The sequence below is a fragment of the Nocardia sp. SYP-A9097 genome (genome assembly GCF_009649815.1).
Taxonomy (GTDB): domain Bacteria; phylum Actinomycetota; class Actinomycetes; order Mycobacteriales; family Mycobacteriaceae; genus Nocardia.
In genome coordinates, this window is record NZ_WJIC01000014.1 from 113424 (window position 1) to 171094 (window position 57671).

Annotated in this window: 50 protein-coding genes and 1 pseudogene (2 of these 51 cut by a window edge); 16 read left to right on the forward strand and 35 right to left on the reverse strand. The window is 66.0% G+C overall.

Annotated features, from left to right (window positions below):
* Both GFY24_RS25810 and GFY24_RS25815 read left to right on the forward strand, forming a co-directional pair.
* Positions 1-373: the 3' portion of an MFS transporter gene (locus GFY24_RS25810; RefSeq protein WP_153807766.1), read on the forward strand. It extends 884 nt beyond the left edge of the window; only the last 373 of its 1257 coding nucleotides appear in the window; the start codon falls outside the window, past its left edge; its stop codon occupies positions 371-373.
* A gap of 643 nt (positions 374-1016) precedes the next feature.
* Positions 1017-1919 carry a sterol desaturase family protein gene (locus tag GFY24_RS25815; RefSeq protein ID WP_309231329.1) on the forward strand — a complete coding sequence of 301 codons (903 nt, stop codon included), beginning with the start codon at positions 1017-1019 and terminating at the stop codon, positions 1917-1919.
* On the opposite strand, the gene GFY24_RS25820 is transcribed toward GFY24_RS25815, so the two are convergent.
* Positions 1820-2542: a dienelactone hydrolase family protein gene (locus tag GFY24_RS25820; RefSeq protein WP_153807687.1), complete on the reverse strand. Its 723-nt coding sequence runs from the start codon at positions 2540-2542 to the stop codon at positions 1820-1822. The two genes, GFY24_RS25815 and GFY24_RS25820, sit on opposite strands and share 100 nt — an antisense overlap.
* A gap of 80 nt (positions 2543-2622) precedes the next feature.
* On the reverse strand, positions 2623-2946 hold the full coding sequence (locus GFY24_RS25825; protein ID WP_153807688.1) for a rhodanese-like domain-containing protein: 324 nt from the start codon (positions 2944-2946) through the stop codon (positions 2623-2625).
* Between the two features lie 86 nt (positions 2947-3032).
* On the opposite strand from GFY24_RS25825, the gene GFY24_RS25830 reads away from it, so the two are divergent.
* Together GFY24_RS25830 and GFY24_RS25835 are read left to right on the forward strand one after the other, a co-directional pair.
* Positions 3033-3500 (forward strand): MarR family transcriptional regulator, encoded by a 468-nt coding sequence (locus tag GFY24_RS25830; protein ID WP_309231330.1) that lies wholly within the window; start codon positions 3033-3035, stop codon positions 3498-3500.
* A gap of 109 nt (positions 3501-3609) precedes the next feature.
* Positions 3610-4602, forward strand: coding sequence for an LLM class F420-dependent oxidoreductase (locus GFY24_RS25835; protein ID WP_309231331.1), 993 nt, complete (start codon positions 3610-3612; stop codon positions 4600-4602).
* A 10-nt stretch (positions 4603-4612) separates the two neighbouring features.
* Here the strand turns inward: GFY24_RS25835 and GFY24_RS25840 are convergent, their stop codons facing one another.
* Entirely contained in the window at positions 4613-5434 is an 822-nt protein-coding gene (locus GFY24_RS25840) for a hypothetical protein (RefSeq protein ID WP_309231344.1), read from the reverse strand.
* A gap of 249 nt (positions 5435-5683) precedes the next feature.
* A complete protein-coding gene (locus GFY24_RS25845; RefSeq protein ID WP_309231332.1) occupies positions 5684-7177 on the reverse strand; it encodes an ROK family transcriptional regulator in 1494 nt (497 codons plus the stop codon).
* A 67-nt stretch (positions 7178-7244) separates the two neighbouring features.
* Between GFY24_RS25845 and GFY24_RS25850 the strand changes: the two are divergent.
* A pseudogene (locus GFY24_RS25850) lies at positions 7245-8788 on the forward strand (carboxylesterase/lipase family protein).
* Between the two features lie 52 nt (positions 8789-8840).
* On the opposite strand, the gene GFY24_RS25855 reads toward GFY24_RS25850, so the two are convergent.
* The 4 genes from GFY24_RS25855 to GFY24_RS25870 form a co-directional block, all read right to left on the reverse strand.
* Complete coding sequence (locus GFY24_RS25855) at positions 8841-9902, reverse strand: aminotransferase class V-fold PLP-dependent enzyme (protein WP_153807691.1); 1062 nt, start codon at positions 9900-9902, stop codon at positions 8841-8843.
* Between the two features lie 215 nt (positions 9903-10117).
* Complete coding sequence (locus GFY24_RS43440; RefSeq protein WP_153807692.1) at positions 10118-10636, reverse strand: hypothetical protein; 519 nt, start codon at positions 10634-10636, stop codon at positions 10118-10120.
* A 27-nt stretch (positions 10637-10663) separates the two neighbouring features.
* The gene (locus GFY24_RS25865) at positions 10664-12085 is read right to left on the reverse strand and encodes a pyridoxal phosphate-dependent aminotransferase (protein WP_153807693.1); all 1422 of its coding nucleotides are present in this window, start codon (positions 12083-12085) and stop codon (positions 10664-10666) included.
* Entirely contained in the window at positions 12082-13104 is a 1023-nt protein-coding gene (locus GFY24_RS25870; RefSeq protein ID WP_153807694.1) for a helix-turn-helix transcriptional regulator, read from the reverse strand. The genes GFY24_RS25865 and GFY24_RS25870 overlap by 4 nt, the downstream gene beginning before the upstream one ends.
* A 408-nt stretch (positions 13105-13512) precedes the next feature.
* On the opposite strand from GFY24_RS25870, the gene GFY24_RS41250 reads away from it, so the two are divergent.
* Positions 13513-13965: a hypothetical protein gene (locus tag GFY24_RS41250; protein WP_194853025.1), complete on the forward strand. Its 453-nt coding sequence runs from the start codon at positions 13513-13515 to the stop codon at positions 13963-13965.
* Complete coding sequence (locus tag GFY24_RS25880; protein WP_153807695.1) at positions 13926-14462, forward strand: hypothetical protein; 537 nt, start codon at positions 13926-13928, stop codon at positions 14460-14462. Before GFY24_RS41250 ends, GFY24_RS25880 begins: the two co-directional genes overlap by 40 nt.
* Positions 14463-14543: 81 nt before the next feature.
* Here the strand turns inward: GFY24_RS25880 and GFY24_RS25885 are convergent, their stop codons facing one another.
* The gene (locus tag GFY24_RS25885) at positions 14544-16046 is read right to left on the reverse strand and encodes an NAD(P)/FAD-dependent oxidoreductase (protein ID WP_153807696.1); all 1503 of its coding nucleotides are present in this window, start codon (positions 16044-16046) and stop codon (positions 14544-14546) included.
* 150 nt (positions 16047-16196) lie between these two features.
* On the opposite strand from GFY24_RS25885, the gene GFY24_RS25890 reads away from it, so the two are divergent.
* Positions 16197-16757 (forward strand): PadR family transcriptional regulator, encoded by a 561-nt coding sequence (locus GFY24_RS25890; protein WP_153807697.1) that lies wholly within the window; start codon positions 16197-16199, stop codon positions 16755-16757.
* Position 16758: 1 nt separating this feature from the next.
* Here the strand turns inward: GFY24_RS25890 and GFY24_RS25895 are convergent, their stop codons facing one another.
* The 7 genes from GFY24_RS25895 to GFY24_RS25925 all read right to left on the reverse strand — a co-directional run bounded on the left by GFY24_RS25895 (position 16759) and on the right by GFY24_RS25925 (position 25191).
* Complete coding sequence (locus GFY24_RS25895) at positions 16759-18276, reverse strand: hypothetical protein (RefSeq protein ID WP_153807698.1); 1518 nt, start codon at positions 18274-18276, stop codon at positions 16759-16761.
* 3 nt (positions 18277-18279) lie between these two features.
* Positions 18280-19095 carry an alpha/beta fold hydrolase gene (locus tag GFY24_RS25900; protein WP_153807699.1) on the reverse strand — a complete coding sequence of 272 codons (816 nt, stop codon included), beginning with the start codon at positions 19093-19095 and terminating at the stop codon, positions 18280-18282.
* Positions 19096-19208: 113 nt separating this feature from the next.
* Complete coding sequence (locus GFY24_RS25905; protein ID WP_153807700.1) at positions 19209-20549, reverse strand: hypothetical protein; 1341 nt, start codon at positions 20547-20549, stop codon at positions 19209-19211.
* 15 nt (positions 20550-20564) lie between these two features.
* Positions 20565-21398 (reverse strand): ABC transporter permease, encoded by an 834-nt coding sequence (locus GFY24_RS25910; RefSeq protein ID WP_153807701.1) that lies wholly within the window; start codon positions 21396-21398, stop codon positions 20565-20567.
* A complete protein-coding gene (locus GFY24_RS25915; RefSeq protein ID WP_153807702.1) occupies positions 21395-22354 on the reverse strand; it encodes an ATP-binding cassette domain-containing protein in 960 nt (319 codons plus the stop codon). Before GFY24_RS25915 ends, GFY24_RS25910 begins: the two co-directional genes overlap by 4 nt.
* Entirely contained in the window at positions 22351-23685 is a 1335-nt protein-coding gene (locus tag GFY24_RS25920) for a glycosyltransferase (RefSeq protein ID WP_194853026.1), read from the reverse strand. Before GFY24_RS25920 ends, GFY24_RS25915 begins: the two co-directional genes overlap by 4 nt.
* Before the next feature lie 3 nt (positions 23686-23688).
* On the reverse strand, positions 23689-25191 hold the full coding sequence (locus GFY24_RS25925; RefSeq protein ID WP_153807703.1) for a condensation domain-containing protein: 1503 nt from the start codon (positions 25189-25191) through the stop codon (positions 23689-23691).
* Between the two features lie 520 nt (positions 25192-25711).
* Here GFY24_RS25925 and GFY24_RS25930 point away from each other — a divergent pair.
* Positions 25712-26707 carry a hypothetical protein gene (locus tag GFY24_RS25930; protein ID WP_153807704.1) on the forward strand — a complete coding sequence of 332 codons (996 nt, stop codon included), beginning with the start codon at positions 25712-25714 and terminating at the stop codon, positions 26705-26707.
* A 17-nt stretch (positions 26708-26724) separates the two neighbouring features.
* Here GFY24_RS25930 and GFY24_RS25935 read toward each other — a convergent pair whose 3' ends face one another.
* The 7 genes from GFY24_RS25935 to GFY24_RS25965 form a co-directional block, all read right to left on the reverse strand.
* Positions 26725-28527, reverse strand: coding sequence for a long-chain fatty acid--CoA ligase (locus GFY24_RS25935; protein ID WP_153807705.1), 1803 nt, complete (start codon positions 28525-28527; stop codon positions 26725-26727).
* Between the two features lie 174 nt (positions 28528-28701).
* The gene (locus GFY24_RS25940; protein ID WP_228566678.1) at positions 28702-29091 is read right to left on the reverse strand and encodes a MarR family winged helix-turn-helix transcriptional regulator; all 390 of its coding nucleotides are present in this window, start codon (positions 29089-29091) and stop codon (positions 28702-28704) included.
* Positions 29092-29213: 122 nt separating this feature from the next.
* The gene (locus tag GFY24_RS25945) at positions 29214-30218 is read right to left on the reverse strand and encodes a histidinol-phosphate transaminase (RefSeq protein WP_153807707.1); all 1005 of its coding nucleotides are present in this window, start codon (positions 30216-30218) and stop codon (positions 29214-29216) included.
* A gap of 9 nt (positions 30219-30227) precedes the next feature.
* The gene (locus GFY24_RS25950) at positions 30228-31238 is read right to left on the reverse strand and encodes a 3-oxoacyl-ACP synthase III family protein (RefSeq protein ID WP_153807708.1); all 1011 of its coding nucleotides are present in this window, start codon (positions 31236-31238) and stop codon (positions 30228-30230) included.
* 2 nt (positions 31239-31240) lie between these two features.
* On the reverse strand, positions 31241-31900 hold the full coding sequence (locus tag GFY24_RS25955) for an SRPBCC family protein (protein ID WP_153807709.1): 660 nt from the start codon (positions 31898-31900) through the stop codon (positions 31241-31243).
* A complete protein-coding gene (locus GFY24_RS25960; RefSeq protein WP_309231333.1) occupies positions 31897-33591 on the reverse strand; it encodes a thiamine pyrophosphate-binding protein in 1695 nt (564 codons plus the stop codon). The genes GFY24_RS25955 and GFY24_RS25960 overlap by 4 nt, the downstream gene beginning before the upstream one ends.
* Before the next feature lie 361 nt (positions 33592-33952).
* Positions 33953-35041, reverse strand: a complete 1089-nt coding sequence (locus tag GFY24_RS25965; RefSeq protein ID WP_194853027.1) for an Lrp/AsnC family transcriptional regulator — start codon at positions 35039-35041, stop codon at positions 33953-33955.
* A gap of 50 nt (positions 35042-35091) precedes the next feature.
* On the opposite strand from GFY24_RS25965, the gene GFY24_RS25970 reads away from it, so the two are divergent.
* Complete coding sequence (locus tag GFY24_RS25970; protein WP_153807712.1) at positions 35092-36330, forward strand: MFS transporter; 1239 nt, start codon at positions 35092-35094, stop codon at positions 36328-36330.
* 29 nt (positions 36331-36359) lie between these two features.
* Positions 36360-37562, forward strand: a complete 1203-nt coding sequence (locus tag GFY24_RS25975; protein WP_153807770.1) for an amidohydrolase — start codon at positions 36360-36362, stop codon at positions 37560-37562.
* 85 nt (positions 37563-37647) lie between these two features.
* Here GFY24_RS25975 and GFY24_RS25980 read toward each other — a convergent pair whose 3' ends face one another.
* From GFY24_RS25980 to GFY24_RS26000, 5 genes are all read right to left on the reverse strand, one after another.
* A complete protein-coding gene (locus GFY24_RS25980; RefSeq protein WP_153807713.1) occupies positions 37648-38853 on the reverse strand; it encodes a serine hydrolase domain-containing protein in 1206 nt (401 codons plus the stop codon).
* A 35-nt stretch (positions 38854-38888) separates the two neighbouring features.
* Positions 38889-39938: a 2Fe-2S iron-sulfur cluster-binding protein gene (locus tag GFY24_RS25985; protein WP_153807714.1), complete on the reverse strand. Its 1050-nt coding sequence runs from the start codon at positions 39936-39938 to the stop codon at positions 38889-38891.
* Positions 39935-40813: a metal-dependent hydrolase gene (locus GFY24_RS25990; protein ID WP_153807715.1), complete on the reverse strand. Its 879-nt coding sequence runs from the start codon at positions 40811-40813 to the stop codon at positions 39935-39937. Before GFY24_RS25990 ends, GFY24_RS25985 begins: the two co-directional genes overlap by 4 nt.
* A 33-nt stretch (positions 40814-40846) precedes the next feature.
* Complete coding sequence (locus GFY24_RS25995) at positions 40847-41293, reverse strand: metal-dependent hydrolase (protein ID WP_153807716.1); 447 nt, start codon at positions 41291-41293, stop codon at positions 40847-40849.
* A 205-nt stretch (positions 41294-41498) separates the two neighbouring features.
* The gene (locus GFY24_RS26000; protein ID WP_153807717.1) at positions 41499-42665 is read right to left on the reverse strand and encodes a lipase family protein; all 1167 of its coding nucleotides are present in this window, start codon (positions 42663-42665) and stop codon (positions 41499-41501) included.
* Between the two features lie 150 nt (positions 42666-42815).
* Here GFY24_RS26000 and GFY24_RS26005 point away from each other — a divergent pair, with 150 nt between their 5' ends.
* Positions 42816-43418: an NADPH-dependent FMN reductase gene (locus tag GFY24_RS26005; RefSeq protein ID WP_309231334.1), complete on the forward strand. Its 603-nt coding sequence runs from the start codon at positions 42816-42818 to the stop codon at positions 43416-43418.
* 15 nt (positions 43419-43433) lie between these two features.
* Here the strand turns inward: GFY24_RS26005 and GFY24_RS26010 are convergent, their stop codons facing one another.
* A complete protein-coding gene (locus tag GFY24_RS26010; protein WP_153807719.1) occupies positions 43434-44240 on the reverse strand; it encodes an SAM-dependent methyltransferase in 807 nt (268 codons plus the stop codon).
* Between the two features lie 117 nt (positions 44241-44357).
* Here GFY24_RS26010 and GFY24_RS26015 point away from each other — a divergent pair, with 117 nt between their 5' ends.
* Positions 44358-45674 carry a GGDEF domain-containing protein gene (locus GFY24_RS26015; protein ID WP_153807720.1) on the forward strand — a complete coding sequence of 439 codons (1317 nt, stop codon included), beginning with the start codon at positions 44358-44360 and terminating at the stop codon, positions 45672-45674.
* A 1-nt stretch (position 45675) separates the two neighbouring features.
* On the opposite strand, the gene GFY24_RS26020 is transcribed toward GFY24_RS26015, so the two are convergent.
* From GFY24_RS26020 to GFY24_RS26030, 3 genes are all read right to left on the reverse strand, one after another.
* Positions 45676-46362: a DUF5995 family protein gene (locus GFY24_RS26020; RefSeq protein ID WP_309231335.1), complete on the reverse strand. Its 687-nt coding sequence runs from the start codon at positions 46360-46362 to the stop codon at positions 45676-45678.
* Positions 46363-46686: 324 nt separating this feature from the next.
* On the reverse strand, positions 46687-48579 hold the full coding sequence (gene fadD32 / locus GFY24_RS26025; RefSeq protein WP_309231345.1) for a long-chain-fatty-acid--AMP ligase FadD32: 1893 nt from the start codon (positions 48577-48579) through the stop codon (positions 46687-46689).
* Between the two features lie 123 nt (positions 48580-48702).
* Positions 48703-49947 (reverse strand): KasA/KasB family beta-ketoacyl-ACP synthase, encoded by a 1245-nt coding sequence (locus tag GFY24_RS26030; protein WP_153807722.1) that lies wholly within the window; start codon positions 49945-49947, stop codon positions 48703-48705.
* A gap of 306 nt (positions 49948-50253) precedes the next feature.
* Here GFY24_RS26030 and GFY24_RS26035 point away from each other — a divergent pair, with 306 nt between their 5' ends.
* Positions 50254-51252 (forward strand): acyl-ACP desaturase, encoded by a 999-nt coding sequence (locus GFY24_RS26035; protein WP_309231336.1) that lies wholly within the window; start codon positions 50254-50256, stop codon positions 51250-51252.
* A 63-nt stretch (positions 51253-51315) separates the two neighbouring features.
* Here the strand turns inward: GFY24_RS26035 and GFY24_RS26040 are convergent, their stop codons facing one another.
* Genes GFY24_RS26040 through GFY24_RS26050 form a run of 3 tightly spaced genes read right to left on the reverse strand, consistent with a single transcriptional unit; the run spans position 51316 to position 54473 of the window.
* Positions 51316-52149, reverse strand: coding sequence for a DUF72 domain-containing protein (locus GFY24_RS26040; protein ID WP_153807723.1), 834 nt, complete (start codon positions 52147-52149; stop codon positions 51316-51318).
* A gap of 10 nt (positions 52150-52159) precedes the next feature.
* Positions 52160-53674, reverse strand: a complete 1515-nt coding sequence (gene glpK / locus GFY24_RS26045) for a glycerol kinase GlpK (protein ID WP_153807724.1) — start codon at positions 53672-53674, stop codon at positions 52160-52162.
* 34 nt (positions 53675-53708) lie between these two features.
* Entirely contained in the window at positions 53709-54473 is a 765-nt protein-coding gene (locus GFY24_RS26050) for an IclR family transcriptional regulator (RefSeq protein ID WP_153807725.1), read from the reverse strand.
* A 150-nt stretch (positions 54474-54623) separates the two neighbouring features.
* Between GFY24_RS26050 and glpK (GFY24_RS26055) the strand changes: the two genes are divergently transcribed.
* Together glpK (GFY24_RS26055) and glpD are read left to right on the forward strand one after the other, a co-directional pair.
* A complete protein-coding gene (glpK, locus tag GFY24_RS26055) occupies positions 54624-56147 on the forward strand; it encodes a glycerol kinase GlpK (RefSeq protein WP_153807726.1) in 1524 nt (507 codons plus the stop codon).
* On the forward strand, positions 56137-57671 hold the 5' portion of the coding sequence (glpD, locus tag GFY24_RS26060; protein WP_153807727.1) for a glycerol-3-phosphate dehydrogenase. 172 nt of this gene lie beyond the right edge of the window; 1535 of the gene's 1707 nt are visible here — the first part of the coding sequence; its start codon is at positions 56137-56139; the stop codon falls past the right edge of the window. The genes glpK (GFY24_RS26055) and glpD overlap by 11 nt, the downstream gene beginning before the upstream one ends.

The window sequence follows — 57671 nt, forward strand, 5'->3', positions numbered from 1 at the left end:
CCTGGACCGCCCCGGCACCATCCGCCTCCCCGCCCTGGCCCTGACCTTGGTGATCACCGGAATGGCGCTAGCCGCAATCACTTCCGGAGTATTAACCCTCTGGCTGGCAGTCGCCACCGCAGTCATCCTCGGCATGGGCTTCGGCATCGGCCTGGTAGCCGGACTTCTGGAAATCGAACGCATGGCCCGCCCCGACGATTTAGCGGGATTGACCGCCGTCTTCTACGCGGTCAGCTATCTGGGCTTCGGCGTCCCGGCAGTGATGGCAACACTCCATGACGGCACGGGCATCGGCTACCCCGCAATGTTCACCGTTTTGGCCGTGGCCGCCGCAGGATCGCTGGTCCTGGTCGCCCACTGCCGGAGGGGCTGAAGCCCCGAAAGATCAAGAGCCATAAAGAAAAAAGACTCAAAAGACAAAAGACGCCAGGACAAGAAGAGCGAAGAACAAGACCAAAAGAAACAAGACGAGAAAAAAACAGGACAAAAACCCCACCACGACCTGGACGTGCGCTCACCGGGAACCCACCGTGGCCACCCACGGCGTGTCGCCCCGGTCAGTTCCCGGTGATCAATCGTCCAACCCCGCGAGGGTCTGTTTTGGCGTCTTTAGTCTTTGGTCTTTTGGCTCGAGAAAGTAACCACGGCCAATCTTCCCGTCGAGAACGGGACGATCCGGGCGTAGTCCGGTAGCTCGAGTCGGGTACGGCAGGCGACGTGCCCAGCGATGCCTGCTTTGCCACGGAAATCGCAGGCACAAAATGCAACCGTCGCCACATTGGGCGGCCCCAGTCCGCGATCCGATCCCAGGGCATACCCGTGATGCCCCAACCGATATGCCGAGTGTGCACCCACGGCGGTGTTTCGTCTTTTTCCCCGCCACAGCTGCACACTCGCCCGCCATACCTGCACACTCGCCAAGCACCCTGCCGGTCGCTAGGCAACTCCGACAGCGAGCCCTACTCTCGGGAGAGATGTTGTGACCGCGCGCACATCAGCGCGAAAGTGGAGTAGCCGTGAACCTGTGGGACCAGATCAATCAGCCCGTGACCTATGCGATTCCATTCTTTGTGCTCGCGCTGGTCGTGGAGGTGCTGTCGCTGCGGGCGCATGGGGATGACCGGGCGGGATACGAGAAGGCCGATGCCCGCAACAGTTTGATCATGGGCGTGGTGTCGATCTTCGTCAGCGGCGCCGCCAAATTCGTGGCGTTGCTCGGGTACGCGGTGCTTTATGTACATGCGCCGTGGCAGGTGGATCCGCGCAATCCGCTCAGCTGGGTCGCGGTCATAGTGGCGGTGGATGTGCTCTGGTACGTGTATCACCGCACGTCGCATCGGGTTCGGGTGGTGTGGGCGGCGCATCAGGTGCATCACAACAGCAGGTATTTCAACTATGCGACGGCATTGCGGCAGAAGTGGAATCCGTGGTTCGAGTTATTGGCGTGGATTCCGCTGCCGCTGTTGGGGGTTCCGCCGTGGATGGTGTTCACGGCGTGGTCGTTCAATCTGATCTACCAGTTCTGGGTGCACACCGAGACCATCGGCAAGCTGCCGCGCTGGTTCGAGTTCGTGTTCAATACGCCCTCGCATCATCGCGTGCACCATGCCAGCGATCCGGAGTATCTGGATCGGAACTACGGCGGCATATTCATCCTGTGGGACCGGATGTTCGGTACCTTCCGGGCCGAAACCTTCCGTCCCACTTACGGTTTGACGAAGAATATCGACAGCGCCAATGTACTGACGCTGCAGTATTACGAATTCGGCGCGCTGTGGCGGGATCTGCGCTCCAGCAGGCGAATTCGGGATTGGCTCGGCTACTCCTTCGGCCCGCCCGGCTGGTCGCCCGGCGACAGATGGGTGTCGAAGAAGGCGAAGATGCGGCGCCAGGCATCGGATGCGGCGTCCGCGTGGTAGTCCAGGCCCAGCACCTTCAGTAGCGCCTGTTTCGGATGTTCATCGGCGAACGAATGCCCCGCTCCCGGATAGGTTTTCACATCGTGTGGCACGCCGGCCTCGGTCAGGATGCGCTCGAGTTTCGCCCCGCGTCCGATGTTCTGCGGATCGCGCCGACCGTAACTGGCCACGATCGGGCATGACCCGTGCAGTATCTCGTCATAATTGCCGCGGCCCGCGGGGTAGAACGGCGCGGCCGCATCGAAGCCCTCGGTGGCGACGAGCAGCGCGAAGGCACCGCCCAGGCAGAAGCCCACCACCGCGACCTTGCCGGTGCAGCGCGGATCATTCGTCAACAGTGCGCGGGCGGCGAGAATATCGCGTACCGCGACGGCGTCGCGTTTATTGGCCAGGAGATCGCGGATCATGCCCGGCACGCACCGAAGCTTGCCGCGCGCGAACAGGTCCGGTGCGATGGCGAGATAGCCGTGGTCCGCGAGCATGCGGGAGTTTTCCCGCATGGCGGTGCCGAGACCGAGCATGTCGTGTAGCACCACCACTCCCGGCCACGGCCCATCCCCATCCGGTGTAGCGAGATAGGCCCCGATGGGCCCGTCGGGCGCGTCCAATTGCATTGAGCTCAACGTCGAGCCCCCTCCGCGGTCAGCGAACACGAATGACGACTGCCGCAGATCCTAACGAGTCCGGGATGATTTCTCCCGGGTTAGCTCTCGATCGGCAACCCCGCTTCGGTCCAATCCTGAATGCCGTCACGGTATTTGCGGACATTGGTGTAGCCGAGCCGCTCGAGTTTGCCCGCGACATTCTGACTGTTGGGGCAGGCCGCGTTCGAGCAGTAGGTGACGATGGCGGCATTCAGATCCGGCAGCAGGCGCGGTGCGAGATCCTCCACCTCGGCCTCGACCAGCGCGATGGCCCTCGGTAGATGCGCCTTGGCGTAGTACTCGCCGCCGAGCGTATCCAGGACCGTCACGGTTCCGGCCTCGATCTCCTCGGCCAGTTCGTCGCGAGTGATCAACGTGGTCATGGGTTTTCCTTTCCCGAGCACAAGAGTATGTGCGTGTGCACGCTACTACTTACGTGCGCGCGCACGCAACCGGTTATGCTGAACCGGTGCCACCGAAATCCCGCCCCGCAGTGTCCGCCTGGGCCGCCCTGCTCCAGGTACACGCCAAACTGGTTCCCGAACTCGACGCCGAACTGCGGCGCGCCACCGGACTACCGCTGAGCTGGTACGACGTCCTACTGGAGCTGGACGCGCCACAACAATTGCGAATGAGCGACCTCGGCGAACGCGTGGTGCTCAGCAGGACTCGGGTGAGCCGCCTGGTCACCGAACTGGAGTCACACGGCCTGGTACGGCGCGAATCCAATCCCGATGACGGGCGTTCGGCCTTCGTGAGCATTACCGACCGCGGCCGGGAGCGGTTCCACGAGGCCGCCCCACACTATCTCGCGGGCATCGAACGCCGCTTCGGCGAGCGGCTGGACGACGCCGAATTGGAGACTGTCGCCGCGGCATTGCGCAAGGTGCTCACGCCCGCGGCGCTGCCCGAACCAGGGCAGACCCCGACGCGCTGATCGAACAGCTCGCATAATTCGGCGCGCACAGCGTCGAATGGTTGCCCGCGCGCCCGCGAGCGGGAAGGGTGGTCGCCGGACCCATCCATTCAGACGGAGGAGACGACTCGTGCGTTTCGGCATGTTCATTCCGCAGGGCTGGCGGCTCGATCTGGTCGGCATCGATCCCGCCGCGCAGTGGGGCGTAATGCGCGATCTGGCCCAGCGGGCGGATGCGAACACGGACTGGGAATCGGTCTGGGTGTACGACCACTTCCACACGGTGCCGCTGCCCACCGAAGAGGCCACCCATGAGGCGTGGACGCTGATGTCCGCCTTGGCCGCCACCACCTCGCGAATTCGGCTGGGCCAGATGTGTACCGCCGTCAGCTACCGCAATCCGGCCTATCTGGCCAAGGTCGCCGCGACGGTGGACCTCATCTCCGGCGGCCGGGTCGAAATGGGTATCGGCGGCGGCTGGTACGAACACGAATGGCGCGCCTACGGCTACGGATTCCCTTCCGCCGGTGAGCGTCTGGGTCGTCTCGATGAGGGCGTGCAGATATTCAAGCAGGCGTGGAGCACCGGTTCGGCCACTCTGAACGGTAAGCACTATCAGGTCGACGGTGCGATCGTGCGCCCACTTCCCTTGCAGGAGGGCGGAATTCCGATCTGGATCGCGGGTGGCGGCGAGAAGGTGACGCTGCGTATCGCGGCCAAGTACGCCCAATACACCAATTTCTCCGGTGACCCGGTGGAGTTCGCACACAAGTCCGACCTGCTGCGCGAACACTGCGCGACGGTGGGCACCGACTTCGAATCCATCACCCGCAGCGCCAATTTCAATACCCTGGTCGGTGAGACCGAGACCGAGGTGCAGGAGCGACTGGACGAGCTCGAGACCCGCCTGACCAAGGTTATCGGCGCGGATCAGGCCAAGGGACATGTCGACAGTCTCTTCCGCAACAGCCCCGCCGTCGGCACCCCCGAGCAGGTCATCGAAAACCTCACCCACACCAAGGATCTCGGCCTGGCCTACAGCATCCACTACTTCCCGGAGATCGCCTACGACACTTCCGGTCTCGAACTCTTCGAGCGCGAGGTGATCCCCGCCCTGCGCTGACGCCGGGCGATTAGCCGAGCCACGCGGCGACCGCGAGGAATACGCAGATCAGTACGAACAGAATGCCCATGAGCGGCGCAATGAACTTGACGTAGCGGTCGTAGCGCACCCTGGCCAGCAGGAAGAGGGCGGTCAGCTCCGGGAAGTACCAATCCAGTTCCCAGCCGAAAGATTTCGCGTCCGGACCCTTGATGACCGTCGCCCACGGAATGATCGCGAAGATCATGAACGCGAAAGTGAGACCGACCAGCCACCGCACCAATATCTGCCGCTTGGTGAGCGAATCCGGTTCGTGGTCATCGGCTTTCACATCCCGATCACCGGGTTGCCAACCGGACCAGGACTTTTCGGGATCGTTCTTGACCCGGCGCGCGTACCAGAGCATATACGCGACGGTGACGATGGTGAGCACCACCAGCATGGCCAGGCGCAGCACAATGCCGTCACCGATCGGCACATCCGCGGCCGAGGAGGCGGTGCCGGTGGCGAACGGGTTGACCGTGGAGCACAGCACGCCGATGCCCGCACCGGCAATGATCGCGCCGACGGCGGTCATGCGGTCGTAGCCGAGCGCGAGCGTCAAAGGCACCAGCAGCGCGTAGAAACCCAGGGTCTCCTCCGCGAAACCCTCCACCGTGCCCGCGATGGCGAAGACCACCATAATGCCGATGATCAGCAGAAACGACCGGCTGCGCAGCTTGTACGCCAGCCGCCCGATACCGCTGTCCAGCGCTCCGGTGGCGAAGGCGACGGTAATGAACGCGCCGACCGCGAGCACGAACAGGAAGACCGCGGCCGCACCGTAGAGCGAACCAGAGCTATGACCCCGGATTTCCGCAACTCCTCCGCTACGAGATCGTGCGCGCGCTGCACATTCTCTTTCGGATAGTCCCGAAAGGCGATGGAGGGGATGGCAACCAGCCTTTCGAGCAGTTCTTTCAGCTCAGGCATGAGGCCGCCGACAGTGCCACGCAGGTCCTGGCGCAGATCCATTGCGCTATAGAACCATCCCCGATTGCAGGATCAGCGAATCTCTGGCGATCTTTACTGAACCGCGATGCCATGGCACTTCGGGCGTGTTTCAGACCTCCGAAACGGCCGACAGTGGCGGTACCGTGGCCGGATCGGAAAGCACTGTGCGCCTGGCGAATTCGATCGCACCCAGCAGCATGGCATCCGCTCCCAGCAGCCCCGGCTCGATCCCGATATCGAGCCCCCGCGCCAGCGCCCGCCGCCCTGCCACCCGCGCCTCGATGGTCGGCGACAACCAGGGAAACCATTGCGCGAGCAGCCCACCCAGCACGATCTCGTCCACATCCAGCAGTGCGGTAATGGCGGTGATCACCGCACCGAGCGCCTGCGCCGCCGTCTCGATCGCGGCCAGTGCCCGCGCATCGCCCGCCGCGAGCGCCGCGATCAACCGCCCCGAGGCGACTTCGAGCCCCGCCTCGGCGAGCACCTCCCCGAACCCCGCCGCCGCGAGCACCGCCTCCGGCCCCGCGTAGAGCACCAGGCACCCGCGCGCACCGCACAGACACACCGGCCCGTCCAGCGCGACCGGCATATGCCCCGGCTCACCCGCGATTCCATGGCTCCCGATCTGAATTCGCCCGTGCAGCACCACACCACCGCCGATGCCGGTGCCCGCCTGGATCAGCACCAGCCCGCCCCGCCGCCCGCGCGCGTGATACTCAGCCAGCGCCGCCGCGTTCCCGTCATTCACCACTTCGATCGGACACCCCAACCCGGGCAGCCGCTCCCGCACCAACTCCCCCAGCCGAACCGGCTGCAACCACCCGAAGTCGGCGGCCGCCATCACGGTCTGCGCGTCATCGTCCCGCACCGGTCCGGCCATGGCGATGACGATCCGCACCAGCACCGACTCCGCCGAACCCGCGTTCACCGTTGCCGCATCTGGCGACACGGGCGCGACACCCGGCACGGCGGCCACGAAAGTTGTTGACCCCGTATTACTTTCGGCTCGCACGACAGCGGCGGCGACCGCATCCGCCATGCTTTCCGGCCTGCCGGGCGCGGCATGGTGCGCGATCGATTCCCGCCAGACGATCTCACCCGAGAGATCGGCGACGACAACGCGCAACCGCTCGGAGGTGATCTGTACGGCCATGGACAGCGCGCGCCCCGGTGCCAGCCGCACCGGACGACCAGGCCGCCCGCGACCGCCACTGCGCAGTGCGTCGTCCTCACGCACCAGCCCCCGCTCGACCAAATCGCCGACGAGCGCGGTCACCGACCCGTGCGCCAGCCCGGTGGCCGCCGCGATCTCGGTGCGCGCGCATGGCCCGTGCTCGGCGATATGCCGCAGTACGAGTCCGAGATTACGACGGCGCACGGCGGCGGAATCGACCGGACGTGCGGCGGAACCACCGGACGGTTCGGGCTGGAATCCGACCGGGCGCGATACGGCCGAATCACCCGTGCGACCCATCGCCGCCGGTTGCGCTCCGGCGATATCCGCGGAGCGCGGCTCCGCACCGGCCTCGCGGGCGGCCGCCCGCTCGCGGCGGGACTGCGCTGCCGAGGGGTCGGGGCTGCCCGTGTGTGCCTGGTCCACAGCTCGACATTATGCTGGCAACGATTTATTTCAACCGTTGACTTATATCGTGGACCAGAGGTTTCAGATGCCAGTACCGCATATCGGACGCCGCACCCTACTGCTCGGAGCGGGCGTACTGGCGTTGAGCACGGCGTGCTCGACGAGCAAGTCCGATGACAAAACCACCGGTGACGCGGCGACCGTGAACACCACCTACGGGCCGATCAAAGGGGAACGGCGGGACACGGGCACCGCATATCTGGGCATCCCCTATGCCCAGCCGCCCGTCGGGGACCTGCGATTCGCGGCTCCGGTGCCGCCCACCCGTGGCGCGAGACGCTGGATTGCACCAAGTACGGGCCCACGGCGCAGCGGAAATCGCTCTCCGAGGTGACCGCGATTCCCGAGCCCAGCATCGCGGGCGACGGTGTGCTCAATCTGAACGTCTTCACGCCCTCCCCCGGCATGAACGCGAAACTGCCTGTGCTGGTGTGGATTCACGGCGGCGGATTCGTGGCGGGCAGTGCGGCCAGCCCCTGGTATGACGGCGCGGCCTTCAATCGCGATGGCGTGATTGTGGTTTCGGTCGGCTACCGGCTCGGCATCGAGGGCTTCATGCATCTGGAGGGTGCGCCGGACAATCGCGGGGTGCTGGATTGGATCGCCGCGCTCACCTGGGTGCGCGACAATATCGCGGCCTTCGGCGGCGATCCGGACAAGGTCACCATCGCGGGCCAGTCCGCCGGTGGCGGGGCGGTGTGGGCGCTCATGGCCGCGCCGTCGGCGAAAGGTCTTTTCCGCGCGGGTATTTCGGCCTCGGGCGCGGTCTCGCAGCCCAATGACCGGGCTACCGCGGTGGCTCTCACGGAGTTGTTCACCAAGCGCACCGGTCTGCCGGCCACCGCCGCCGCGCTACATGACCTGTCCGGCAGCCAGATTCAGGATCTGGAGGACAAGTTGCGCGAGATCGGCCCGGACAGCGGAGCCGCGTTGGCCCTGGCTCCCTTTGCCGATGGCAGCACCATTCCGCTCTCCTCCCCCGAACTATTGAAATCCGGTGGGGCGACCAATGTTCCACTGTTGCTCGGCTTCACCCGCGACGAATTCAATGGCATGACAGAGGATCAGCCGGTGACCGATGCGGCCCTGCCCGCCGCCTTCGCCGCCATGGGTTTGCAGCCCACCGATGCCGACGCCTTCCGCACCGCGTACCCGGGCGACAATGCCGCGCAGTTGCTCGGCCAGGCGCAGAGCGATCTGCTGCTGCGCGGACCCTCCTACAAGCTGGCGGAGGATCGCGCCGCTCGCAATCAGCCGACCTGGCTGTACGAATTCACCTGGGCCTCGGACGCTCCGAAGTTCAAGGGCAGCTCCTTCCACTGCCTGGATGTGCCGTTCGCGTTCGATTGTCTGAAGGCGCAGGGCGTGACCGCGGTGGCCGGTGCCAATCCGCCGCAGTCGCTGGCGGATGCCATGCACAAGTCCTGGGTGTCCTTCATCACCGGCGGCGATCCCGGTAGCGCCTGGCCGCGCTACACCCTGGAGCAGCGGCAAACCATGATCTGGTCCGAATCGCCCAGGGTGCAGGCCGATCCCTTCGCCGCTCAGCGCGCCCTTTGGCTGCGCTGACCGGCGAGGGCATCGGCTCGGGCTTCCAGCCGATCTGACGAGACAGCGAAAATCAGTGTCCGGTCAGCACATTCAATGCCCGATCGATATCGGCTTCGGTGTTGTAGAGGTGGCAGCCCAGTCGAAGCCGACCCGCGCGGACGGCCCCGACAACCCGCGCCGCGCGTAGCCGTTCCAACGTATCCGCGGTGACCTCGAGCGAGACGATGGCCGAATTGCCTTCGGGCAGACCGAGTTCCGTGCGCAGCCGGTCGGCGAGCGCGACATTGTGCCGGTGGATGTTCTCGATACCCACCGAGAGCAACAGCTCCAGCGCCGGCAGCTGACCGAGCCAGGCGGGCCACACCGGCGACACATCGAACCGGCGGGCATCCGCGGCCAACCGCACGGGTGCGTCATAGACGGTCTCCCAGGGCTTGTCACCGGCGTACCAGCCCGGGGCGAGCGGGCGCAGGGTGTCGAGCGCGGCATCGGTTCCGGCGAGGAAGGCCGTGCCTTTCGGGCCGAGCAACCATTTGAAGCCGACACTGACAATCCAGTCGGCACCGGTGTCGTGCAATGGAATCCAGCCCGCCGCCTGGCTCACATCGAGCAGCACCCGCGCACCATTGGCGTGTGCTGCGGCCACCACGGCCTGCGCGTCCACCACATAACCGTCGGCGGACTGGACCAGCGCCACGGCCACCACATCGTCATCGGGGCGAACCGATGCGGCCAGTTCGGCAATCGGCACGATCCGCACCACGAGGTCCTTCCGGGCCAGGAAAGGCCAACTCACCGAAGTGAATTCGTGATCGGCCAGCAGTACCCGCGCACCCGGCGGCAGACTCTCCGCCACCAGGCCGACGAATGGGGAGACCTGGGACCCGATGGCAACCTGATGCGCCGCCATCCCCGCGATCCGCCCGAAGGCGGCACGGCAGTCGAGCACCGTCCGATCGATATCGGGTATCTCGAACTCCCCACTCACCCGCCCCCGTTCGGCCACCTCGACCGCCGCGAGCGCCGCCTTGGGCAGCAGCCCGTAACTGGCGGCATTCAGATAGGTGACCGTCGGCGCGAACGCGTCCCGGACGGTAGCGGGCAGTAGCGCGGGAGTGGGCACGATCGTCATCTTCACAGTCTGGCCATCCGCCACCCGCCGGGAAAGATCCACCGAGGCCGGAACTGGCATGGTTTTCCGCCGGGCTCCCGCTCTCGCCATGCCTCGACGCCACGTTAGGCGATCCGGCTCCGACAGCGCTGGAACGCCTCGATCCGATCGAGCCCATCCCGGAGGCGAAGCGCGCCATCACCGAGATCACCGACTTCCTCTCCGGGCCGCTCGGGTCAGCGGCCGGGTGAGAGCGGGATCAGGCCCAGGATCTGGGCGGTGGTGGCCGCACCGTAGGCGCGGCTGGCGGCGTGCGGGCGTTCGGCCGGATAGTTGGAGCGGTGTGCGATGGTGATGCCATTGGGCAGCACGACCGTTGTATTCGGCACGGTGGCAATGCAATTGCCGCCTGCCTTGGCGGTGGGGTCGACGATGACCGCACCAGCGGTGAGCGCGTCGAGAGCGTGCTGATCCAGCAGGATCGGAGCCTGGTTGCCACGGTGCCCCGCGGCGCAGACGATCAGCTCCGGGTCGTTGGCGATGATGCAGTCGACGGTGGCTGCGGGGTCGGCGAAGACCTGTTCACGCTGTGCGACGAGGGTGGCTCCGGCGGCGGCGTAGGCGCGGTTGGTGAAGTCGGCATACCAGCCCGCGCCCTGTTGAACGCGGACTTCGACATTGCGCGAACGTAATTCGGCCACATCGGCGGGTGTCAGTGCGACACGCCGCTCGTGGGCGGCCGTCTCGCGCGGCACCCGACGATCATGATCGGATACCGGTGTTCATGACGCGATGGCGGGAATCCGCCGCTCCGACAGGGCATCCCCGTAGGTCATGCCGCCGCGCAATCGTTCGAGCAGATATTCGAGGCGGTCGAACAGCTCGCGCAGCAGACCGGTTGCCTCGTCCTCCTGTCCGGCTCCGTGACGTGGAGCCGCCACATTGAGCCGCACACCGAGACGGTGAGACCCGGTGCGGCCCAATGCGACACTGTCGATTCCGGCGACGGTGAGCAGCAGGTCCTCCAGCTCGGGGCTGGTGTGCACGCCCGCACCGGCGAGCAGTTCGGTATCGAACTCGACGGTGAGGAACATGCCCTGCCGGCTGCCGAGTGGGCGCAGCAGCTCCGCACCGAGCCGGTGATTGATCCCGGCCAGCAGCTCACACGCCGTATCCACCTGCTCCCGCAACAGATTTCGATTGTGCGCCAACCGATCCGAGGACGTGTGCTCGATGGTCGCGCGCGCCAGGTGTGTGGTCTCCCGCTGGAAGGACACGCACAGCCGCGCCCGGATCTCCTCCAGCCAAGCGGTATTCCCGGTGCAGGCCGCGCCGATCTTGTTCGGTCCGAAGGCGTTGTATGCCTTGGAGTTTCCGGTGATGCTCAGCACGCGGTCGTAGAGCCGCACCGGCCCGTCCGGGGTGGGAACGGTGAGCGCGGCGATCGGGAGGTGATCATCGACGAGCAGATCGAAGGACATATCGCAGATGACGGGCACATCGGCCGCCACCAGCACCCGGCCGATCTCGGTCAGCTCCGCCACGGTGTACTCCGCGACCACCGGATTCCCGGGCAGGGTGAGCATGACCCCGCACAGATTCCCCTGTGCGGCAGGGTGTTCCAGCATTCGCGCCAGCTCGGCCGGATCGATTTTGAACTCCCGGTCCGCGGTCGCCGCACTGGAGACCATGCGCAGCCCGTACTTGGCGATATGCACGCTGGCACTCTTGTAGTAACCCTCCGGGCACACCAGCACCCCGCCCGGCCGCGCGATGGTGGCAATCGCCTCCTCCAGCAGCACGGTGCTCGAGTACGGGCAGACCAGCACCTCGCCGGGATCGACCAGCACCCCGGCCACCTCCGGCACCGGTTCGTGCAGCCGCTGAAACAGCCGCTCCGCCGCCAGTTTTCGCAGTACCAGCGGCTGTTTCTTGTCGTACAGCCGTCCATCCCGGTACTCGTCGGGTTGCGTCCGGGTCATCACCTCGCGCCACGCGGTGTTCAAAGCGGCGACCGTGCCCTCATCCATCCGCAGCCCGGTCTCGCCGTGGTAGGCGTCGATGATCCCGCGATAGGCCCGGTCCCGAGTCCCGGGAAACCAGGGATCGGGGCCGAGGTAGGCGCGTGCGGCCTGCTTGCGCTCATCAGAGCGGTTGGTGAGGCGCACCGGGTCCGGGCACAGCACTGCCGTGCGTTCGGTCACCGGTACCCGCCTTCCCCACTCGCGCCCGGGCCCTCGGCCCAGGCCTGTGCGAGAGCGGCGCGGAACAGCGCGCGGCTGTCCTCCGGGCCGAGTCGCGGAAACCGCGACAGCGTCGGCTGCGCCATGATTTCGTTGACCACGAGAGCCATTCCGGCACTCCTGAGTTCGTATAGTTTGTCGAACCTGCTCTGCGCGAACTGGACATCGTGTTTGAGCGCGGAGAAGCGGGTAGCGACGCGTTCGCGCCGCGCGTAATCGTATTCGCCTGTCGTCACATAACTCTCGTCGACGATCAACATGCTCTGCGCGTTGCTGGCGTGCATGCGGTCCACCAGCACCGTCTCCACCCCGGCCCGCACCTGTTGCCAGATCTTGTCCTCGTACGGCACCACATCGTCGATATCGTCGATGACGTAGAGCCGCCGCACCGAGACTCCGGCACGGCCCAGCCGCAGAATCTCCACATGGTACTCATCACCTAGGTCGCCACCGATGGCGCCGAGGTCCGCGGTGTGAATGGCGCAAATCGCCCGGGAGGCCTTGCGCAACACCGTCAACCAGTCATTGATGGTGTTCCATTCCCACACCGTGGCACTACCCGAGGGGATCTGCGTCAGGAGCTCTTCCGCGCGTTCTAGCTGCCGCTTGGCGATGAAGCCGAGCGGTTTCACCTCACCGCGCGCCGTGCCGACATCGATCAGACTCTGCGCGATGGCCAGCACCCGCGCGACCGCCTCGGGATCCTTGCCGAGCAGAATATTGAACTGCATGCGCAGATCACTGCTGACCAGGTCGGCGGCGGTCTCGGTGCCGACGACCGGCATACGTTCGCCCAGTACCGAACTCAACCGTTCCCGCAGTGCGAGCGGCGGAATCCGGGTGCCGTTCTCGATCTGCTGAATCAGGCTGCGCGAACAGCCGACCTGTTCGGCCAGCTGCAATTGCGTGAGATCGCGTTCCTTGCGGAGTCGGCGGACCAGCTCGCCGACCTGCTCGCCGTCCGCGGCTGAGCGAGACATGCTGCCTCTCCGATCAGAGTTCCAATGTGCCGTGCCACCACGTGCCATGCGGCACCCATAGTAAGCACGATGTGTCATGTGTGCCAGGCAAGTTCGGCGAGTCTTCGATATGCAAGATTGCACCCGTGGAAATGGCTCTCGCTGGCGACTACTCCGAGCCTGCGCGGTAATCACAAAAGCTGCGGGACAGGACGTTTCGCCCTACGTTCCAAGCGAAGCGGCATATTTCTGCGCAGATTCCGGATACTTACTCGACATTGGGCTTATTTAATATCGCGTTCGGATCAGATACAGCTTTCAACACCACAAGAACTCTCTTTTTGCCATGAGTGACATCACATATCCTTTATGGCACAGGCACTTTCAGCCGCGGAATTGCCTGCAGCTCCCGAGGAGGTGTTCGCACCCATGGCCCTCGCATTCACCACGTGGTTGATCACCAGCGACGTGACACCCGAAATCGCCCTCCGCTCAACCACTTCCGAACAGGACTGGGAATTGAGCTGGCTGCCGGACCGGAAGTTGACCTTCGAGCAGGCCGTCAGCGGCATGGTGCTGGACGAGATCCTGAGCGATCCCGCCCCCGCCGACGGCGAAATCGCCCTGGAACTGGCCGCCATCCGAGCCGGCGAACTGGGCACCACTCTCCGGGAAGTCGTTGTGCGCCTGTCGATTCGGGTGGCACAACGCGACATGCTCCGCAGTCAGGAGAACCTGTGTATTCCGACGCCACACTCCGATGTCAACGGTGCGGCCGGCCCGGCCGCGGCAATGCCCAGCGCTGCCGCGACTGCGCACAGCCACTGCCTCGGATCGCGGCAGTGCCGCTGCCGGCCGCCGGCTACCGCCGGTCGAGCCTGATCGGCACCGTCACCACCGCTCCGATGCCGATGGAAATGCCGGTGCTGCAATCATTCTGGTTTCTGCTCGCCGCGGCCGCGCTACTCGTGGAGGGCATGCCGCCGATGTCACGGGCGATCATGGCCGAAACGGTCGGCGCGGTCGCGGCGGCAGCGCTGCTGGTGCATGTGGTCGCGGGCGCGAGCATCGGGCTCATGTCGCGCGCGGCACGACCACTCGCGCCTATTCGGTGGCGCACAGGCATACGCCTGGGCATTACCGATGACGCGGGAGCACAGTGGACACTGCATTTCCTGCCCTGGTTCGGTACCGACCTACACCTCGGCGACCCAGCCTTCGCCGAGGGGCGGGAGCGCAGCGCGGGGAACTTCCGCGCCTCCATCGTCACCAATATCCGCACCGGCAGCAGGCATATCAGCCGCCGGGCCATGTCCGCCATGACCGCCGCGACCTGCGTGGTGCTGGTGGCGCTGTTGATCGGCACCACAAGAGCCTGACCGAATGCCGGTCGATGGCGGCGCGGAGGGGACATCGCCATCGACCGGCGGTCGACATATGGACCGACACCTTGATTGCGTTCAGGCGGAGCGGGTTTCGGCTCCCACCGGTTCGGCCGCGCGGGTCCGGCGGCGGAAGCGCAGGATGCCGTCCTCGATCGCGCCCTTGCGCAGCATGGTGCGATCCCGGAAGTAGTTGTTGACAACCAACCACGGGCCGCGCGTACCCTGCCGCGGCATGACGCTGTCACCGCGCTGGATGTAGCCGGAGGTGAGCGCGCCGCCCATGAGCGAAGCCTCTGAGCGATCGCCCTCCTCGGGCACCGCGACGACCTCGGTATAGCCCTGCGCCTTCATATGATTGAGCAGGCGGCAGAAGTACTCCGCGGCGAGATCGGCCTTGAGCGTCCACGAGGCATTGGTGTAGCCGAGAATGACCATCAGGTTGGGCACGCTACTGAGCAGAGCGCCCTTGTACGCCACCAGATCTCGCGTCGCGAGCTGCTCGCCGTCCACCTCGAGGGTGGCGCCGCCCAGCATCTGCACGGTCAAACCCGTTGCGCTGACCACGATATCGGCCTCGAGCTCCGCACCCGAGCGCAATCGAATGCCGTGCTCGGTGAAGGTCTCGATGTGATCGGTTGCGATGGAGGCTTTTCCGCTGCGCAGCGTCTTGAACAGATCGCCATTGGGCACCACGCACAGTCGCTGATCCCACGGGTTGTAGGACGGGGTGAAGTGCCGCATATCGATACCGGGACCGGCCAGCGCCCGCACCGCGGCCAGCATGAGTTTGGCCGACAGCTTCGGATTGGTCCGGGACAGTTGGTAACTCGCCCGCTGCAGCGCGATATTGCGCGCCCGCCCCGCCTTATAGGCAATGGCCGCAGGCACTTTCGCGAATTTGAGCCCGACCGCGACCGGATCGTCGGCGGGCAGCGCGGCAATGTAGGTGGGCGAACGCTGCAACATGGTGACATGCGCGGCCTTATCGCTCATGGCCGGAATCAGCGTGATTGCGGTAGCACCACTGCCGATGACCACCACGCGCTTACCGGTGTAGTCGAGATCCTCCGGCCAGTGCTGGGGGTGCACGATCTGCCCGGTGAAGTTCTCCTCGCCCGGGAATTCGGGCCGGTAGCCCTTGTCGTAGTCGTAGTAGCCGGTGCAGCCGACCAGGAAGTTGCTGGTGTAGGTCTCGGTCTGCCCGGTGCCCTCGTCGAGGGCCTCGACGGTCCAGACGCCCGCCGTACTGTTCCAGCTCGCGGTGGTCATTTTGCGGCCGAAGCGAATGCGGTCGGTGACGCCGTATTCGGCGGCGGTGTCCTCCACATACTGGCGGATGTGCGGCCCGTCGGCGAGCACCTTGGTGCCGATCCACGGGCGGAAGCCGTAGCCGAAGGTGTACATATCGGAGTCCGAGCGAATGCCCGGGTAGCGGAACAGGTCCCAGGTGCCGCCGATGGCGGTACGGCGTTCGAGAATCAGGTAGCTGCGACCCGTGTTCTCCCTGGTGAGGTGGCAGGCCATGCCGATACCGGACAGGCCCGCGCCGATGATCAGTACGTCGACATGCCGCGTCATTGAGGTACTCGCTTCGTCTGTTCACGCCCGGGCTCCGTCGGCCGGGTTCACCCGATATTATCTGTTATCTCCGGTAACGTCTACTCGCGTAGCCGCACGGTGCGCGGCTCGACTCGCGGTCATAGCTGCCCGAACACATAAGCTGAGGTCATGCTGGACAACCTCATCCTCGGCATGCTGGCACTGCGGCCGCTGTCCGGCTACGACCTGGGCAAATGGATGGACGGGCCAGGGCGGTTCGTCGGCTACCGGGTCTCGCTGCCGCAGGTGTATCGCACACTCGGCAAATTGGTCGAGCGCGGACTCGTGGAATTCGACGTGGACGCCCGGGTGGGCAAACCCGACGCCAAGGTGTATCGCCTGACCGCGGACGGTCGCGCGGCGCATACGGCCTGGGCGGCAACGCCGTACGAACCCGCGCCCCGGCCGATGGATCCGGATTTCATGCTGCGCTTCCTGTTCGCGGGCATGCTCGGACGCGAACAGGCCATCGCTGTACTGCGCACCGAACTCGATTTCCGGCGCGCGCAGGTGCGCACGCCGACCCGGGTGGACGAACTGACGAACGCGCTCGCACCCATCGACGAGATCGATCCGATATGGGCCGGGCAGGTGATGCGGGCGGCGCACGATCAGGGGCGCGCCTCCACCGCCGGCTATATCGGCTGGCTGGAGGTCACCCTGGCCGACTTCGAGAATCGGCCGGAGTGATTCAGGCGTTGACGATGGCCTCCGAATAGGGCGGCAGCTCGATCGAGCCGGAAATCGCTGTGCGCGTTTCGGATACGGTATCGCCGGGAACGAAGGCGGGCGCACTGGTCGGCGCGGCGGCGTAGACCGTGGCGTCGCGGGCTCCGATCAGGCTGGGCGGCAAGGTGATTCGCAGTGCGCGGTCCGAGGCGTTCACCAGGACCGCGGTGGTTCGCCCGCCGGCGGCCAGTTCCACTCCCGTGAAAAGCTCCGCCGGACCGACATACGCGGGAGTGATGAGTGCGGCCGGGGTCTGCACGGCGGCATCCAAGCGCAGCGCGCGTACCTCGGTGCCATCCGCCATGCTCGCGTAGATCGGCGACAGCGCCCGGTGCAGCGCGGTCCGGCCGAAGAGCTCCGAACCACCCGAACCATCCGAAATCAGTGCGTGCAGTGCCTGATTGGTGGTGCCGCCACCGCCGGTATCGACGGCCGGAGCACCATTGAGCGCGCAGTGCATGACCGCCATACCGGTGCGCGGATCCTGGAGCGTGCGCAGGGTGAAGGCGGCGACGCTCAATCCCACCGCCCAGGTCTGCTGCGGCGCGGGCAGCAGGCTCAGTGGGGGCGCGGCCTCGCGGCCCATCTGGTTGTACTCGGTGTACCAGACCTCCATCCCGGCCGGCACCTGCGGCAGCACATGTTCCGCGAGTCGCGCCCAGGCCACCGCGCCGCCACCGGCGGTGGAGCCGATATCGGCCGCGACCGGGTCGACAATCCAGTACGGATGCAGGGTCACCGCATCCGCGTCGCGAATAGTGCTGAACAGCAATCCATTCCAGGATGTCGCCCGCTCGCCCATCAGCGCGAACATGCCCGAGTCGTCCACCCCGGCCACACCTATGCGCGCCTGCGGGAACTCGCGGCGGATGACCGCGATCCACTCGTTCATGACTCGGGCATAGTCCGCGCCCGTCGGGTACAGCTCAGTGTAGGGACGCATGGAAATCCACAGCTCATTACCCAGTTCCACATAGCGCACAGGCATGCCGAGCCGCCGCGCCTCACGGAGCATGTCCAGCTGATCGTCGATCGTGGAGTGTGCGACGTTCAGGTCGAAAACCGGTGTGGCGCCGGTATGCCGGACCAGTTCTGCCCAGTCGGAGAGCAGCAGTGGTGGGCGGCCGTCATTGCGGGCCGCGAACTCGCCGCCGTCACCCTCCTGGAAAAGCCCTGTGCGCCAATCGATCCACTGTGAGGTGGTACCGCCCTGCACCCGCAGCAGACCGGGCCGCGCCGCCGCCAGTGCGTCACGGAACGCGGGATCATGCCACTGCCGGGCATTCTGAGCGGAGATGATGCGAGCGCCGTTGACTCCGAAGAAGTCTCGATCCACCGTATGCGTGGCGGCATCGGCGGTGAGCCGAAAGATACTGTCCGGCTTGGCCGATCCCACCGGCGCGGTACGCGCGACCGAATACGCCGCGCCCGCCCCCAGTGCGCCCAGAGTGAATGCTCGCCTGCTGATGTTCTTGCGCATGAACTACTTCCGGTCCTCGTTCAGGGTGCAGCGAATGGTGGGGTGCCGATCCGGGTCGAGGGCATGCAGCACCAGGTCGACGGTTCGGGGATCGGTGGATTCGGCCAGATGGCCCGCGTGATCCTGCGGGCAGCCGTCCTGCAGCACGATATTGGTGACACCGGGGGCATCGATGAAGGCCGAGGTGTAGGGGGTCACGATTCGATCGTCACGGCTGGCGATCATGGTGTAGCGCACGCCGGGCGCGACCACGGGGCCGCGATTGAGCGTGGTGAGATACGGGGAGCCCGCCACCACATCGGTCAGGGCCGAGGTGCCCGGCGGCACCAGCGCGGCCAGTGGCGCGACCGGGATTCCGGCCGGATCGACGCCGTATTGCGGGCCGCTCACCGCGACCACGGATCGAATCGGATTGGCCTGGCGGCCGGTGAATTCCAGGCTCGCGGCGCGGGCGATCAACGCGCCCTGCGACTTTCCGACCAGATCGACGGCGTCCACCGTATTGAGGGCGGCAATGCGTTCCGCGGCGGCGGCGAAGTAGGTCACCGAAGTGGCGACCGAACCGCTGGAGTCGTAGTCGAGGCCGTAGACGCAGCGACCGTCGTCAAGCAGCGCCTGCCGCACCGGGCCCAGGCTGGTCTCGACGGTGGCATTGGTGCCGTGGATCAGCAGGACCGGCGGATCGGCGCGGGTCTGCGCCGGACACGCGGTGAGGGTGTCGAGCGGAGTCGGCATCGCGGGCGCGGCGAGCGCGGTACCGGGCCCGGATACCGTGCCGAGGATCGCCAGGGCAGCGGTCGTGGTGGCGAGGGTGCGCACGAGATCCTCCAGGGATATACGTCTGTAGGCACATATGTGGTTGCGGCTTCGTGGCGAGACTACCCGAAGCTGTCAAGGAAATAATATGTGCATAGACATCTATGCCGAGAGGTTTATGTCCAGAAAACCGGATGCAGGCCCCAGGCCGCGAACTCCTTTGCCACGTATTCGCGCAGGGAGTCGCGGGTCGGGAAGCGGTCGGGGTCGGCGCCGGTGACCGCGAGGGTGACGGTTTCGCCGTCGCTCGACCAGGAGAGGTTGAGGCCGACCTCTACGCGGCGGAACAGGTCGGTGTCATTGGTGCAGACGACGGGGCGCATGAGCACCGATCGGGCGCGGATACCGGCGAAGGTGGCGACCGATTGCCCGGTTTCGCCGAGGTTGGTGCACAGGCATTCGGGGGCTTTGGCGGTGCGGGAGAAGCGGTCCAGGACGAAGCGGGGCAGCAGCATCTGGACCGGTTGCAGGTGTTGCAGGGCGGGGGTGGTGGCCGGGTCGGCGTAGGCGCGGGCGGCCTGTTTGACGGCGGCGCGGACCTGCGCCAGGTCGGTGAGTTCACCGGCGCGGTAGGGGACGGCGATGGGGAGTCCGGTGGTGGCATTACCGCGCGGGTCGTGCGGGACGCGCATGGAGTGCGGGATGTCGACGCGGACCTCGGAGCCGTCGGCAATGCGGCCGGAGCGGCCCAGAATGCCCACGGCCACACCGACCATGAGGCCGTTGGCGGTGCCCCGGTGGGCGGCGGCGACCGTATTCCATTCGGCCAGACCGGTTTCCACGACCAGGCTGGCGGCGGTGTGCCGCGTCGGCAGCGGCAGCGCGGGTTCGGCCGGGCGGGGATTGCGCGCGGGCTCCTCGACGGCACGGGCGGCCATGGCGGCGCGGATACCCGATGCGGCCGAACGTAATTGGCCGAGTGCGTCGGCGAAGTGGCTGCGATACAAGCCGGTTCGCGGAGTATCGCCGACCAGGCGACCCGAGCTGGCGGCAATATCCACCGGCGCACCGGAATCCAAGCGATCCAGGGCATCGCCGACCGCGTACAGCACCGCTCCCCCGTCCGCGCCGACATGCGAGGTGACCAGGGAGAGCAGCATGCCACCGGTCACGGTCGGGGCGGCCGAGAGGCGCCAGACCCGGCCGAGCGCGGGATCGAAGTCGACGCGACTCTGGTCGAAGAACCAGTCCAGCACACCGTCTTCCGCCACCGGCTCGGACTGGGTGGCCGGCGGAATCGACTGTGCGGCAGGCATCCACCACGGGCGGGCGAACGGTACGCGGGTGGTGTGCACCCGCCGGGCCAGGAAGCCGTGCGCCAGGTGCGCGTGAAAGCGTTCCAGCACAGCGGAATCCAGTGGCTCGTCGAAACGCCAGGCCAGCTGATTGACCAGGGCATTGCCGTACAGGGAGTGCAGTTTCAGGAACAGATCATCATCTGCGGTCAGCCGGTTCATGCCGGGTCCTCCGAATCAGCGATTGCGCAGTGTGCGAACGGTCGAGGGGGCGAACACGATCGCGACCAGCAGTGCGGCCAGCACCGACCAGAGCAGGTCGCTGCCCGCGCGGCCCTCGTCGGCGAGGGTGCGCACGGCGGCCACCAGATGCGAGACCGGGTTGTAGTCCGAGACGTGCCGCAGCCAGGTCGGCATGGCCGCCACCGGCACCAGGGCATTGGAGGCGAAGCTCAGGAAGGTCAGCACCAGCATGGACATGCCCTGTACGGCGGCCGGACGGGCCACCGTCACGCCGATGAAGGCGAAAATCCAGCTCATGGCCGTGGTGGCGAGCACCACCAGCAGTGCGCCCAGGACCAGGCCGATGGGATGCTCGGGGCGGTAGCCCATGCCGAAGCCGACCAGCAGCACCATGAGCGCGGCGATCACATATCTGGTCGCGCCGGAAACCAGCGCGCCGGTGACGGGCGCGGACCTGGCTATCGGCATGGCGACGAAGCGGTCGAAGACTCCCGACCGAATGTCCTCGGACAGTTGCACTCCGGTCGCCACCGATGAGGTGAGCACGATCTGCACCAGCACGCCCGGCACCAGGGTCGGGAGGTAGGCGTGCAGGCTGCCCGCGATGGCGGTACCGAACACACTGCCGAACAGCAGCGGCCCGATGATCGGCAGCAGCACCGCGTCATAAAGCAATTGGGGACTGTGCCGGAAGGTCAGCATCCCCCGCTTGGCCATGGTGAACGACTGCCGCAGCGCCGCACCGGGTCCGATATGCGTGACGGTGGGCCGGCGGGCAATACGGGGCTGTGGCGCTTCGACTACCGGTGAATCGGTCAGCACGGTCATGCGGAGGCCCTCTCTTTCGCGGAGTGCCGGGTGAGGGCGAGGAAGACCGAGTTGAGGTCGGGGCGGTCGACGGCGAAGCCGCGCAGGCGAATTCCGCTGGTGCGGCAGGCGGTGAGGACATCGGCGGCACTGTCTATGTCGCGCAACGGAACCGTGAGGGTCGCGGGCGTATCACCGTGCAGCGGAGTCACTCCCACAATGCGCTCGACCGCGGCGTCCGCCAATGGCCGTTGCGCCGGATCGGCGAGATCGATGCGCAGCATCTCCTCGCCGAGGGATGACTTCAATTCGCCCGCGGTGCCTTCGGCAACCACCGTGCCGTGATCGATGACGGCAATGCGGTCGGCGAGCGCGTCGGCCTCCTCCAGGTACTGGGTGGTGAGCAGGATGGTCGCGCCGCGTCCCACCAGGTCCCGCACGATCGACCACATGCGCTCGCGGGTGTGCGGGTCCAGGCCGGTGGTGGGTTCGTCGAGAAAGATCAAGGGCGGCAGGGTGATCAACGTTGCGGCCAGGTCGAGGCGGCGGCGCATCCCACCGGAGAAGGTGCCGACCCGGCGGCGCGCGGCGGCGGTCAGTTCGAATTGTTCCAGGAGTTCCTCGGCGCGGCGGGCGGCGGCGCGGCGATTGAGGCCGAGCAGTTGGCCGAACAGGCGCAGGTTCTCCACGGCGGTGAGGTTCTCGTCCACCGCGGCGTACTGGCCGGTGAGCCCGATCATGGAGCGGACGGCGGTCGCCTGACGCACCACATCGTGGCCGAAGACGGTGGCGGAGCCGGAATCCGGGCGCAGCAGGGTGGCGAGCATGCGGACCGTGGTGGTCTTACCCGCGCCGTTCGGTCCGAGCAGGCCGAAGACGGTTCCGGCGGTGACTCGTAGGTCCACCTTGTCGACCGCGGTGAGTGAGCCGAAAGTCTTTCCCAGCGACTGTGTTTCGATTGCGAGTTCAGTGCTCATGGAGCACCTCCGATTCTGATGGTCGCCGCGCCGCTCGGCCGCGCTGCCGAGTCGACTGAACGGGGTGCCGAATTCACCTGTGCGGAGCTGGAATACACGCTCGACGACAAGGATTCGATGACATCGGCGGCGCGGGCGACACCGTCGTCGCGGAAGCGCGTGCCGTAGGCGGACGCGCGCAGCATGACGGTCGGGTCGGTGGCGCGAATCAGGGCTCGTTCCAGGCGATCCGCCGACAATTGGGCGAATGGCAGCGTGACGCCGAGCCCGAGTACGTCCAGCTGCCGCCCCCAGAACGATTGATCCGCCTGGACCGAGCAGATGACCGAAGGGACTCCGGCCCGTAGCGCGGCCGCGGTGGTTCCGGCCCCGCCGTGATGAATGGCCAGCGCACACCGCGGTAGCACCGCGCGATGATCCACCTGCGGTAGCACCGTCACCTTCGGCCCGTATTCGGGCGCGAACATGCTGCCCGTCAACAACACTCGCCGTCCCTGCCTTCGGCACACGTCCCGCACCATCTGCTCCACCGCGTGCGGATCGGCCACCGGCATGGACCCGAAACCCGCGTACACCGGCGGTTCCCCTGCCCGCAGCCACTCCGAGAGCAGGCGCGGGATGGCGTCGGCCTCGCCCGGAACGACCGGAAAGCCGGTGACCGGCGCACTGCCGAGTTCGTCACCCAAACCGGGAAAGAGCTCGATGTCGAACGCCTGAATCGCGATACGGGCCGGAGACTCGGTGACGGCGCTCGCCGATTCGACGCGGACGGTCTCGTGGATAGCCCGGCGGAGCGCGGTGACCTCGGGGGTGAGCGAGAGCGCGCGTGCTTTGCCGAGCGCCTGCCAACCCAATTGATTCGCCTTGCCCGGCAGGCGATTTCCCCATGCGGTGGGAACTACCGGCACGGATCGATTCGCCCGGATCGGGAAGAAGTGCAGGGCCGCCAAGGGAATTCCCCGGGCGGTGGCGATTTCAGCGGCGAGTTCCTCGCAGGCCATGCCGGTGACCAGCACATCCGCGTCCTCGGCAATGGACCGCAGATCCCTTGCCGCCTCGGCGAATCCGCGTCGTTGCAGATCGACCAGGGCGCGAATCCGCTGCACCGGATTCCAGCTGGAGAATCGGCGGTCCTGCTGCTGTGCCCGCAGCAGCTCTGCGGTGTCGACCCCGAAGGGGACCGCCGAAACGCCGTACCCGGTAGCGAATTCCACCAGATTCGGCGAGACCGCCACCGTGACCCGATGCCCGCGCGCGGCCAGCTCCCGGCCCAGCAGCGCCCCCGGCTGCGCATCACCCCGGCTGCCAGCGAAGGCCAGTAGCACAGTCACGGCTCAGCCCCGCGCCGCTACCGGAACAAGTTGGCGTGCGGCCTCTTTCGGCTCCGTTGTGGCAGGACCAGCGGCGGATATGACGGCACACGCGCCTTCCGGAGCTGCCGTGCCCGCGACGTCCGAGACTTCCGCTTCGGCGAATTCGCGCATGGCGCGGGTGAATTCGGCGAGGAAGCGGTCCATGTCGTGGGCGGGGAAGGCGGCGGGGAAGCGGGTGGACAGGCGCAGACCGTCGGCGGCTCGGACTATCCAGAAGAAGACTTCGTCGCCGGAGTAGGACTCGGCGCGCAGGGTGTGGCCGCGCAGGGATTCGACCAGTTCGTAGTCGGGGAGGACGCGGATATCCAGGAAGGAAACGCCGAAACGGGGGCGGTCGGCGCAGTTCAGCAGTTCGAGGGCGCGGGTCCAGGTGGCGTCATTGGCGATTCGGGAGCGGCGCAGGGTTTGACGGGTGGCTTCCAGGGCGTTATCGAGATCCAGATCGGGGGCCAGGGTGATATCGAGGGGGACGACATTCACGAACCAGCCCATGGATTCGAGCCATTTCACGTCCGGGCGGGTGGCGATGGGCATGATCGCCCGCATGGAGATGTATCCGAACGCGCGCCGGTAGGCGATGGCCAGGGCGGTGAAGACCGCTACTGTGAGGCGATGCCCGCGTTCGGTGACCATGGTCTCGATCTGCTCGAGTTCATTGAGCGGCAACAGTTTTCGCGAGACGCTGGTCTGCGGCAGTGCGGATGGCGTGCCGCTGCCCGCGGTAATGGCGGGCTCGAAGCGCGGGAGCATGCCGCCGGAGCCGTCCAGGAAGTTCTGCCACATTCGTACGGCCTCGCATTGCGGGGTGAGCGCTGCGGCGGTGCCGCGCTCCAGAGCGGCGAAATCCGCTGCGCTGCCGAAGGTTACGGATTCGCGCACCGGCTCGCCATTGACGACCGCGCTGTAGAGGGCGCGCAGCTCCAGGATCACAATGGCCTGCGAGTAGGCGTCCATGACCGAGTGGTCGGCGGCGATCAGCACGGTGAAGTCGGCGGTAGCGGGGTGTTCGATCGTGGCGAGCAGGCAGTGCGGCCACGCCAGCGCGGAGAGTCGCCGTTCCAGTGTGTCGCAGAGGTATTCGCTGATCACACCGGCGCCGGTAATGCCCGGGACCGGTTCGGCGGCCACCGCAACGGCGTCCGGGGCGCAGCTCAGCCGCCGCGGTTCCGGGTCATCGAGGGTGTCGAGTGTGGTGCGCAGGCCCTCGTGCCGGGCATGCCACAGGCGTACGGTCTCGCGCCAATGTTCGGCGTGGAAGGGCGAATCCATTTCGAAGATGGTGCCGATCCAGCGGCCGCGGCCGGGGCGGGGATCGTCGGCATCGGTGTCCATGCAGTGCCGGACATGCACGCTGGTGAAGGGTCGCTCGTCGGCGGTCCAGGTGTGACCCGGGGCGAGTTCGGGCCGCCACAGGGTCAAAGCGCCGGGGCGCAAAGCGAATTCGGATAGGTGCGTGTATTCCATATCGATGTCCTCATCGAAATAAATGACCGGCGTTCGGGGCGTGGGTATTTCGTAAAATTAGGCGCCCTTGAATTCATGTATGGCGAATTGGAGGCTATCAGCCAGCACACCGGACGATCCCGCATCGGCGGGAGACGCGGCATCGCCTCCTTCATCAGTTTGACGCGGTGCGCCGAGACGGCGCTCGACCTGACGAGCAGTTTGAGATAGCGGCAACGCTGCCGGAAATGGCGCCAAATGAGGCGCGCACCAATAACAGCATCGTTATATCAAAACCGCAATACACCAGCTCGCAAACAATTGGTTAACGGAATGCTCGCGAGACTTTCGTCACTCCACCCCCCAAGCGGTAACACGACACGAATTATGCGCGCCCGCACCGATTTCCGCGCCCGGAGATCGCCGGAAGTGATATATCATCGCAATTCGAGTTCATTGTGTTGTGCACCACTCTCCGAGACTGACAGGTTTCACTCCGGTCGACCGCGGCAGCAACGGAAGGACCTCGAGGATGCGGGTTATGGCACTGTGGCGCGTCCTCGCCACAGCATTGGCGGCGGCGACCATGCTCGCCGGATCGTGGACAGCGGTGGCCGCGGCCGATGACCCCCCGCCCACCGCGCAAACCGTCTTCGGTGGCGACCGACCGCATCCGGTGGCGACCTCGGTCCGCACCAATCCCTGCCAGGACTCGGCGTACGGGCTGAACCAGCACATCGTCATCCACCTGTTCGGCAACCGCGACGATATGACCTGCACGCAGGCGTTCCCCTACGGCCCGGACTCCCCGGCGGGCGTGAACACCTACTATCCGGCCGATATCGCCGATACCGGCAGCGCGCCGCTGATCGTGCTCACCGGCGGATTCGAATCCAGCCCCGGAATGTACGACCGGCTGGCTCGGCAGTGGGTCAGCAACGGGTTCGTAGTGGTGATCGCCTACGAATGGTTCAACTCACTGGCGTATGTCCCCGCGGCGGCGCTGGCCGTGGCCATGTCGGCCGACCGCGATCCCGCATCACCGCTGTACCAGCGAATCGATCTGTCCCGCACCATCTTCGCGGGCCATTCGGCCGGCGGCCAGGCATCCCTGCAAATCGCCACGCTACTGCCGCCCTTGGAAAAGACCATCAACCCCGACCTACACGTAGCCGGTGTCCTCGCGATCCAGCCCGCCCCCCTCGCGGTAGGCGCACTCATCAACGTCCCAACCCTATTCCTCACCGGCGACAACGATTTCATAGTCCCCGACTTCGCCTGGGTCCGCTGGTGGCAATACAACCTGACCTTCAACGCCCCCGCCTGGATAGCGAATGCCCGTGGCGTAAGCCACTTCTCGGTAGTCGACGAATTGAACAACTACCTCTCCGCCGGAACCGCAGTAGCCTGGCTACGCTACCTAGCCTTCGACGACGAATCCGCCAAGAGCTATTTCGTCGGCCCCAACTGGCAACTACCCACCGACAAAACGTATTTCAGTGTCGACCGCAATCCGCTGGCCAATAGCATCGACTGACCAGCGGGTCGAACGGGTCAGGAGTAGATGGCGGTTACTTCGGTGGCGTACTTCTCCAGGACTACGGCTCGCTTGAGGGAGAGTTTGGGGGTTAGTTCGCCGGTTTCTTGGGTCCAGTCGGCGGAGAGGATGCGGATCTTTTTGACGGCCTCGGCTTTTGAGACCTTTTTGTTTGAATCTGCTACTGCGGCTTCGATTTCGGCTACCAGCAGTGCGTGGGTGGTCAGGTCTTCGAGGGTTATGTCGGCGGTGATGTTGTTGCGGTCTCGCCAGCCGGGGAGGGCGTCTCGGTCGAGGGTGATGAGGACGGCTACGAAGGGCTTGTTGTCGCCGACGATCATGCACTGACCGATCAGGGGGTGGGCGCGGAGTGTGTCTTCCATGGGGGCGGGGGAGACGTTTTTGCCCGCGGCGGTGACGATGATTTCTTTTTTGCGGCCGGTGATGGAGAGGTAGCCGTCATCGTCCAGGGAGCCGAGATCGCCGGTGTGGAACCAGTCATCGGTGAGGGCCTCGGCGGTGGCGGCTTCGTTCTTCCAGTAGCCGTTGAAGACGACATTGCCGCGCAGCAGGACTTCGCCGTCTTCCGCGATGCGGACGGCATTACCTTCGATCGGGATGCCGACCGTGCCAACTCGCATGTGGGACAGCGTGTTCACGGTGACGGCGGCACTGGATTCGGTCAACCCGTAGCCCTCGAATACCGGGACGCCGATACCGCGGAAGAAGTGGCCGAGGCGGGCGCCGAGCGGGCCGCCGCCGGAGACCGCTCCGGTGCACCGACCACCAAGGGCCGCACGGAGTTTCGAGTATACGAGCTTGTCGAAGACAGCGTGCTTCAGGCGCAACACCAGGCCCGCGCCGCCGGACTGCTGCGCTTCACTCCAGGCGATGGCGGTGTCGGCGGCCAGGTCGAAGATCTTGCCCTTGCCGCTGTCATGCGCCTGCTGCTTCGCGCCGTTGTAGACCTTCTCGAACACGCGCGGCACGGCCAGGATGAAATCCGGCTTGTGCGAAGCGAATTGGGTGGTGAGGGTGGACCAGTCGGAGGTGTGCGCGACGGTCACCTTGGCGGCCAGCGAGCTGACCGCGATGGCACGGGCGAAGACATGCGCCAGCGGCAGGAACATGAGCGTCGTCTTGCCGTCGGCGAGCAGGTGGCTCAGCGCCAGTCTGCCCGAGAGAGCCTCGGCGAGCAGGTTCTCATGGGTGAGGACAACGCCTTTGGGTCGTCCGGTGGTGCCGGAGGTGTAGATGAGGGTGGCGGAGGTGGCCGCACCTACCTCGGCGCGCCGCTCGGTCAGCACCGAATCGGCAACCGCGCCACCGCGTTCGATCAGCGCATCCACCGCACCCTGATCCAGGCGCAGCGTCTCGAGCAGATCGGGGGTGCTGATCTCGGCGACGGTCGCGGCATGCCGTTCGTTCTCGACGATCAGCAGCTTGGTCCCGGAATCCTCCAGAATCCAGCGCGCCTGATCGGCGGCGGACGAATCGTAGATGGCGACCGTGCACGCGCCGGCGGTCCAGATGGCGTAGTCGACGAGCGTCCACTCGTAGCGAGTGGCGGACATCAATGCGACCCGATCACCCGCCTGCACACCGGAGGCGATGAGCCCCTTGGCAATCGCGCGCACCTGCGCGGCGAATTCGGCGACGGTCACATCGGTCCAACCGCCGTCCACCGGCCGCCGGAAGGCGATGAAGTCCGGGGAGGTGCGGGCGAGGTCGTCGACGATATCGGTGAGCGAGGCACCCTCGGCAATGACGTAGGACGCCTTCGTTTCGACCTCACGTCCGGCAATCGCGGTGGATCCCATCGTTCTACGACCTCTCTCGTGGCGCTGCCCGAACCGCGGTGTCCGGTACGCGGGCAAACTCTCGCACGACCCGCGAAGCAGGGCCAATTCACAATGCTGGAGCCATGCGCCGTGGATCACAATGTGCGAGCGAACATCGCGCACACCCGCAGAGTGTGCCGCGGCCCATTTCGGTCAGCGGGTGCGGGCCGCCGCGACCATCGCATCGAGCCGCGTACCGAGGGCATTGACCCGATCCCGCAATCCCTCGATATCGGCGAGCGGCAGCCCGACCGACTCCAGCACGGCATGGATCATGTGCTGTGCGGCGGGCTGCAATTCGGCGCTGGCGGCGGTGGCGCGCAATACCACCGCTCGCCCGTCGGTCGGACTGCGCACGCTCTCCACCAGCCCGTTCGCGGTCAGCCGCTGAACCAGCGGTGACAGCGTGCCGTAGTCGAGGTGGACGTGTTCGCCCAGCTCCTTCATGGTGATTCCCGGTCGCTCCCACAGCGTCAACAGCACCAGGTACTGCGGATAGGTGAGGTTCATTTCGTCCAGGAAGGGACGGTAGGCAGCGGTCATGGACCGCGACGTGGAGTACAGCGCGAAACACAGCTGAGCGTTCAGCGACAGAAGCGCGTAGTCGATCTCCTCGTCCGCTCCGGCCCGGTGCCCATCGGGTGCGGAAGACGGATTTTCTGACATTACTGCACTGTACTGCGCACGGTGGTGAGAACGGCGTCCGTGGCGGCCCCATCACCGACGGTGATACGGATGCCGGTCGGATAGCGTTTGACGTGAATATCCGCCCCCGCCAGGGCCGCTGCCATCCGGTCGATATCCGGTTCGGGCAGCGTCAGATACGAGAAATTGGCGTAGCTGTCCGGCACCGACAGACCGAGCTCACGCAGTCCGGCGGTGAGGTGAGACCGATGCCCGGCGATCATCTCCACCCTGGCCTCGATCTCGGCCTCGGCGGCATAGCAGGCGCGCACGGCGACCTCCGCGAGCGCGTTCATCCCGAAAGGCAACTGCCACCGGGCGATTCGATCGATCAGCTCGGGTACGCCGACCGCGTACCCGACCCGCAGCGCCGCCAGCCCGTACGCCTTCGAGAAGGTACGCAGCACAAGCAGATTCGGATGCCGTTCGATCAATGCCAGTGCCTCGATACGGTCTTCGTCCGCCACGAAGTCCACATACGCCTCATCCAGCACGACGGTGACCGTTGCGGGCACCCGATGCAGGAACTTCTCGAATTCCCTTGGCGTGATTAGGGTTCCGGTCGGATTGTGCGGACTGCAGAGCACCACCAGCCGGGTTCGTTCATCGATGGCGTCGACGAACGCGTCCAGATCCTGCCGCCCGTCCGGGGTGAGCGGTACCGTCACCGGCCGCCCACCCGCCATGGTGGTCAGGATCGGATACCCGTCGAAGGTGGGTGTCGCCATCACCACACCCGCGCCGCCGGAACCGAATTCCTGCACGATATGCATGATCACGCCGGTCGCCCCGGCTCCGACCACGATCAGATCCGGCTCGACGCCGAGGCGTTCGGCGATCAACCGGGGTAGCCGCTGCGGCAGGAATTCGGGATAGCGATTGGCCGAGGACAGCGCCCGCGACAGCGCCTCACGCACCGAAACTGGTGGCCCGTAGGGGTTTTCATTGAGTTGCAGCTGATGCCCGAGGCGGGCCAGGGGTGACATCGTCGCGCCTCAGCGTCCGCCCCAGCGCACCGCGGCGGCGGCCGCGAAGTCGCCCGCGTGCGCGAAACCGGCGAACATCACCAGCGATCCGGCGGAGACTCGGCCCTCGTCGACGGCCCGGTCGAAGGTGACGGGAATGCCCGCGCCGAAAAGGTTTCCGCATTCGTCGAAGGTGTCCGGATGCTTCTCCCGAGGTAGCTGCAGCGCATCCCGCCAATTGCGCAGGAACGCGCGATTGGGCTGATTGGTGACCAGCAGATCCAGGTCGTTGGAGGCGACGCCGATCCGCTTGCACACCGTGGCAGCCACCTCGGGCACGATCCGATTGCCCCGCCCCAGCACCTTGGCGATCTTGGATTCGGTGAAGCCGATATGCATCTGCCCGAGCCCGGCCTCCCAGTATTTGCGCGGCGGATCGGCCAGCACGGTCATCTGACCCGCGAACTCGGGAAGATGCCGGGTCTCGATATCGAGGATGGGCGACACCGCGGATTTCACCAGCAGCCCCGCGCCCGCGCCGTCACCGGGTATGGCGGCCTGCGGTTTTCCGCGCACCTGCGGCTGGGTGAAGACCTGCCCGGCCGCATTTTGAATGGTGACGATGAGCGCGGCCTTGGCATCGGTGCTGACCAGAATCTGCCGGGCCAGCTTCATTGCGTGCACGAATGCCGCGCAACCGCCATTGTGCAGATCGATGAGCCATTCGGGGTTGATGCCCAGGCGCGCGGCGACCTCACCACCATTGCCGACGATGGCGGTCTCGGGCAGCTGGGTGTGCACGATGAGAACATCGATATCGCGCAACACATCCCGGCCGTGCCGATCCAGCAGCGGTGCCACGGCGCGCTCGGCCATATCAGCGGCCGACTCCCCCGCTGCGACGTGATGCCGGAACTTGGGTGCTTTGAACATGATGTTCGAGGTGATGTCCTCCGCATCCGCGTACTGCGCGAAATAGTCTGCGGGAACAACGGTTTCGGGTAGATACCCGGCGACGTCGAGCAGGCTGACGGTGCTCATATTCAGTCCATCCATTCCGGCTTGATCGGCAGCCCACCGGCATGCCGGTGTTCGCAAATGGCCTTGAGATTGCGTAGTTCGAGCAGATGCCCGGCGGCGAAGAGATGCCAGAAATCACCGACCCATACCGGACGGCCCTCGGGCTCGGTCTCCGGATAGCCGTTCTCGTCGTAGAACGGGTGGTGGCAATTGGTCCACAGCACAACCGATCCCGGCTTGCCGAGCACCATCTGCGCGTCCACCACGCGCATGAGGTAGATCATCCACAGGTGTTCGCCCTGATCCCAGGCGCAGTGGTAATCGACGGTGCGGGTCTCACGGCTGGAGACCGTGCGGGTGTAGATGCGGGTGTGCGAGCCGATGCGATCGTCCGAAACCCACAGGTCCGGGGTGTCGGTGCGCTCGAAACCCCGCATGCTGTAGGTCCATTCGCACAGGCTGCGGGTATCGGAGAGGTATTCGAACACCTCATCCGGAGGTGCGTCGATGTACTCGTTGACGGTGCAGTACTCGCCGAAGATCTCGTCATGCGGGTACACGGCGCGGGTCATATCCAGGACCATCGGCATGCCCTCTTTGAGGGTCATGGTCTCGATGCGGTACACGCCCGGGACATCGAGATGCGGTACCTCGACCGGTTCGGCTTTGACGGTGTCGGTCATGCGAGGGGCTCCTTCAGGAAGGGGGCGAAGGGTGGGAGTTCATCCGGGTCGCAGCGGATTTCGATGAAGACGGGACCCGCTTCATCGCGGGTCTTGTCCAGGGCGTTCTCGAATTCGGTGAGGGTGGTCGCGGTGTAGGCGGGCAGCTGCGGGAACATGGCCGCCACGCCCGCGCCGATCTCCGCCGGACGGAAGCGGTTGTAGCTGTAATCGCCGGTGTAATAGAGCTGTTCGCGGGTGACGCACATGGCGTGCGCATTGTTGTTGAAGATGACGAAGGTGACCGGGGCCTGGTGTTCGACGGCGGTGTGCACCTCGTGGCCGTGCATGAAATACGAACCGTCCCCGGCGATTACGAAGGTGCGGCGGCCACGGCCGAGCGCGCTGCCGATACCGGCGCCGAACGAGTAGCCCATACCGCCCATGCCGAGGGCGATGAGGAAGCGGCCATCGTCGGGGACCGGCAGGTAATGCACCACCGCCGCACCGGTATTGCCCGCGTCGGCGACCACATCCGTGCCGGGCTCCAGATGCGTCGAAATAGCCTGTACCGCAGCGCGATAGCGGACGCCGGGTCCAGTTGCGGGCGGCGGCAGCAGTTCCGGCAGCGCCTGCCGATTCGACTGTGCCGCACCGAATCCCGGCCGGGAGGCACGAGCGGACAATTCCATCAGGCGACGCCGGAGTGAGCTGGGCACCCGGACCCGGACCGGAACGAACGGCTCGTCCACACCCAGGTGCAGTACACGCGGGCATGCGGCCAGTGCGCTGTCGAGTCCCGCACGCGCGGTCAGCGACAACGGCGTCCCGGCCAGGACGCACACCGCAGCTTCCGCGATGAGACCCGGCACGTGCGGATGCCCCATGATGCCGGTGACACCGGCGAAGCGCGGATGCCGGTTCGGGAAGGCATCTTTGGCGTCGGGGGTGACCAATACCGAGGCATCCAGCGCCACCGCCAGCGCCGCGAGCTCGGGGCGAGCATCCGCGCGGGCGATCTCGGGCCCGGCGATAATCACCGCGGGCCCCTGCCCGGCAGCGGTGGCCAGGAGTTCGACGGCCTCGGCGAGCAGTCCCGCGGCCCGTACATCGACCTGCCACGGCTCGGGAACGTGATCGGCCTCGCGGTGCGTGGGGAAGCCGCCACCGGGAGCGATGGCGGCCTGAATATCCTTGGGCAGCAACAGCACCGCCGGTCCACCGGCCAGCGCGGTCTCGATGGCCCACTCCAGCTCGGCGTGAATATCCTGTGGCCGAGACACTTTCACGCAGGAGCGGCTGACCGCGCCGAAGATGCGCTCGGCATCGAGGCGTCCCGGCCCACCGCTGGTGTCCTGGAACGCGCCGCGACCCTCCAGCCCGATCGGCGGCTGGCCGACCAGGGCGATTACCGGCACTCGTGAGTCGTACGACTCCGTCAGCGCCGCAAGCAGATTCATCGCCCCGCCGCCGGAGGTGGCGGCGACCACACCGAGCCGATTGGTGGCGCGGGCGTACCCGTCCGCCATGGTGGCGGCGCCGAATTCGTGCTTGGCGACTATGCCGGTGAGCAGATCCGGGTGGCGCTGGACAGCATCGTAGAGATCTTCGATATTCGCGCCGCCCACACCGAAGAGGTGATCGGTGTACGCGCCGAGCCGCGTGACGATGACGTCCGCGACGGTGCGTGCGGCCGCTCCGCGTTCGCTCACTATCCCCCGTTTCGAATTACATAGCCCACGATACATCGTCCACAATGTATCCACGGCGACCCGTCCCAGACAACGTGTCCCAGGTCACATGATTGCTTGAAAAGTGCTGGTACCCAGCGACTTTGGCCGCGAAGAAGCCCCGCCGGGTGACCCGGCGGAGCCCCGAGCCGAATGCGGCGACATTCGAATCGGCATCTCGCCCGCAAAGCGGACCGCGATCAACTCAACAGGTTCAACGATGCGGATGGCGCGGTGGTTCAACGGCACGCGAAATACGCTGGGCGCCCGCACATCGACGTGCGCCGCGTTCGTCGCAACCCTTCGTCATCCCGGCGCACCGAATTGCGGAATGAAGGAGGGGCTAGCTCGAGCCGCTCGGGGTCGGCGCCGGCCATATGCCGAAGGGGATGCACCCCACCGCCGAGCCGTTCGGTGCCAGGAGTCTGCCCATACGTTTGAGGGCGCGCAGGGTCAGCTGGCGCTCGGTAATGTGCAGATTCGGAAAGCTTTGCAGCAGACGGTTTTCCAGGAGGATGCATTCGTGCTGCGAGCGCAGCCAGGCGATGACCAGCACATTGCCGGCACCGGTAGTGGCGGCGCAGAGCCGGATCTCGGGCCATTGGGCGAGTTCGGCACCGAACGCGTCGAGTTCACCGGCGGGCAGCCGTATCCAGTAGTTGATATTCACCGGCCACCCGGCGGACTGCTGGGCAAAGTCGCAGCGAATCTGCAATCGACCGGATCTCGTCATATCGGCGAGACGGCGGCGCACAGTTGTCTCACTCAGTCCGGTCTGCTGGGCGAGTTCGGCGGCACTGCGCCGCCCATCCGGCGAAAGCGCGAGCATCAGTTCGAGATCCCCGGCGCGCGGGCGATCCGGTACGGGCGGTGGCAGGCGACGGTCCTGGGCGAGCAGGGTGCGCTGCGCCGGATCGAGCGCGCCCGGCCGCCAATGCCCGCCCTCTATATAGAGGCGCATACCCACCGAGACATCGACCTCCAGCACCCCCGGCAGTCGGCCGAGCACGCGCACCGCCAGATCATCCAGCGCCGCGGCATCTTCGGCGGCCACCGACAGATTCAACTGAAAATGCCCGCTGGTGCGCTCCACCGAGAAGACGCAGTCGATGGCACAGACCCGTTCGGAGAGCGTCGGCACCGCATCGGCCCGGCAGTGCAATCGCAGGTATCCCAGGACCGCGAGCCCCGGCGGATACGCGGTCATCCATGCCAGCCCACTGTCGGTGAGTCGCTGCCAGCGCCGCGCGACCGTCGTCGCGTCCACCCCGAGCGATGCGCCGATCCTGGTCCAGGACGCGCGCGGATCGATCTGCAGTGCGTTCACCAGATCCAGATCCGGCTCGCCGAATCCCGCCGCACCGGTGGCGGAATCCGGCATGAGCCCATCAGAAATGGCGATATCCCGCGATTCCGCCATATCCTCGACCATGGGGGCCATTGTGGCATTTCGCCACGCCTCCACGCTGTGAAGGGGCAGGAATGCCACGCACCACCCGGATAACCGTCATGCTGCTGTTCGCGGCCTGGGTCGTCGACTACATCGACCGGACCGTGATCAATTTCGCGCTGCCCGATATCGGGAGCGATCTGGGCCTGGACCACACCGAGCAGGGTCTGCTCATCTCGGTGTTCTTTCTCGCGTACGCGATTGTGCAGGTGCCGGGCGGGCTGCTGGCGGACCGCTACGGCGCGCTGAAGGTCGGCACCATCGGCCTGGTCGCCTGGTCGGTCTTCACCGGATTGACCGCCGTCGCATGGTCTTTCGCGGTACTGCTGGGCATCCGATTCCTGTTCGGACTGGTACAGGGCGTCTTCCCGGCCGCGGCCGTGAAGGCCCTCGCCGAACGCTCGGTACCGGAGCAGCGCACCACCGCGACCGGCTGGACCAACTCCTCGAACGCGGTCGGCATTCTGGCCGCCGCGATCATCGCCGGAATCCTGCTGCCGACGGTGGGGTGGCGAATCATGTTCGCGCTCATCTCCGTGCTGGGTGTGGCGGTGATTCTCGCGTGGCGGCGGTGGATGCCCGAACCACTGCCGCGGGATGTGACCGCCGAGGATGAGGCGGTGTCCGCGGCCGATCGGCGGGCGGTGCTGTTCTCCCCCGCACTGCTGGGCTATGCCGCGATCTTCTTCGGCTATGACGTGCTGGTGTGGGGTGTGACCGCGTGGACGCCAACCTTCCTGCACGAGGAGCGCGGACTGTCCCTGACACTGGTGGCCATCGCGGCGGTGCCGTCCACCCTGGCGGCGGGCGCGGGTGTGGTGCTGGGTGCGCGCTTGTCCGATCGGCTCGGCGGGCGGCCGCGGGCGATCGTGGTCCCGACCATGGCCTTCACCGCGGTCATGCTGTTCGTACTGCCACGGATGCAACCGTTTCCGCTGTACGTGCTCGTCGGCACGGCCATGAGCCTGGCCGCCGGAATGGCGTTCATGTCCGCGTTCTCGGTACCGCTGCGGGCGTTGCGCAGCGCGTATATGGGCGCGGCCAGTGGTGTGATCATCTTCGGCGGTCAGCTCGCCGGTGTGCTGAGCCCGCTGATCTTCGGGGTGGTGACCGATCATGTCTCTTACACAACGGCTTTCGAAACCATGGCCGTCGGCCCGCTGTTGAGCATTGTGGCGGCGTCGCTGGTCCCGCAGACCGCCGAGGAGTTCCGGGCGAAGGTGGCCCGTCGCGTCCCCACGGCCGAACCAACGAAGGAGAGTCTCACGTGACCACGACCGATACCCTTGCGGCACAGTCGATGACCGAACACTGGCAGCAGGTCTACCGGCAGTTGCACGCGCATCCCGAGTTGTCCGGCGAAGAGCACGGCACCGCGAGCCTGGTGGCCGAGGAGCTGCGCGCACTCGACGGCTGGGAGGTGACCCCCGGAGTCGGCGGGACCGGCGTGGTCGGCGTACTACAGAGCGGTCCCGGGCCGATCATCTGGCTGCGCGCCGATATGGACGCGCTGCCGGTGCAGGAGGAGACCGGGCTCGAATACGCCTCGCGCACAGCGGGAGTCATGCATGCCTGCGGGCACGATACCCATGTCGCGGCGCTGCTCGCGGCGTGTGCGCAGCTGTCCGCCGATCGGCCCGCGGGCACCGTGGTGGCGGTATTCCAGCCCGCCGAGGAGACCGGTGCGGGCGCACAGCGCATGCTCGATGACGGACTGCTGCAACGCTTTCCGAAGCCGGGCATCGTGCTGGGCCAGCATGTGGCGCCGCTGCCCGCCGGGTTCGCGATCAGTAAGAGCGGGCCGATCATGGCGGCCTCGGACTCCATTCGGGTGAAGTTCACCGGGCGCGGCGGGCACGGTTCGCAACCGCATCTGGCGGTGGATCCGCTGCTCATGGCGGCCTCTTTCGTGGTGCGCATGCAGTCGCTGACCGCGCGGCAGGCGGCGGTGCCGTCCGGGCCGGTGCTGGTGGCCGGGTCACTGCACGCGGGTACGCGGCCGAACATCATTGCCGAGACCGCCGAATTGCTGCTCACGCTACGGACTTTCAGCGATACGACGCGGGACCGCATGCTCGAGGATATCGCGCGTCTCGCACAGGCCGAGGCCGAAGCGGCGGGTGCGCCGGTTCCGCCGGAGTTCGCGCCCTATGACCATTTCCCGGTCACGGTGAATACCGAGGGCGATACCGAGCGGATCATGGCGACGCTCACCGAGGGTGGGATTCCGGTTATGCCGCTGACCAATCCACTCACCGGCAGTGAGGATTTCGGTGCGTTCGGGACCGCTGCGCGGTGTCCGTCGGTGTTCTGGCATATCGGCGGGATCGATGCGGCGCGGTTCACCGAGGCGGATCAGGCGCTGATGCTCGCCGAGCACACGATTCCGCCGCGGTTCCCGTCCAACCACTCGCCGCGCTTCGCACCGGATCCGGGACAGACGCTGCCGGCGATGATCACGGCAATGGTGACGGCTGCGCGGGCGGAGCTCGCGCGGTCATAGGAGGTCCAGGAGGACCGGGTACCGCGGGGTCGGCGCGGGTCGTCCTACCCGGTCCTGCCTTTCCGCACGCCGAGGCTGCGGGGGATCAGGCTGCGCGGGTGGCCTTTTCGGCGCGGTGCGCGGTGGCGGCGGCTCGGGTGACCGAGGGCAGCAGTAGGGACATGAGGGTCATGTCCAGGGGTAGGCGGACCAGGTCGAGGCGGTTGTGCACGAAGCCCACCGAGAGGCCGGAGTCGGGATCGGCCCAGCCGCCGGAGCCGCCGAGACCTATGTGGCCGAGGGCCCGGGGCGCGCCGACGGTAGGGAACGGGTGGTAGCCGAGGTGCCAGAAGGTGAGGCGGTTCGGGTCGGGGCTGGTGTTGGTGGAGCGGATCAGGGCTCGGGTGGTCTGCGCGGAGAGTAGGCGGGTGTCGCCGCAGCTGCCGTCATTCGCCAGAACGGCGTAGACGCTCGCTATGGCATCGGCGGTGAATACGCCGGTGGCCGCGCCGTTTTCGGAATAGGAGAGTTCCGGGATCGGACCGCTCAGGGCTTGTTCGGCACCGCTGACGAGCATGGAGCTGACTATCTTGCCCACCACGGGGACTCGGGCGGCAGCAGATGTAATCGGTTTGCCCAGACGGGTTCCGGTGAGAGCGAGGCTGGGGCCGACGAGGTCGGCGACCGGGGTGTTATCGGTGGGCCTGCCGAGGTGCAGCCCCGTAATCCCCAGCGGCTCAGCGAGTTCGGTGCGATAGAGCTCGGACATGTCACGACCGGTGACCGCGCGGCACAGCCCGCCGAGCAGCCAGCCGAATGTCACCGCGTGATACACGGGGAGCCCACGGGTCCAATCGGGGGTGGCAGCGGCCAGGCGCTGTTCCATGAGCACGTGATCGAGTAGATCGCCGGGCTCCCGCAGCACACGACGCAGATCCGAGAGCCCCGCACGATGCGCGAGGACATCGCGCACGGTAATGGAGCGCTTTCCGCCGGAGGCGAATTCGGGCCAGTACTCCGCGACCGGGGCGTCGTAGTCGAGTAGTCCGCGATCGGCCAGGCGGTGCACGACCAGCGAGGTGATGCCCTTGCTGGTGGAGAAGGTGAGCGCCGTAGTGTTCCGCTCCCAGGGGATCTCGGCCGCCGCATCGGCCGTACCGGTCCAGACCTGCACCACCGGTTCACCTCTCAGGTGCACGGACAGCGCTCCCCCGGTGCGCCCATAGCGGGTGAGCAGGCGGGAGAAGGCGCGTACGGGGGCGGCGAAGCGCGGGTCCGCGGAGCCGCGGATTCCTTCGGGCAGAGTCTGCATGGCGGGCAACCTCATTGTCGGGCCGGTTCGGGCGTTTACTGATCGAAGGTGATGTGCAGGTCGTCGGATTCGGGCAGGGTCTGGCACGCGAGAGTGAGTCCCAGTGCGAGTTCCTCGTCGATGAGGGCCTCGTTCACCAGCATGCGCGTCCGACCCCGTTCCACGCGACAAACACATGTCCCACAGGCGGATTCCCGGCAGACGTAGGGCGCGTCGATACCGTGTTCCAGCAGTAGATCCAGGAGCTTCTTACCGCGCGGCCACGGCAGCCGATGGGTCTCGCCGTCGATATCGACCCGCACACTGGCGGTATCGACGGCGGGGCGGACGGCGGTGGTGACCATCGGAGCGGGTGCGGGCTGCTCGAACGGGTTCTCCGTCAGCGAGCGGTACTCCTCCCGGTGTACAGCGCGCGCGGACACCCGCAATTGTGCCATAGTCTGCTCGGCTACCAGAGCGAAACCGCTTGGGCCGCAAAGGTATACCTCATATCCGCGATAGGGCTTCGTGAGTCCGGCGAGCCCCCGCACGGTGGGTACCCCGCGTTCGGATTCCAGCCAGTGCAACACCGTGAGCCGCCGCGGATACCGCCGCACCAGCTCTCGCAGCTGCCGGGCAAAGATAGTCGACCCTCGATCGCGATTGGCGTACAGCAGCACGACTCTCGACCTGCCCGTACTCAATGCCGATTTGAGAATCGACATGATCGGGGTGATTCCGCTGCCCGCCGCGCACAACAGCAGATCCCGATTCCAATTGCGCGGCACGAAGTTTCCGGCCGGTTCCAGCACCTCGAGAATCGATCCGGCCACCACATTGTCGCAAATCCAATTGGAGGCATACCCGCCCGGCGTGCGCTTCACCGTCACCGTCGGCCGATCGCCGCAGTGCGGGCTGCTGGAGAGCGAATAGCAGCGCGCCACCGATCCGGTGCGCTCGCTCGGCACCCGCAGGGTCAGGAATTGCCCTGGGAAGTAGGCGAATCGGCGGCTGAGATTCGGCGGGATATCGAAGATCAGCGAGACCGTCTCGGCGGTCTCGCTGACAACCTCACGCACCTTGATCCGGTGGCCGCGCGCACTCATCCGAGGCGATCGACGAGTTCGCCTTGCGCGCCGAATAATTCGAGCCGCCAGCGTTCGAGCAGTGCACCGGTGTCGATATCGTCGGGATGGAAGCCCGGCCGCATGTACGGCCGCATCTCACGCAGCAGGCCCCGCACAATCGGCCCGCGCACCAGCCGAACCGATTGCCGCGCAACCGTTATCGGCCGCCAGCTGCGGCGGTCGCTGAGAATGGAGGCGAACACCCCGAGCCCGACCACCGGAATCGTGAGCACGTAGCTGCCCGCCATGAGCCCGATCCGCACCGCTTCCGAACCACCGGTGGCGCGGTAGACGTCGAAGGCGACCGACTTGTGCTCGAGCTCCTCGAACGCATGCCAGTTCAGCAGCTTCAGCACCTCGGGATCGCCTGGCAGCAGCTGGATTTCGGGTGTTCCCAGTACACGTTTGGCGAGCGTCGCGGTGTAGTGCTCGGCCAGCGCGGTGCAGGCCAGATGTACCTGCCGGGGCACCAGATTCTCCACGGTGATCACCGCCCGCTCGCGCGGTGCGCCGGGTTCGAAGGTGAAGAGCCGCACGATCGGGAAACCGAGCTCGATCAACTGATCATTGAGTACGCGATGCTGCTGCCCGTGCACGGCCTCCTGACCGATGAAGCCGGCCACCCGCTTCTCGAGTACGGGATCGGTTATCTCACCGGAGAATTTGCGCACCGAGCGAATGAAGGACTCCTCGCCGGGCGGGAACGCGGCCGAGAGCACGGCGATCAGATGCGTGAGCGGAATATCGCCCTCGGCGAAGATATGCGTCATCGGTTCGGGCTGCCCGAACCGGAATCGCATCCGCCGGACCTTGGGGTAGGGGGTGAGGGACTTGGTGTCCTGACCGATCGTCATTGGTCGGTCCTTTCTCGATGGAGTTGTGTTATTTCAAGTGGTCGACCAGGACACCGGATTCGCCGCCGGGTAATGCTCGGCCGCCGCGGTGGCGGCCAGATGCGCCAGCGGGGAGAGCCGATCCTCGATGGCGAGCATGCGCTCATGCGCACGCTCGGTATCGATCCACGCTATGAGAGAACCCATTTCGATGAGCTTCGCATTGAGTTTTCGGTGCTCCAGGCCGTGCGCGGCCTCCTGGCCGACGAAGCCGGTGACCCGCTTCTTCAACAGTGGATCGGTGACGCGCCCGGCCACTCGGCGCACCGAGCGAATGAAGGATTCCTCGCCCGGCGGGAAGCCGCCGGAGAGTCCGGCGACGAAATGGCTGAAGACCATATCGCCGTCGACGAAGTACTTGTCGTTCGAATCATGTTGGTCGAAGCGGAATCTGATCCGCCGGGCCTTCGGATAGGTACCGGCTGCTGAGGCAATTGTCATCCCAACCACCCTTGGTGCAACACCCGGTACCTGATACCCGATGTTCGATGTAAGGCCAGTGTAGAATTGTCTCAGACAGCAAGCAAGGGGTGCACCGCAACGGAACCGGCCGAGCAGCTCACCAACTTCGCCTGGGGCGCAATGCCTTCCACCGCAGCGCCGTCCGGATCGGCGCTATTCGCCTCTCGGGTGGCGCGCGCGAGGTTCAGGCGCCGCGGCGCAGGGCGACTCGGCCGGACTCCGCGAATCGCTCGGCCAGGAAGTCGAGCGCCGGACGGGCGAAGGACAGTCCGCCGGTGATGTGTTCGCGGCGGGGCATGGAGAGCATGGTGACATCGACACCCAGAGCCTTCCAGTCCTCGGCGAGCCGGACGGCCTGCGGATACGGAATGATCTGCTCGGCCGTGCCGCCCGCGACGAGCACCGGCGTGCCGGGGGCGATACCGCCGAGCCGGTTCTCGCGCAGGCGCGCCTGGACCTCCGGTACCTCGAATGGCATGCGGTGGCAGTAGGCGGAGACCTTCTTGGGCACGAAAGCGCCCAGGCCGATGCCGAGCACCGCCGCGGAGAGGGCGTGCGTCCGGCGGAAAATCGCCGCGATCGCCCGGCCCTGCGGCTTGAGGTATTGCAGCACATCGAGTTCCGGGTACGCGGCATCCAGGCCGAGCACACCGTAGAACAGCAGGAACGCGTACGGGCTGCCGTCCAGGAAGGAGATCATGTCCTCCAGATCGGCGGGCGCGGAGCCGACCACACCACCCTCCAGCGGGAGATCCGGCGCGTAGCTCGGCTGCAATTGCAGCGCCCACCCAGCGGCACAACCACCTTCGGAGTAGCCGTAGATCCCGAGCGGACCGTTCGGATCCAAGTCGGCGGCGGGCAGGCGGCGCGCGGCGCGCATGCTGTCCAGTACGGCCGGGCCGAGCGAGCGCCCCATGACATACGGGTGCGCGCCCGGATTGCCCAATCCCGGATAGTCGGTAATGGCCAGCGCCCACCCGCGCCGCAGCGCCGCGGTAATGAAGAGCGATTCGTACTCCAGCCCGAAGCGCAGCTGCCAGGAGGCGGAGGCGATCGTGCCGGCCAGACCCTGCGTGCCGACGGCATATCCGATGAGCGGACGCGAACCCTCACCCCGCCAGGGTTCGCGTGGCACCAGCACCGTGCCGGTGACCTGCGTCGATTCCCCCGACCCGGTGGTCGTTGTGTAGCTGATCCGCCAGGCGCGGGCGGGCAGTTTCACTCCGGGCAGCAGGTATGCCGTCATGGGCTCCACCGCCAGCAATCGGCCGGGGCCCAGCCCGCCGTACGCCGTCGTGGAGTCTCCGGCACCAGCCGCCGCCTCATCGAAGCGGTTGGTGAACGCAGTCATCGTCGCCTGCCCTTCTTTCACAAACATTCGCTATGCAGTTATCGCACAATCGAATCCGAGCGTTTATCGCTCTCCGGGACAGCGCGGCATTCCGCCACAATACAGAAAATGAGAGAAAGTAACAGGTTATGCACCATTCGCTCCCACTCGGTGGGACTGGGTATACCGCCGCGAAATACCAGCGTGCCGCGCCGCGTTGCCCGCAGGGTGACCACACCCCTGCGCATACTGCTGATCTCGGGCAGCACCCGGGACAGCTCCACCAATACCGCCGCCCTGCGCACCATTGCCGCCGAGGCACCGGCCGATATCACCGCGACGCTCTACGACGGACTCGTCGAACTGCCGCAATTCGTACCCGGTGACGACCCGGCACCCGCGACGGTCGAGGCACTGCGCAAGCAACTGGGTGAATCCGACGCGGTGCTCATCTGCACGCCCGAGTACGCGGGCATGATCCCGGGCAGCCTCAAGAACCTCCTGGAATGGACGGTCGGCACCGGAGATCTGGTGGACAAGCCGGTGGCGTGGACCAATGTGGCCTATCCGGGACGCGGTGAAGCCGCCGTCGAAACCCTGTGCACCGTACTGGGTTACGTCAGTGCCGATATCGCCGAGGCGGCCTGCGGGCGCATTACCGTATTGCGCGAGCAGGTCGGCGAGGACGGCCTCGTCGCGGATGGTGAGGTGCGGCGACAGCTGAGCCTGGTACTGCCCGCCATTGCCGCGCATGTACGCGAGAAGACCGCCTGACCAGTTGATCGCGCCCTAGTCCTTGCGCGCGAGACCGCCGTACGCGCCCGAGCGCTCCGGCTGCTCGACGACCTCGTCCGGGTTGTCCGGCCGCCACAGCGGCAGTTGCACCAGGCCGGGCTCCAGCAGTGTCCAGTCGCGGAAGTAGGTGGCGATCTCATCGTGTCCGCGCAGCACGATCTCGGTGGAGGTGCGGCCCGAAAGCTTCTGCGCCTCCAGCACTTCCGCGGGCTGACCGTCGGCGGTGGCATGGGTGATGGCCACATAGCTACCGGGTGCGCATACCCGAAGCAGTTTGGCCACCGCGCCCGCCGGATCGGCATCATCCGGCACGAAATGCAGTACGCCCAACAGCAATACGGCGATCGGACGATCGAAGTCCAACAGCTGCAGCACTTCCGGATCCTGAAGAATCGAATCCGGTTGCGCCATATCGGCGTGAATAATCGTCGCGAGCGGATTGCCGTCCAGGATGGCCTGGCTGTGCGCCACCGCCACCGGATCGATATCCACGTAAACCACACGCGCTTCGGGGTTTCGAGCCTGCGCCACCTCGTGCACATTGCCCACGGTGGGGATGCCCGAGCCCAGGTCCAGGAATTGATCGATACCCGCGTCGGTCAGGAAACGCACACAGCGGCGCAGCAGATCGCGATTGGCGCGCATGGTCTCCGCGACATTCGGGGTGAACTTCTCGATCATCTGCGCGAGCTCGCGATCGATCTCGAAATTATGCATCCCACCGACGAAGTAGTCGTACACGCGTGACGCGCTCGGGCGATCCAAATCGATGCCCTCGGGTGCCCAACTCGGTCTGGTCATCGATCCACAGCCCCTCTCGCCCCTGCTACCAATCGTGAAGCGCCGCAATGGTATCCCACCTTCGGCCGGGAGGCCGGGGTTCGCGGGCACCGACCGGTCGGGCTACCATCGACACCCATGGCGTCGGATCCCGGGGGTGGGCCGGAGCAGGGTGGCCCGCACGCCGAGTTGATCGAAGAGTGGGTAGCCGCGCTCGGCAGCGGAGCCCGCGATCACGTCGTGCCCATGAGCCGCGATGAGGCCATAGCTCTGCTCGCGTGGCTGGCGCGGCGGATCGATACCGCCGCGCGCACCGGCGAATCGGCCGAAATGGTGGCCGAACTCGGTGCGGAACTGGCGCGGGCGCACTTCGTCGGGGATGAGGTGCTGGGCCGCAGTATCTCGGTACTCGATGCGCACTTCGCGCGGGCGGACGCGATTCCGGCGGCGCGTGCCGCGGAGTTGCTGGGGGCCTTCACAACCGGGTATGTGCGCGCCTTCCGACAATGGCTGCTGGCCGAGCAGGAGAGTGTGCGGGCCGCCGAGATGACTGCCCGATTACATATGCGAGAGCAGTTGCGGGCCAGCGAGGCGCGGTTCCGGGCGGTCTTCGCACAGGCCGGAATCGGGACCGGATTGTCCGATATGACCGGGCGCATAATCGAAGTGAACGCCGCCTTCGCCCATATGCTCGGCTACTCCCCCGCCGAGATGTGTGCCCTCGAGGTCACCGATCTCGACCATCCGGACGATGATCCGGGCATGTGGCCGCTGTACGCCTCGGTGCTGCGCGGGGATGTCGAGAACGTACAGCTGGAGAAGGCTTATCCGCATCGCGACGGGCGCACGGTATGGACCAATATCAATGTCTCGCTCATTCGCGATGATCGCGGCGACCCGCGCTACACCTTGATCCTGGTGGAGGACATCTCCGAACGGCGCGCGCTGCGCGAACGACTGCACTACCGCGCCCACCACGATCAACTGACCGGGCTGGCCAATCGCACCCGCTTCTTCGACGCGCTCACCGCCGCCTTCACTGATCCGGACAGCCGAATCGGTCTCTGCTACGTCGACCTCGACCATTTCAAGGTCGTCAACGACACCTTCGGCCACGCCGTCGGCGATGAACTCCTGGTGCAGGCCGCCGCCCGGCTCAACTCCTGCGCCGACGGCTTCGGCCAACTCGTGGCCCGCATAGGCGGTGACGAATTCGTGGTCCTGGTCCCGAATTCCACCGCCGACGTGGACGATATCGCCCGCTGCGTCCGCCGCGCCTTCACCCATCCGTTCGAGGTGCACGGGCATCGCCTCACCGTGACAGCCAGCGTCGGCATCGCCGAGGAGTACGCGGCGCACACCACCGCGGACGACCTGCTGCAGGCGGCCGACTATTCGATGTACTGGGCCAAGGCCGCGGGCGAGCGCCGCCGAACCGACACTGCCGCAGGCTGAGTCAGAGCGCGTGGATGTCGGCCAGGACTTCGAAGGCCACGTCCGCGGCGTCGGAGAGGGTGTGGATCTCCAGCGCGGTGACATCGTGCAGGGCCGGATCCTCCAGGGCCAGGCCGTTTCCGAAGATGACCACATTCGCGCCGAGGTCGGCCAGAACCAGCAGCGGCTTGGTGGCTACGCCCTTGCCTGCCAACAGGTCCAGGCCCTCGCCGATGAAGTAGAAGCGCCAGAGTGGGCCGAGGTCGGAGTTGTAGACCTGTTTCGTGCGGTCGACGATGACATCGCCCGCGCCCGCGATGGCGGCCACGATCTTGAAGTAGTCGGGAGCATTGTCGGGCCGGGTGCCGATCGCGGTGATCGAGTAGGCGAGGTCGACCGCCAGGTGCGCGTTGTAACCCGTCATGGCCACCCGCGCGCCGGAGAGCTCGCACCGCGCCACCTGCGCGAAGTAACGCACCCAATGCCATTCGACCGCACCGCCGGTGAATTCGGCATGCAGATTATTCAGATAGCGGCTCAGTAGCTCGAGGCTGATCGTGTGCGCGTATTCGCGGTCCTGGAAGGCGGTCGGATCCTCCTGCAGCGGCATGACGGCGACCTCCTCGACCCCGTCCAGGCCGATGCCGAAGAGCCCCCGGCGGTCCCGGTGCGCGACCAGGATCTCGGTGATCCGGTGGTTGCGTTGCACGGCGGTTTCCAACCGCTGCAAGGTATCCCCGGTTAAGTCCGAAGTGTCCGATAGATTGCCGATTGTCGTAATTTCATCCGCGGAGAGTGGTGTCCCGCAGAATGCCGAGGCCACCTCTGTTGCCCCGGCCGCCGGCATTCCGGAAAACGCCACCACGGCAGCGGTTGTCGCGAATAGAAGCCCGATTCGGGCGGATTTCCACACGCCGAGAAAGTGTACGGACCGGTCTCACTTCGCACCTACTACGCGCCCGCGCGCCAAGCCCCCTTTGCACGAGAACGGCCCGCGCGCAATGCACGCGGGCCGTTCTTCGCAGAGCGCGGACTACTCCGCTTGATCCGGGAACGCCTGCTGGCGGTAACCACCGCGCAGCGTGCCCTCCACATATGCGGTCTTACAGGCCCGGCGCGCGATCTTGCCGCTCGACGTGCGCGGAATGGAGCCCGCGGGCACCAGCAGCAGATCGCGGACCGTCACGCCGTGGCGCTTGGCAATCGCCGTGCGCACCGATTCGGCGATCGGCTCCGGATCGAGTTTCGCTGCGCCCGTACCGCGTTCGGCCACTATCACCAATTGTTCGGCGTTGTTACCCGGGTCCGGGGTGAGCACCGCACCATTGCGCGTGGCCGCCTCGACCGGCATCTGATTCGCCGAAACCGAGAAGGCCGCAACGAATCCCGGACGAAGTGCGGTGCTGGACTCCTGTGCGGAATACTCCAAATCCTGCGGATAGTGATTACGCCCGTCCACGATCACCAAATCCTTGACGCGGCCGGTGATGTAGAGCTCGCCGTCGAGGTACGCGCCGAAGTCGCCGGTGCGCATCCAATCCGCGTCATCCGCCGTGCCCTCGGCGTGACTACCTTGCGACAGACGAGTTTTCAGCCGATTGCGGAAAGTGGCGTCGGACTCCTCGGGACGACCCCAGTAGCCGATTCCCATATTCTTGCCGTGCAGCCAGATCTCGCCGACCGCACCCTCCGGCTTCTCCGTACCTGTCTCCGGATCGACGATGACCGCCCACTGCGAGAGCGCCACATAACCGCAGGACACTTGAGAGACAGCGTTTTCCGAGTCCGGGCTGACCTCGGTCATCCGCCCGGCATTGAGATCGGTGCGGTCCACGTAAACCACCCGAGCCTCATCCTCGCGCCGGGTCGCCGAGACGAACAGGGTCGCCTCCGCCATGCCGTAGCAGGGTTTGATCGCGGTCTTGGGCAGGCCGTACGGCTCGAACGCGTCGTTGAACTTCTTCATCGACGTCACCGACACCGGCTCACTACCGTTGATCAGGCCGATCACATTGGACAGATCCAATTCCTCGCCCGGCTTGGGCAGACCGCGCACCGCCGCGTGCTCGAAGGCGAAATTCGGTGCGGCGGCGAAGATCTCGGCACCGTCCTCCTGTGCCGCGAGCTCCTTGATCCAGCGGTACGGCCGCCGCACGAAGGCACTCGGCGACATGATGGTGATGAACTTGCCGCCGATCGTGGGCAGGATGACCGTCAACAGGCCCATATCGTGGAACAGCGGCAGCCAGGTGACCCCACGCGCCTTCTCGGTGATACCGATGGTGGTGATCACCTGCAGCAGGTTGGTGCCGACCGCCCGGTGGGTGATCTCCACGCCCGCCGGAGTGCGGGTGGAGCCCGAGGTGTACTGCAGGTAGGCGACGCTGTCGATATTGATATCCGGGCGCACCCAGGCCGTGCCCACACTGTCCGGAATCGCCTCCACCGCAATGATTCGCGGCCGCTTCGGCGCGGGCAGATCCCGGAAGATCTCGCGCACACCGGGAGCGGAGGCACCGACGGTCAGAATGGCCGCAGGCGCACAGTCGTCGAGCACCGCGTGTAGGCGGTCGGAGTGGCCCTGCTCGTCCGGATCGAACAGTGGCACAGCGATACAGCCGGCATAGACCGCCGCGTACATGGCGACGATGTAGTCGAGTCCCTGCGGTGCGAGGATGGCGACCCGATCCTTGGGCTGCGTCACCTGCTGCAGTCGGGCCGCCACCGCGCGCAACCGGACACCGAATTCGTTCCAGGTCAACTCGAAGTACTCGCCGTCACGTTCGCGGGAGTAGTCGACATAGCGGTAGGCGAGCTCATCCCCTTGCGCCGCAGAGTGCTTGTCGACCAAGTCGATCATTGTCTGGTTGTCGGGCATCTTGATATTGCCGCGTTCGTCCAGATAGTCATCAAAGGTCTCGCCGATCATTCCCTATCCTTCTTCAACTCACAGAAATGACTGCCAGTGACACCGAACAAGAATCGACACGAAGCCCGGGAAGTAGCTGGGGGCTGGGGAAGATTAGCAGGTGCCGTACTTCCTCGTCACTCAGTACCGGCCGAAGGCCAGGGCTACGTTGTGACCGCCGAAACCGAACGAGTTGTTCAGTGCGTAGTCGTAGTTGCCGCTGCGCGCCGAGCCGCACACCACGTCAAGGTCGATTTCGGGGTCCAGATTGTCCAAATTCAAGGTGGGCGGGATGATTCCGTCACGCACACTGAGCACGGTCAGGACCGATTCCAGCGCACCGACGGCACCGATGGAATGCCCCAAAGCGGACTTCGGCGCATAGACAGCCGCATGGTTGCCAACCGCCTGGTAGATGGCATTCGCCTCCGCCGTATCACCGATCGGAGTGGCGGTGGCGTGCGCATTGATATGGGAGACATCGGATTTGGAGATTCCGGCGTGTTCCATGGCGCGCGCCATGGCACGGGCCGCGCCGGTGCCCTCGGGATCCGGTGCGACAAGGTGGAATCCGTCGGATGTGATGCCCGCGCCCATGATTCGCGCGTGGATCCTCGCGCCGCGCGCCACCGCGTGCTCCTCGGTCTCGATGACCATGAGCGCGCCCGCCTCACCGAAGACGAAACCGTCGCGATCACGGTCGAAGGGGCGCGAGGCCGCCTTGGGATCGTGATTGCGAGTGCTCATGGCGCGCATCATGGAGAAGCCCGCGATGGGCAGGGCCTGGATGGAACCCTCCACACCGCCGGTGATCATCATGTCGGCATCGCCCATGACGATTCTCTGCCAGGCGTTGGCAATCGCCTCGGAACCGGACGAACAAGCCGAAACAGGCGTTGACACACCTGCCCTCGCGCCCAACTCCACACTCACCACCGCCGCCGGGCCATTCGGCATGATGGTCTGCACGGTCAGCGGCGAGACCTTGCGATAGCCGCCGCTGGACATCTTGTCGCGAGCGATGATGAGCATCTCCGCACCGCCCAGACCGGTGCCGATGGAGACGCCGAGGCGATCGCCGTCCACCTTCGGATCGCCCGCATTGCGCCAGACCTCACGGCCCAGCACGAGAGCCATCTGCTCGACGTAGGAGGTGCACCGGCATTCGTCGCGTGAGAGCACGGAGGTCGGGGTCACCTTGAGGTGGCCGCCGATGCGGACCGGGAGACCGAAGTCGTCGAGGAAACTGTCCTCGAGAACATCGATTCCGCTCTCGCCGTTCAGTAGTCCCTTCCAGGTCGAATCGACATCCCCCGCAATCGAGGTGGTAGCCGCCAGGGCGGTGACCACTACATTCGGAAACTTCCTTCGTTTGGGCGTCTGCATGATCGTTCACTCTCCATAGCAATGCTCCGGCGAACCAGTTTCGATCCGCGTGGGCTGGCAAGGACTGGTATGCAACTAGCGAACGCCCCGGCCGTTGAACACATCGGCGGGGGATGAAGCCAATCTCCGGCGAACTGAGCTAGATTATCCGAGGCGAAGCCGACCAGTCTTGTTGACCGACACGCGGATATCCCCGGAACTCTTCCCGGTGGCCCCGTCCCCGCGGCGGCGGTGATCGCCGGATCTTCAGCGCTTGACTCTGCATCATTCCGCAGCGTATAGCCATTTCGAGGGAGGCACACGACCGTGGCCAGGAATCTCACGCAGCTCGAGTTGCTGATCGAGCTGGAGCCGATTGCCGAGGCGAATGTGAATAGGCATCTATCCATGGCCAAGGACTGGCATCCGCACGACTATGTGCCGTGGGATGCCGGTCGCAACTTCGCAGCTATGGGTGGGGCCGATTGGGATCCGGAACAGTCCCAACTCAGCGAGGTCGCCAAGGCGGCCATGATCACCAATCTGCTCACAGAGGACAATCTGCCCAGCTATCACCGGGAGATCTCCGAGAACTTCTCCCAGGACGGCCCCTGGGGCACCTGGGTTGGGCGCTGGACCGCGGAGGAGAACCGACACGGCATCCTGCTGCGGGACTACCTGGTGGTGACGCGTGGCGTCGATCCGGTGGCACTGGAGCAGGCGCGAATGATCCACATGACCAACGGGTACAACCCGACCCAACTCGCACGCAAGCGCATGGGCACCAATGCGATTCCCGCGTCTGCCGGATTCATGGTTTCTGTCGCTTATGTGACCTTTCAGGAATTGGCGACCCGCGTTTCGCATCGCAATACCGGCAAAGTGTGCAATGACCCCATCGCGGACAAGATGCTGCAGCGGATCGCGGCAGACGAGAATCTGCACATGATCTTCTACCGGAATCTGTGCGCGGCGGCCCTGGACCTCTCGCCCGATCAGGCCATGGAGGCGATCACGTACATGATCCGCGAGTTCCAGATGCCGGGAGCCGGAATGCCCAACTTCCGCCGCAATGGCGTGCTCATGGCCAAACACGGCATCTACGACCTCCGCCAGCACCTGGAGGAAGTGCTCATGCCGGTGCTCAAGAAGTGGAATATCTTCGAGCGCACCGACTTCGGCACATATGGCGACCGACTCCGCAATGAGCTGGGCGATTTCCTGGACAAGCTCCGCGTGGACGTCGTGAAGTTCGAAGAGCAGCGGGACCGTTCACTGGCCCGCGAGGCCGAGCGCACGGAGAAGAAGGCGCTGCTGATCGGGTAGCGACCCACGGTTCGGCGCTGCACTGGATTACGTTCCGGTGCAGCGCTTTCGGCGCTACGGGGCTCAGAACAACGTCATCGGATCGGTGGGGATCGGATCGGGCAGCGGGTCCAATTCGGGTACCTGCGTGCGGACTTCGGCGTGGAAGCGGCGCGACAGGGTGCGGGACGAGGCGTTGTCGGGGGTGTGAATGAAGATCGTCGGTGAGCGGCCTTCTCGGAGCCAGGCGACAGTCTGTTCCACCCAGGGTTGCCAGCCCGCGACGGTGGCGTCCGCATCGTCTCGGCCGTGATAGCGAACTATGGGGAATTCGGTCAGAGCCTTGGTGCGGCGGGGAACTCGCGGCTTCTTGGATTGCGCTTCGCGTTCGGCGGCGGAGATGGGGCCGGCGGCGAAGAGGGTGGTGGTGTCGAAGGGGATCCACTCCGCGCCCGCGGCCTCCAGGATGGATTCCAATTGGGCTATGGCTCTGGGGTTTTCGAAGAATGCCGGATGGCGCACCTCGACCGCTGTCCGGTAATGCGGTGGCAGACCTTCCAGGAGATCGGACAGGGCCGCCAGGTCGGTGAAGGAGCCGGGGAGTTGGATCCAGAGGGCGTGCAGGCGGCGACCGAGAGGTTCGACGGCATCCAGGAAGGTGTTCATCTCATTGTCGATGCCGGCGAGACGGCGTTCATGGGTGACGGTGCGGGGCAGCTTGATTACGAAGCGGAAATCGGGATCGGTTTGGCGGGACCAGGATTCGACGGTGCGGCGCTGCGGGGTGGCGTAGAAGGTGGTGTTGCCCTCGACGGCATTGCACCAGGAGGCGTAGGTGCGCAGCCGCTCCGTCGGAGGAAGTGGGCGTTCCTGCCATTCCGGGTGTGTCCACATCGCGCATCCCACGTACAACCGCATATCTGCCACGTTAGGTCAAGGGCTTCCCGGGGCGCAGCCAACCGAAAGTAAGCTGTACGGCTCGCTGCCAGTTGTCATACTCCGCCGCGCGCAGGGCCGGGTCCATGCGCGGGACCCACTGCGCCGCGACCCGCCAGTTGTGCCGCAGCCCTTCGAGATCCGGCCAGTAACCGACCGCCAGACCCGCCGCATAGGCCGCGCCGAGCGATACCGTCTCCGACACGATCGGGCGCATGACCGGTATGTCGAGCACATCGGCGACGATCTGCATGAGCAGGTTGTCCGAGGTCATGCCGCCGGCCACGCGCAGCGAATCGGCGCGCAGTCCGGCATCGGCGTTCATGGCTTCGACGACATCACGGGTCTGCCAGGCCGTGGCCTCCAGCACCGCTCGGGCTATGTGCCCCTTGGTGATATACGACGTGAGCCCGATGAGCAGACCGCGTGCGTCACTGCGCCAATGCGGGGAGTACAGGCCGGAGAACGCGGGCACCAGATAGCAACCGCCATTGTCTTCGACTGTGCCCGCGAGGGTTTCGATCTCCGGGGCACTGGCGATGAGGCCGATATTGTCGCGCAGCCACTGGACCAGAGCGCCTGTCACCGCGATCGGGCCCTCGAGCGCGTACACCGGGTCCGGGCCGATCTGATAGCCGATGGTGGTGAGCAGGCCGTGCTGGGATCGCACCAGTTCGCGGCCGGTGTTCATGAGCAGGAATCCGCCTGTGCCGTAGGTGCATTCGGTCTCACCGGGCGCGAAACAGGTTTGGCCGAACAGGGCCGCGTGCTGGTCGCCGAGGGCAGCGGCAATTCGTACCCCCGGAAGCACGCGCCGAGCCACCCCGAAATCACCGGTGGAGGGTTCGATACGCGGCAGCATGGCCTTCGGGATATCGAAGAAGCGCAGCAGCTCGTCATCCCAGGCCAGGGTGGACAGGTTCATCAGCAGGGTGCGCCCGGCATTGGTCACATCGGTGACGTGCACGCCGTGATCCGCACCGCCGGTGAGATTCCAGATCAGCCAGGTCTCCATGGTGCCGAACAACACCTCACCGCGTTCGGCGCGCGCCCGCAGGCCCGGCACGGTATCGAGCATCCAGCGCAGCCTCGGCGCGGCGAAGTAGGTTTCCAGGGGCAGCCCGCAGAGTTCCCGAATCCGTTCCGCCCCAGGGGCTTCCCGCAATCGCGCGACCAGCTCCTCGGAGCGCACGTCCTGCCATACGATCGCGCGCCCGATCGGTGTGCCGGTACCGCGATCCCACACCACGGTGGTCTCGCGCTGATTCGCGATCCCGACGGCCGCCACCTGCTCGACGGTAATCCCCGAATCGCGCAGTGCCGCAGGCACAATCCGCTCCACCGTGCGCCAGATCTCCAATGCGTCCTGCTCTACCCACCCGGGCCGCGGATAGTGCTGCCGATGCTCCCGCTGCGCCACCCCCGCCAGCCGCGCCCGCTGATCGAACAGCATGCAGCGAGTCGAGGTAGTGCCCTGATCGATCGCCAGAACATAACGCTGCGTCATCCGCGACCCCACCCTCCGTCATCCCGGGGTGGGGTCATTGTGCACCGCCGAGGTCGCGCGAGACGGCTTGGGCCGCATCGCGCACTTGGCCGATGAGTGCCGGGCGGAAGTGGAGTTGGCCGTCGCAGAGGTGGTCGACGGGGCCGGTAATGCCGAGCGCGCCGACGACCAGGCCGCCGCGAGAGCGGATGGGGGCGGCGATACCGGCTTCGGTGGAGCGGTACTCCCCTATCTCGCCCGCCCAGCCGGTGCGGCGTACTTCGGTCAGGGCGCGGCCCAGTGCCGGGCGGTCGACGATGGTGCGGTGGGTGAGGGCGGGTAGGTCGCCGTCTTTCACCGTTGCCGCCAGCTCGGAGTCGTAGGCCAGCAACACTTTTCCGAGGGCGGTCGCGTAGGGCGGGAGGACTTCGCCGACCTCCAGGGCCTGGGAGGTGTTGTCGGGGCGGAAGACGTGGTGCACGACTTTCACCGCACCGTCCACTCGGGTGGCAATCCGCACCGATTCGCCGCTGCGGGCCGCCAGTGCGTCGGCGCGGTTGATGGCACGGGACCGCAACTCATTGGCATCCAGGTAGCCCGCGCCCAATTCGCCCAGCGCGGAGCCGAGTTGATATTTGCCGGTGGCCGGGTCCTGCTCCACGAAGCCGACGCCCTGCAGGGTTTTCAGAATTCCGTGCGCGGTCGGTTTGGCCAGGCCCAATGCCGCGGCGATCTCCCCGACGCCCATGCGCCCGGAGCCGCGGGCGAGCAGGCGCAGCATGGCCGCTGCGCGCTCGATCGACTGAATCGGGCCGGGCATATCCGTAACCTACCAGCGAACCGTTCGGCATTGTCGAACGTCCGACCTGTCGGTGCGACCCGCCACTTCGTAGCGTGGTCGTCGGGCCCGGGGGCGACCGCGCTCACCAGGACAGACGGACTCAATGATGAGCATCCGGAAAGGACCTCGATGACGCAGTACGTCGGAGCCATCGATCAGGGCACGACCTCCACGCGATTCATGGTGTTCGATCATGGCGGCAATGTCGTTGCCCGCCATCAACTCGAGCATGAGCAGATCATGCCGCAGGCCGGCTGGGTGGAGCACAATCCGGACGAGATCTGGGAGCGCACCCGCACCGTCATCAAGAGCGCCCTCGCGGGAGCCGGCCTCACCGCGAGCGATCTCACCGCCGTCGGCGTCACCAATCAGCGCGAAACCACCATCGTGTGGAATCGCCGCACCGGACGTCCGTACTACAACGCCATCGTCTGGCAGGACACCCGCACCGACCGCATCATCGCCGAATTGGAGAAGGCCGGGCACGGCGAATTCATTCGGCGCAAGGCCGGACTGCCGCCCACACCGTACTTCTCCGGCGGCAAGCTGAAGTGGATTCTGGACAATGTTCCGGGCGTACGGGAAGACGCCGAACAGGGCAACGCACTCTTCGGCACCCCCGACTCCTGGCTGATCTGGAATCTCACCGGCGGGGTACGCGGCGGCGTGCACAGCACCGATCCGACCAATGCCTCACGCACCATGCTGATGGACCTGGAAACCCTGGACTGGGATCCGGAACTGTTGCGGATCTTCGGGATTCCGCGCGCCATGCTGCCGGCCATCGCGCCGTCATCGAATCCGGCGGGGTTCGGCAGCACCAATCCGGACGGACCGTTCAAGGGCGCGGTCACCATCGCCGGTGTGCTCGGCGATCAGCAGGCCGCCACCGTCGGACAGGTGTGTTTCCGGCCCGGTGAGGCCAAAAACACTTACGGCACAGGGAATTTCCTGATGCTGAATACCGGTACCGATATTGTGCACTCCCAGCACGGACTGTTGACCACCGTCGCTTACCAGTTCGGCGACGAGAAGCCGGTGTACGCGCTCGAAGGGTCGATCGCGGTCACCGGATCGGCCGTACAGTGGCTGCGGGATCAGCTCGGCATCATCTCCGGTGCGTCCCAGATGGAAACGCTCGCAGGGCAAGTCACCGATACCGGCGGCGTGTACTTCGTACCCGCGTTCTCCGGATTGTTCGCGCCGTACTGGCGGCCGGATGCGCGCGGGGCGATCGTGGGACTGTCCCGCTACAGCAATAACGCCCACTTGGCCAGGGCCACACTGGAATCCATCTGCTACCAGACCCGCGATGTGGTCGAGGCCATGCAGCGCGATTCCGGGGTGCAGCTCGAAACCCTGCGCGTGGACGGTGGAGTCACCGCCAATGAACTGGCCATGCAGATTCAGGCCGACTTCCTGGGTGTGCCGGTATCGCGGCCGATGGTGGCCGAGACCACCGCGCTCGGGGCCGCGTACGCCGCGGGCCTGGCCGTCGGATTCTGGAACAACACAGATGAACTCGTCGCCAACTGGCACGAGGACAAACGCTGGCAGCCGACCTGGAGCCAGGAGCAGCGCGAGCGCGGGTATGCCCGCTGGCTCAAAGCTGTGTCGCGAACCCTGGACTGGGTCGATATCGATGACGACTGACAACAAGGAGAATTTCGTGTCCGCACAACTGGATCCCGCCTACCGCACCCGGGCCATCGATGCGCTCGGCGACACCGAGATCGACGTCCTCGTCATCGGTGGCGGCGTGACCGGCGCGGGCGCTGCCCTCGACGCCGCCTCGCGTGGACTGTCCGTCACCTTGGTGGAGGCGCGCGACTTCGCCGCGGGCACCTCGAGCCGGTCGTCCAAGCTCATTCACGGCGGGCTGCGATACCTCGAACAGCTCGACTTCGCTTTGGTGCGTGAGGCTTTGAAGGAACGCGGGCTGCTGCTGAACAAGCTGGCACCGCATCTGGTGCACCCGGTGCCGTTCCTGTTCCCGCTGCAGCATCGAGTGTGGGAACGCGCCTACATCGGTGCGGGCGTGGCGCTGTACGACACGCTCGGTGGAGCGCGCGCGGTACCCATGCACCGGCACCTGACCCGCAGTGGCGCACTGGAATTGGCGCCCGCGCTCAAGGATGACGCCATGACCGGGGCCATCAAGTATTACGACGCGCAGGTCGATGACGCCCGGCACACCATGATGCTGGCGCGCACCGCCGCGCGGCACGGCGCGACCGTGCTCACCCGAACCAAGGTCACAGGACTGCTGCGCGATGGCGAGCAGGTCGTGGGCGCGCAGGTCACAGATCTGGAAACCGGTCTGGCACATACGATTCGGGCGCGCACGGTGATCAGCGCGACCGGGGTGTGGACCGACGACATGATCAAGATGACCGGGGTCGAATTCCCGTTCCATGTGCGCATGTCCAAGGGCGTGCACATCATGGTGCCGCGCGAGCGACTGAATATGAGCACCGGGCTGATCATGCGCACCGAGAAGTCCGTGCTGTTCGTGATTCCGTGGGCGGAGCACTGGATCGTCGGTACCACCGACACCGACTGGTCACTGGACAAGAACCATCCGACCGCCAGCGCCGCGGACGTGCAGTACATCCTCGATCACGTCAATTCGCTACTGCGCGAACCGCTTACGCGCGCAGATATCGTCGGCACCTATGCGGGACTGCGCCCACTCATGACCGGCGCGTCCAAGGAGACCTCGAAGCTCTCGCGTGAGCACGCGGTCGCCGAACCCGCGCCCGGGCTCTTCGTCATCGCCGGCGGTAAGTACACCACCTACCGCGTGATGGCCGCCGATGTCGTCGACGCCGCCGCCGCGCGCCTGGGCAGTGACGCACCCGCCTCGGTCACCGCGGACCTGCCGCTGCTCGGTGCGGTCGGATACCAGGACATGCTCGACGACGCCCCCGATATCGCCGCCCGCACCGCCCTGTCCCTGGAAACCGTGCAACACCTGCTCGGCCGCTACGGCTCCCTCACCGAGGCCATCCTCGACCTCATTGCCGCGGAACCCGCACTGCGCGAACCGATTTCGGGCGCACAGGACTACATCGCCGCCGAGGCCGTCTACGCCGCCACCCACGAAGGCGCCCTGCACCTCGACGACGTCCTGACCCGCCGCACCCGCATCTCCATCGAAGTCCCCGACCGCGGCCT

What these genes read in the sequence shown, in the direction of transcription:
- GFY24_RS26010 (WP_153807719.1), bottom strand. Translation starts at nt 44,240, where the DNA reads ATGACCAGACCGAGTTGGGCACCCGAGGGCATCGATTTGGATCGCCCG.
- GFY24_RS25980 (WP_153807713.1), bottom strand. Translation starts at nt 38,853, where the DNA reads ATGCAGACTCTGCCCGAAGGAATCCGCGGCTCCGCGGACCCGCGCTTC.
- GFY24_RS26015 (WP_153807720.1), top strand. Translation starts at nt 44,358, where the DNA reads ATGGCGTCGGATCCCGGGGGTGGGCCGGAGCAGGGTGGCCCGCACGCC.
- GFY24_RS25930 (WP_153807704.1), top strand. Translation starts at nt 25,712, where the DNA reads ATGGCACTGTGGCGCGTCCTCGCCACAGCATTGGCGGCGGCGACCATG.
- GFY24_RS25970 (WP_153807712.1), top strand. Translation starts at nt 35,092, where the DNA reads ATGCCACGCACCACCCGGATAACCGTCATGCTGCTGTTCGCGGCCTGG.
- GFY24_RS26000 (WP_153807717.1), bottom strand. Translation starts at nt 42,665, where the DNA reads ATGACTGCGTTCACCAACCGCTTCGATGAGGCGGCGGCTGGTGCCGGA.
- GFY24_RS26050 (WP_153807725.1), bottom strand. Translation starts at nt 54,473, where the DNA reads ATGCCCGGCCCGATTCAGTCGATCGAGCGCGCAGCGGCCATGCTGCGC.
- GFY24_RS26030 (WP_153807722.1), bottom strand. Translation starts at nt 49,947, where the DNA reads ATGCAGACGCCCAAACGAAGGAAGTTTCCGAATGTAGTGGTCACCGCC.
- GFY24_RS25985 (WP_153807714.1), bottom strand. Translation starts at nt 39,938, where the DNA reads ATGAGTGCGCGCGGCCACCGGATCAAGGTGCGTGAGGTTGTCAGCGAG.
- GFY24_RS25955 (WP_153807709.1), bottom strand. Translation starts at nt 31,900, where the DNA reads ATGACCGACACCGTCAAAGCCGAACCGGTCGAGGTACCGCATCTCGAT.
- GFY24_RS25825 (WP_153807688.1), bottom strand. Translation starts at nt 2,946, where the DNA reads ATGACCACGTTGATCACTCGCGACGAACTGGCCGAGGAGATCGAGGCC.
- GFY24_RS41250 (WP_194853025.1), top strand. Translation starts at nt 13,513, where the DNA reads ATGGCCCTCGCATTCACCACGTGGTTGATCACCAGCGACGTGACACCC.
- GFY24_RS25935 (WP_153807705.1), bottom strand. Translation starts at nt 28,527, where the DNA reads ATGGGATCCACCGCGATTGCCGGACGTGAGGTCGAAACGAAGGCGTCC.
- GFY24_RS26040 (WP_153807723.1), bottom strand. Translation starts at nt 52,149, where the DNA reads ATGCGGTTGTACGTGGGATGCGCGATGTGGACACACCCGGAATGGCAG.
- GFY24_RS25950 (WP_153807708.1), bottom strand. Translation starts at nt 31,238, where the DNA reads ATGAGCACCGTCAGCCTGCTCGACGTCGCCGGGTATCTACCCGAAACC.
- GFY24_RS25945 (WP_153807707.1), bottom strand. Translation starts at nt 30,218, where the DNA reads ATGTCACCCCTGGCCCGCCTCGGGCATCAGCTGCAACTCAATGAAAAC.
- GFY24_RS25855 (WP_153807691.1), bottom strand. Translation starts at nt 9,902, where the DNA reads ATGACGATCGTGCCCACTCCCGCGCTACTGCCCGCTACCGTCCGGGAC.
- GFY24_RS25890 (WP_153807697.1), top strand. Translation starts at nt 16,197, where the DNA reads ATGCTGGACAACCTCATCCTCGGCATGCTGGCACTGCGGCCGCTGTCC.
- GFY24_RS25885 (WP_153807696.1), bottom strand. Translation starts at nt 16,046, where the DNA reads ATGACGCGGCATGTCGACGTACTGATCATCGGCGCGGGCCTGTCCGGT.
- GFY24_RS25905 (WP_153807700.1), bottom strand. Translation starts at nt 20,549, where the DNA reads ATGAACCGGCTGACCGCAGATGATGATCTGTTCCTGAAACTGCACTCC.
- GFY24_RS25910 (WP_153807701.1), bottom strand. Translation starts at nt 21,398, where the DNA reads ATGACCGTGCTGACCGATTCACCGGTAGTCGAAGCGCCACAGCCCCGT.
- glpK (WP_153807724.1), bottom strand. Translation starts at nt 53,674, where the DNA reads ATGACGCAGCGTTATGTTCTGGCGATCGATCAGGGCACTACCTCGACT.
- GFY24_RS25895 (WP_153807698.1), bottom strand. Translation starts at nt 18,276, where the DNA reads ATGCGCAAGAACATCAGCAGGCGAGCATTCACTCTGGGCGCACTGGGG.
- GFY24_RS25940 (WP_228566678.1), bottom strand. Translation starts at nt 29,091, where the DNA reads ATGACCGCTGCCTACCGTCCCTTCCTGGACGAAATGAACCTCACCTAT.
- GFY24_RS25995 (WP_153807716.1), bottom strand. Translation starts at nt 41,293, where the DNA reads ATGACAATTGCCTCAGCAGCCGGTACCTATCCGAAGGCCCGGCGGATC.
- GFY24_RS25925 (WP_153807703.1), bottom strand. Translation starts at nt 25,191, where the DNA reads ATGGAATACACGCACCTATCCGAATTCGCTTTGCGCCCCGGCGCTTTG.
- GFY24_RS25975 (WP_153807770.1), top strand. Translation starts at nt 36,360, where the DNA reads ATGACCGAACACTGGCAGCAGGTCTACCGGCAGTTGCACGCGCATCCC.
- GFY24_RS25915 (WP_153807702.1), bottom strand. Translation starts at nt 22,354, where the DNA reads ATGAGCACTGAACTCGCAATCGAAACACAGTCGCTGGGAAAGACTTTC.
- GFY24_RS25965 (WP_194853027.1), bottom strand. Translation starts at nt 35,041, where the DNA reads ATGGTCGAGGATATGGCGGAATCGCGGGATATCGCCATTTCTGATGGG.
- glpK (WP_153807726.1), top strand. Translation starts at nt 54,624, where the DNA reads ATGACGCAGTACGTCGGAGCCATCGATCAGGGCACGACCTCCACGCGA.
- GFY24_RS25990 (WP_153807715.1), bottom strand. Translation starts at nt 40,813, where the DNA reads ATGACGATCGGTCAGGACACCAAGTCCCTCACCCCCTACCCCAAGGTC.
- GFY24_RS25870 (WP_153807694.1), bottom strand. Translation starts at nt 13,104, where the DNA reads ATGTCTCGCTCAGCCGCGGACGGCGAGCAGGTCGGCGAGCTGGTCCGC.